This window comes from Bacteroidota bacterium (assembly GCA_016715945.1).
Classification (GTDB): domain Bacteria; phylum Bacteroidota; class Bacteroidia; order Bacteroidales; family F082; genus JALNZU01.
In genome coordinates, this window is the sequence record JADJXJ010000001.1 from 2,479,485 (window position 1) to 2,537,155 (window position 57,671).

The window sequence follows — 57,671 nt, forward strand, 5'->3', positions numbered from 1 at the left end:
CCCGAGGCTATGGCCATTTGGCAGAAGCTTAACAGTTTTAATCAGCTCATCAAAAGCGGGATTAAAAGTGAGCAATACATGCAGCCCGACAGTGCGCTCTGGCTGCTCGAGGCTTTGTTCAATGTGCAGATGGGCACCGATACCACCTTTGACGATGTACAATCCTATCACAAAACGTATAAACTGACCCTAAATGACAATGGTCTCGCCGGTTTGAGTCAGGTTGCAGAAGTATACAATCTTATGCTGTCAGATTTGCAGGACGAACTTGATGCCATAGCCTCAGGTTACAAATTCCTTATTATTGCCGACCTTAAGCCAGGTGAAAGCAAAAGCGACGATTATGAAATAGAACTCACAGGAGCTATTGGCATAAACCCACTAAGCCTTTATGAGCCATTAACAGAACTCGACAACTGGTATTACGGCAATATGCTGGGCCGCTGCGATGGACAGTATTTGTGGCAATCGGATGCTGGGCAGGAACTCAAACGAAGATTCAACAACCCAAGGGTTGGCATTCATGGCGGAGTGCATAGCTGGATAAATAATTACTCTACGGAAGCCCTTTCACACCAACAATATCCTGGTAGAATATTTCATCAAATCAGCCCTGTTTCACCATGCATCCTAAGTCAAGATATGATTCACTATTTAAGAGAAGGCCACTACATTATTTACCACACACCAGGTCAAAATCCTTCAGGAGAGAGACCAGAGAATTTAACTTTCCGAACCATTGTTATTTGGACTAACCCCTTAAATCCGCCTGATAATTCCTATGATCATTTCTATCAAATATTTTATGGAACTCCAATTGTTATGCCTGAATTAGATTAGTATGCTCCCAACTGTCTCAAAAGTCGAACTTAGGACATTATTATGTGTGCTGCGAAACTCCGCTTGCCTTTTAGTAGGCTGTATCACAGTGTATCAAGGAGAAAGCACAGATTCTCAAAGCGTAAAGCTGTGATCAATGTTGACTTTAATAGCAGCCTTTTCTTTAACTATTAAAATACACTAAACACAATGAAATTCTTTATAGGCATTCTCATAGTTCTATCCATAGCGGTTGATATCTTTGCAAAATCAGATATCCATAACCAGCAAAATAAAACTATCATATGGAGAAGTGATACAATACTGGTTTCAGAAAACATTTATGTTCCAGTTGGAACTGCTTTGGTCATAAATCCAGGAACAACAATAATTTTTACAGGTAATTATGAGATTGTAGTTAACGGTAAAATACATGCCATGGGCGCATCAGGGCAGCCAATTGTGTTTACCGTTTCAGATACCACCGGATTTGCTGACACTACAAACAATAAAGGTGGTTGGGGGCGGATTCGCTTACTTAACAATCCCATTGACACATCTTATTTTTTCCACTGTCATTTTTTTTACGGTAAAGCTTATGCCGAAGGAATTAATCCAGCTAATGATATGCTCAAAGGAGGGGCTATTCAGGCGATTAATTATGGATCGCTAATTATTGAACACTCTTTTTTCCGGCATAACAAAGCAAAATACGCAGGAGCTGCTGTATTTATCCGCAATGTGCAGAAAACAGTAATCAGAAACAATCAGTTTACTTCTAATGAAGCACTTTATGAAGGAGGAGCAATTTCGTTAAATTTAACTCATTTTTTGATCGAGGGGAATTATTTTTCACAAAATATTGCATACAATGAGCGGGAAACCTGGTATGGCACTTCCAGAAAAGGAAGTGGAGCAGCAATTCATATTCATTACAACTCAACAGGTAATGTACTGAATAACTATTTTTTTAATAATAAAAGCGTGAATGGAGTTGTATATGAAACGGCGCCTGAAATCCGTATTATTAACAATTTAATTGCCAACAATCATGGATACGGAATTGTAATTGGCGGATATACGCTAAGCACATCAAAACTGATTAATAATACAATTGTCAATAACAAAAGTACAGCGCCGGGAGGTTCAGGTATTCTTTATTACAGTCCGTTTTTAACAATGAAAAACAATATTGTTTCGGGTAATGAGTTCATGGTGCCCGGATGGCCAGCTGTTCAAATATTTACACCGGAAAACAACACCTCTTCTCTTTCCTATTCCTGCATTGCCGACCCTCCTGTTTATTACTATGGCGAGGGCAACATTGCCGGGCCGCCCCTGTTTGTGAATCCTACCCTGGGCTCGGGGCTGGGCTACGATGGCTCTTTGGCCGATTGGTCGCTGTTGGATAACTCGCCCTGCGTGAATGCCGGCACACCCGATACCACAGGGCTTGGCTTGCCCGCCACCGACCTGTTGGGCAATCCGCGTATTTTCGGCGGCCGCATTGATATGGGTGCCATCGAAAACCAACAAGTGGTGGTGGCTCTGCCCCAAAACCCGCTGGTAAACGCCCGTGTGCAGGTTTATCCCAATCCTTTCCGTGGCAGCCCGCGTATTGTGGTCAACGATGCCTCGCGCCTCAGCAGTATGGAGCTCTACAACCAAAAGGGGCAACTGATGGGCAAAATCGAACTGTCAATGCTAAACAATGGGGCGATTTACGAACTTTCGAAGCTCCCGAACGGCCTCTACCTGCTGCGTACCCGCTTTGCTGATGGCAGCATCGAAACCACAAAGCTTATCAAAGAATAAATGTAGCTGGGGGAGGGTGTAGTAGTGCTCAAGACAAGAAGTATCTTTATAAATACATTGATAATCTGACATGAAAAAATTTTTTAACACATTTTTATTAATCCTTGCTCTGGGCGCTTCAAATGCGCATGGTCAAGGGCAGTTTACCCTGCAAACCGACACTGTTTGGGTGACCGATACGGTTAAGATTCACCAAAACATGGTTGTGCCGGCAGGCCTTACCTTAAGCATACAGGCGGGGGTTGTAGTCGAATTTCAAGGCAATTACAGCATTGATGTTTATGGTAAACTCATGGCCATTGGCACGCCTGCAAACAGTATACTTTTCACCGTGAGCGACACCACTATGTTTGCCGACACAACCACCCTGAGTGGCGGATGGGGTGGTTTGCGCTTTCTGCAGAACCAAACCGATACTTCAGTCTTAAGCTATTGCAGCTTCAAATATGGCAAGGCTGTTGTTCCGGGTGCTTTTTGGTTTCTTGGAGGCGAGGATAACAAAGGTGGCGCTGTGTATGCCAATGGCTACAAAAGCCTGGTTATTTCAAAATCGCTGTTCGAAAGAAACCATGCCAACTATTATGGAGGCGCTATTTATGTAAAAAACGTGCAAAAGTTTGTACTTACCGATAACATCTTCAGGCGAAACAGTACCTACGATTACGGGGGGGGCGTTGCCGCTGAGTATTCCAATCTTTGGATAGAGGGCAACCTGTTTCAATCCAATATTGCGATGAAAGTTCAAGGGTCATTTTGGGGACCAATGGGTTCAGGAAGTGGTGGAGGATTTTACGCTGGTCTTGGTACTCTGGGAACAATTATCAGCAACAAATTTTTTAACAACTTGAGTGTAAGTGGGGCATTGTATGAAACTGCCTATAACGTTTCGGTGGTTAACAACCTTATTGCAAACAATCGGTCCATTGGCTTGATGAACGGTCATGGATATGGCATCTCAAGGTATGTCAACAATACAGTTGTTAACAACCTGTACACTGTACCAGGAACTCCAGGATTTTTTTATAGTAGTCCGCATTTAATAATGCGCAATAATATTATTCAAGGCAACACATCAAGCTTTGGAGAACCTTTTCAGGTTTGGACAGTTAATTCCCAATTCGTTAACCTTTCCTATTCCTGCATTGCCGACCCTCCTGTTTATTACTATGGCGAGGGCAACATTGCCGGGCCGCCCCTGTTTGTGAATCCTACCCTGGGCTCGGGGCTGGGCTACGATGGCTCTTTGGCCGATTGGTCGCTGTTGGATAACTCGCCCTGCGTGAATACCGGCACACCCGATACCACAGGGCTTGGCTTGCCCGCCACCGACCTTTTGGGCAATCCGCGTATTTTCGGTGGCCGCATTGATATGGGTGCCATCGAAAACCAACACGTGGTGGTGGCTCTGCCCCAAAACCCGCTGGTAAACGCCCGTGTGCAGGTTTATCCCAATCCTTTCCGTGGCAGCCCGCGTATTGTGGTCAACGATGCCTCGCGCCTCAGCAGTATGGAGCTCTACAACCAAAAGGGGCAACTGATGGGCAAAATTGAACTGTCAATGCTAAACAATGGGGCGATTTACGAGCTGTCGAAGCTCCCGAACGGCCTCTACCTGCTGCGTACCCGCTTTGCTGATGGCAGCATCGAAACCACAAAGCTTATCAAAGAATAAATGTAGCTGGCCAGGGTGTGTATTGTGAAATATCCAGATTGTGTGATCGCAATTGCAGGCACGATAATGGCGGACTCATTTTCAGGAATGCAGCCTGTTCTGTTTTGGTTGGCCGCCTGGATTAATAAGTTTATCATTTGATTGTTAAATCAATATGACAAATAATGACAAGAAAAACTCAACCATTGATAGGTTTGAAAACAGGACTTACAGGGGTATTTATATCACTTCCAATAAATGTCGTATTCATCTGCTTATCAATTAGATATGAACTTACGTTAATGGTTGTTTTATGGTCTGTTATATTTGGCATGACTTTCCTGAGCGGTATAATGATCTTGCGCAGGATATTCCAAAAAGAAAGTGTATCGGAAAATGATTCCAAGCAGAAGTCTTCACAATTATAGATTGTTGTTTTCAGATATAAAGTCCCAGCTTCGGGCGGCGGTTGTACCGCCGCCCGGTTTAATTCGCCCGCTATCGCACGATTGCACCGTGTGGTAATATAGCCCCCCGGCTAAGCGGCATTTGCAATGCCGCTCCGAACACTATTGAATTTGCAATTCAATAAGAATTCCTAAATTTGATGTGTTATGCCTACAGCTTATCAAATAAAAGATCCATCAACATCCCATTATCTTAAATTCAGGTGGTGTGGTTGATTGATTTGCTCACAAGGCAGGTTGAGATGGTCTGATCAGACCATTTCACAGTCGCTTTGGTTGTGCTGATAGTTACACATTTTTCTATCCCAAAACAGTGCGGAGCACTTCGTGCGACTGCAATCCACGAAACACGGGCAGGTGCAGCTGGTAATAAAGGATCAGAATCTCGAGCAGACGACGGCGCTGGATCAGGTTAAAGTCCAGTTTATGAAGATCCTGCAGGCTGGTTTCGGCAAGTTTGCGCAACAGCAATGCTTCATCGCGATTGATGTAGTAATTGAGTCCGGCCGGTTGCCTGCGGAAGCTGCCATCGAGCAGGTCGAATACCTGCCAGTCCGGTTCGGCCTGCAGGCGTGGATAGAAGCCCAGAAAACGGCTGAGCTCGAGCATGAAATAAAGATGAAAATCGGTATAGTGTGCATCTTGAAGGTCGAACCATTGCAGGCTGCTGTGCAAAAAGCCGAACAGCATCGGGTTGGGTCCTTGTTCCATCAGGGTTTTTGAGAGCAGTTCGGCCAAAAACAACGCCATTGTCCGTTTGTCGGGCAGGTTAGGAATGCTGTGGTAGGGGTAGGTCACAGCTACTTCCGAAAAATACTGAAAGTCTTTGGCAGGGTTGACGTTGGCCACAAAATCCACCAGGTTGAGGGGCTGAAACAAGGCAGGCCTGAATCGGGAACGGCGGCTGTAAGCTCCTTTGACCATAAAGGTCAGCAATCCGTGCTGCTCGCTGTAGATCCTGACGATGAGGCTGCTATCGCTGTAGCGCAACTGTTGCAGCACAATGCCCCTGCTTTGGTGGCTCATGGTTTGCGCATCAGCATGATTTTGGTGACAAGGGTGTCGTAACCGCTGTTGTCGCTGACAAAGACGAGGTAAATGCCGGGTTGCACGTTTTGTCCGCCAAGGTTACGTCCGTCCCACAGGGCTTGTCCGCCCAGCGAACGGGTTTGAAACACCAGGTTGCCGTTCATATCCGTCACTTTCACGATGGCATCGCGCACCAGGCCTTTGATGGCGATGGGGCCGGTGTATTCGGGCCTCACAGGATTGGGAAAGGCATACACATCGGAGATGATGTCGGGCGGGGTGGTGGCGCTGCCGCGATAGGAGATGATGCCGGCAGGTGTGCCAAAGAACACTTCGCCATCGTCGGTGATGGCAATGCTGTTGACGGTGTTGGAGAGCAGCGGGCTGTTTTCGGTGTTGAAATAGTGCACCTGTTCCAGCCCGTCTTTCGACAATAGGAAGGCTCCGTTTTCGGTGCCAAACCATTTGCGGTTGGCGCCATCCACGGCCATGCTCAGAATTTTTTCGCTGCCCAGCAGGTAGTCGGCTTGGCCTGTACCGTCGTTGCGCGGCACAAGAATCTGGATGCCGTCGAAGTTTTGCCCGCTCTGAAAGATGCGTGAGGTGTTGTAGAACACCACCGGTCCTTTGTCGGTGCCCACCCACACGGCGCCGTCGTGGTCAACCATGAGCGAAAAGACCGAGTTGCCCACAATGTTGCCCGAACCCGGCGAGCCTGTGAGGATTCGCGTCTGATCGTCGGCGGTGTTGTCGAGGGTGTTGTTGTCGTTGAAAACGATCACCTTGCCATCGCTGCGCCTGAGGATCCATTTGTAGTTGTTGCGATCCACAATCATATTGCCGATATCGGTGCCGCTGGCGTTGGATCCCAGAAAATACGACCGCCATTCGCCATTTGTTTTGCGCACCGAGAGCAGGTTTGTGGCGCCGGTGTTGGCCACCCAGAGGTTGCCCTGGCTGTCGAAGTCGAGTCCGCTCACGTTCACCAGGCTGGGATCGGCCAGCCACGCACCGAGTGAGCTGTTGTGTGTGGAATAGATCTCGGTTTTTTCGAAACTGGTAAACTCGATCACACCCTCCTGCCAGGTGCCGATGTAGGCTTTGGCGGGATTGCGGGGGTCGATGGCCACACTGACAAAGTCGGATATGCTGTCGAAACCGCTGGTGTTGCTGAAGTTGTAAGTGCGCCACCGGCTGCCGTCGAAGGCAAACACCCCATCGAGCATATACATCTTGCCCCAGTCGTTGCGCCGGCCGCCCGAGGCTACCCACACCTGCTGTCCGCGGGCCTTCAGCTCGTACACACTGGTGGTTCCGGGGCCGTTGGGCAGGAGTTTTTCGGCCGAAAAACCGTTGTTGTAGGTGCGCAGCAGACCATTGCGCCTGTCGCCAACCCAGATGTTGCCCTGGTTGTCGGCCACAGCCGCTTTGGGTTCGATCGACAGTTGCTCAGTCGCATAGATCGACTGGATCATATTCATCTGCCCGTCGTAAACAAACACATTGTAGTTGTTCACAAGCAGAAATTTGTCGCCCGATGCCCGCATCTGCGGGTGCAGGCTGTTGTTGCTGCGTTCAAAATAGTCCCAGCTCTGGCCGTCGAACACAAACATGGTGTCGGCATCGAAGAGGTTGCGGGTCAGGTTGAGGTAGAGCTTACCCGCAAATGCTTCTATCTGGTTGTAGCGCTGGGTGGGGTGACGCAGCCGGTTGTCGCGGCTCCACTGGTTGAAATCGGCCAGATTGGGACTGTCGAGCGGGGCATAATACACCCCGCTCTCGGTAGCTGCAAACACGGTATTGTTAAAGAACTCAATATCAAGCACATTGATGAAACTACCCTGCGGGCCGATAAGATAAGTATCGAACACCTCGCTGCGCTGCACATCCACCACGACAATCCCGAAGCCACAGGCCAGCCAGGCGTGTTTTCCCCTGAAGATGACGTTGTTGATGGTCTTGTTGCCAAGCAGTTCTTTAATCTTGATGTCGTTCAGGTTGACGATTCGGTCGGGACGGATCAGGTCGATGTTGGCATTGCGGTAAGCAACCAGAAGGGTCTGGTATTCCTGGTTGTAACGTATGGCGCTCACTCCCATGTCGTTGAGGCCGTTCACTTTGTTGAGGATGCGCAAACTGTTGTCGGTGCGGTCGTACACAAAAAGGTCGTTGGGTGTGGCGGCATACACTTTGTTGCCGGCCAGCTCCACATCAATCACGTGCTGATATGGCAGATGAGTGCGCCATTGGCCAATGCCCACCGCCTGGGCCATGAGCACTGTTGTGCCTGAAAGGAATATTGCGAACGAAAAGAGTAAAAGCTTACGCATTGGAATTGATTTTGAGGCTTTTCAGCTGAACATGTGCAGTATAAACACTTTTCGTGTGGTTTTATTTTGTGAAAGCCGGGTCTATTTTGACAAAGGGGGTAAAAGAAACACCACCCCGGCCCTGAAGTTGAGGGTGGAGATGCTCCGGCTGTCGGTGCGTATGCCCGATGCCGTGCGGAACCTGAATTCCATGTCGGTGTGAAAAAACGAGGCCGAAAGTTTGAGATGATAACATGGGGTGGCTTTCCAGCCTGCAGAAACTTCGGCTCCATATGCCAATCCATAATCAATGGCCGAAGAAATCTCGAAATACTCCGGGCCTGTCATGAAATAGGTAGGCCTATGCAACTGATGCGGGGTTTTCGACTGCATCAGTCCGGCCACGACTGAACCTTCGGCAAACCACCACTTTCCTTTGTCGAACTGATAGGTTGGTCCGGTGAGCAGGCCGAGGTGCCTGTAAGGTTCGCTGCGGATGTAGGTATCCAACAGAAAGGGATCGGCCATCACCCTTTCGTGTCCCAGTCTGGCCACATCCACCGGATGCAGCTGCGCCTCGAATCGCATACCCCAGTGCCAGGCGCCCTTCAGCCCGAGCGTGGCATTGCCGGTAAGCTGTAAACCCGTCAGGGTGAAACATCCCTTGCTCAGGCTAGGCGAAGCATAAGCCATAACCGGCTGCGACACCCCAGCCGCTGTTTCTAACCTGAGGGGCAGGATGCCTGCTTGCACCGCTTTCAGCGGCCAAAGCAAGCTTAGCAGGAATATCAGTTTTTGCATGCGATCTGTTAGGCGGCAACGAAGATACAAAACCATGCCCAACCCCGGCAAAAAGCTTATCTTTGGCCATGCTGTCTGGTAAACTTTTCATGTTTTTATCTGTTTATCAGTTGAATGCAAAAACCATATCCATGAAACCAATTGCTTTAGCCACCACAGCAGTCCTGTGGATATGCACCCTGATGGCCGTGGGTCAGACCAACCACAGCATACCCCACAACGGCATCAACCGCACTTTTACCGTATTCCGGCCGGCCGATGCTCCGGCGGGAGCAAAGCTGCCGCTGCTGCTGGCCTTGCATGGCTTCACCCAAAACGGACCGCAGATGATGAACTACAGCCAGTTCAATAATCTGGCCACACAACATGGGTTTATGGTGGTTTATCCCAATGGCATCAACACCAGCTGGAATGTGGGCCAGAGCGGCAATTCGGGGGCCGATGATGTGGGCTTTCTGCTGGCGCTCACCGATACTTTGGATCAATGGTACGGCGTTGACCAGCAGAGGGTGTATGCCTGTGGCTTCTCCAATGGCGGATTTATGAGCTTCAGGCTGGCTTGCGAAGCCTCCGGCCGCATTGCTGCCATCGCATCGGTGGCCGGTACCATGACCTCCAACACTTTCAACAGCTGTGCACCGCAACGCGCTGTGCCAGTGCTGCATATCCACGGCACCAACGACTTGCTGGTGGGTTACAATGGCAGCTCGGGATTCAAATCGGTGGCCGAAGGCATGGCCTATTGGGCATCATTCAACCAATGTCCGGAAAACCCGGAAATCATCGACCTGCCCGACCTGGTGCCGGAGGGCTCCACCGTGCAGCAGCTCAGCTGGGCGCCTTGTGCACAAAACACTATGGTGCGCCACCAGAAAGTGATCAACGGAGGGCACACCTGGCCGGGTTTCAACGGACTGATGGGCATTGGCAATGTGAATATGGACATCAGCGCCAGCGCCGAAATATGGAACTTCCTCAGCCAGTTCAGCCTCGATCAGGCGGTGGGCAATTTGTCTCCAACGCCCGGAAATTATTTCCGTATCTTCCCCAATCCTGCACAAAACAACCTGATCTATGTGGAAGCACCGGGCTTTGGGCCGTCGAGACTGGAAATCGTCGGATCAGACGGCAGGTTATGGTTTACCGGGCAGTATAGCCTATCTAACGGCAGGTTGGTCATTCCGGCCGGACAGCTTCCGGCGGGAATGTACCTGTTGCGCCTGAGCAATGCCACCCAACAGGCCATGTCGAAACTGGTGATAGGGAACCCTTGACCCCCTTCAATTCAGGAATATCCGTCATGAATTACCATTTTGCTGACAAATCACTTATTTTTGTGAGCTACATCAAGAATTATGTTGAGCAAAGGGCTGGCTCATGCTTAGAAGACGATCCGAAACATGCATTGATTGCGAAAAATGCAGCAACAAATCGCCTCTGTTTCAACTGCTTAGTCAGGAGGAGCTGCGGGTGATGAACAGTGGACGTTTTGAGCTGAGGTTCAACAAAGGCGAAACCATTGTGAAGCAGGGCACACATGCCACGCACCTTGTTTCGCTCACCGGGGGAATGGCCAAGCTGTACATTGAAGGTTTCGGAAACAAGAACCTGCTGCTCGACCTTTTGCAGCCCTGGCGCTTGTTTGGCGGGCCAGGCTTGTTCACCGATTCGAAGTATCATTATTCCGTTGCGGCAATCACTGAGGCCACTGCCTGTTTTATTCCCATTGATAACCTGAGGCAGGTGATCCGCACCAATCCCGACTTTGCCGAGGGCATCATCAGGCACTGCAACTACAACAGCGTGAACAACTTTGAGCGCATGGTGAGCCTCACCCAAAAACAAATGCACGGCAGGCTGGCCGATGTGCTGCTTTATTTGTCCGACAAAGTCTTCCGGAACGACAGGTTTGTGTTGCCCATCAACCGCAACGAGCTGGGCGAAATGTCGAACATGACCAAAGAAAGCGTGACGCGCATCCTGAAAGAACTCGAAAATGACGGAGTGATTGCCCTTAATACAAAGCAGATCAACATACTCAACAAGGCTGCGCTCGAAGACCTGTCGCTCAGGGCTTAACCAAGGTAAACCTACCGCTGGCAGTGCGGTAGGATCCATTCTCGATGTAGTAAAAATATTGTCCACCTGGCCAACCAGCAAGTTTGAGCTGCAATTGTCCGCTGTTGCCGGTGAGTTCAACTGTTTTCAATACCCGTCCGCCTGCATCGCAGATGTGGAGATTGGCTTTGGAGAGCTGTTCGGGCAACACCCAGGGCAGATTCAGGTATTGACCCGCGGGATTGGGAAATGCTTGTGCGATCCCCGGCAGATCGGGGATTTCCGGGCCTCCGGTGAGCAAACTTCCGGGCAGGTGATACACCTTGGTTTGCACCGTGTACGGAAACACCGAATAATCGAACACATAGGCGAGCAGCTTGGTGCTCCCATTGGCCAGTGATTGCACAAGGAGATACTGACATCCGGGGATGTTCAGAAGCTGGGTGCCGTTTTCGCGCACCACGCGTGCAGTGTAGGTGTAGTATTGCCCTGTTTCGTTATAATTATAGTAAATGTAGGCCAGGCAGAGGCTGTTGTCGTTGGTAAACAAGCCCTCGGTTACATACTTGATGTCGTAGAGCCAGTTGTTGGCCGGAACTGAAAGATTGATCGTCTTCCAGAGGCTGTGGTCGGTATTGTATATGCGGCATTGGCTTTGCGTCACATCCATGACATAAAACTTATTGCCGGCCGATGGCAGGAAGGTGTAGATACCCGAGTGGTTGTAGCTGGCCTCGGAAGTGATTTGTGATCTCAGGCCGGGTGAAAGTAGCAATGCAAAGGCAACACAAAGAATAAAATGTTTCATGTAAGCAAAATTTTTCCTGACAAAGGTAGTGTTCCTTTACTGAAAGGCTGTTAACAGAATTTGGCCCGGCTGGTATAAGATTTTCAGGTTTTGAAACATCACAAAAGTCTTCGTATAACTTAGCCTCAGAAATCTGCAAAAAGCATGGATATGTCGAGTTCGTTAGATGATGGCTCAAGAATTCAGGTCGTTGATTTTCTGAAGGGTGTGGCAGTGGTAGCCATGATTCAGGTGCATCTCACCGAACTTTTTGCCATAGCCGGTTGGCAGGAAAGTCTGGCTGGCAGGATCAGTTTGTTTGCGGGCGGGCCGGCTGCCGCACCCCTGTTTATGGTGATGATGGGCTATGTGGCTGCCCAGGGCAGGCGAAGCGCAAAATATTTTTTGCAGCGTGGCATGAAGCTGTTGCTTTGGGGCCTGTTGCTCAACATCGGCCTGAATGCCCACCTGCTTCTAAAAATCAGCTTTTCCCAATGGCCGCAGAATCCCTTACATTTTTTGTTCGGTGTCGATATCCTTTTTCTGGCTGGTCTGAGTTTGCTTCTGCTCGCACTGGCGACCTCTGCAGGCAGATTTTCGCCACTCGCAGCTGTGCTGATGTTTGCGGGCATACTTTATGCTACCAGCTTACCGGCCTGGCCAGGCCAAAACGAAGACCTGATGACATACCTCATGGCCTTTGTGCATTCCGAAGCCCCTTGGAGCTATTTTCCTGTGGTGCCCTGGGCAGCCTACCCGCTGGCAGGATTTTGCCTGGCCTCGTTCCATGATAAACTGTCCGCAATAAAGCTGACCGACACCCACCTGGCGTTGGCGGCGCTTGGCGGACTACTGTTCCTCGGAATCACATCCGACACCGGCTGGAATGCGGCCACCGATCTGTCTTTGTGGTATCACCATCCGGCCGCAGTGGTTGGCTGGAACCTGATCTTCGTAGCAACTGCCACCATGCTTGCTTCCCTGTTTTTGCGGGCATTCGGGCATGGGCCTGTCGCCCAATGGCTTTGTTTCGCGGGAAAACGGGTCACGGCCTTTTATGTATTTCAGTGGCTGATCATCGGCAACCTGGCCACCTGGCTGTATCAAACGCAATATCCTTTGCAACTGTTGCTGTGGTTTGTAGTGGTGACGGGCGCAAGCTACGGATTAACCATCCTTTGGTACAGGTTCAGAAAAACAATATTCGCAGCACAACATCCTAAAAACTAACTTTGTACCAAGCCAAAACCATGCCTGTCGTCCGACAATCGCGCTACCTGTTGGGTAATATGCTCAGCGACTGCTGCCTGAGGCTCTTGAGCCTGGAGCTGGAAAGGCTCGGCGTGGAAATCAGAAAAGCCCGTCTGGGCGAGGTGCATCTGCGCTGGGACGAGGAAAAGGTGGCTGAAGCCGACATCCTGCAGCTGTTCGACAAGCTTGGCTTTGGCGTGATCGAAGACCACGAGAAAGCCCTTGTGGAGGAAATCAAAAGGGTAGTGGTGGAATTGGTCTGGCACACCACCTTCAACGCCATGGTACGCAATTCCGATTTCATTGTGAGCCGCTTCGACCACAGCTATCAATACCTGTCCACCCTGTTTTCGCGGCACGAGCACATCACCCTGGAAAAGTATATCATTATGCAGAAAATCGAAAAAGTTAAGGAACTGCTTCAGGACGAGAAGATTACCCTGAGCGAAATCGCCTATATGATGGGCTACAGCAGTGTGCAGTACCTGTCGACACAATTTCGCCAGATCACCGGCTACTCGGTGACCGAATACCGCAGCCTGCCCGAAAAAAACCGCATGGGGATCCGCCTGTCGGAAGCGAAATTGTTGGACAAAAACGAAAATTTTGAACCTCAAACATAAATTAACAAACAAGGCAGGCAAACAAATTCATCTAAAATTGCACCAAAATCGAGATGCGATGAAAATCAAAAGCAACATAGCCATCAGCGACAACGGTTTCATCTTCAATCCCGCCACCGGCGAATCGTTTACCGTGAACCCCACCGGACTCGAAATCATGAACATGATGCGCAGGGGCACGCCACATGCCCACATTGCCGGAAAACTCTGTGAACTGTTTCAGGTGGAACCTACTCAGGCAGAGCGCGATCTGCAGGACTTTATCGAGATGATGCGGCAATATCACCTTCTGAGTTATGACGAAGAATAAACCCAGGCTCACCATTGCGGTATCGGGCCTCAATGCCATCGACAGCCCCGGTCCGGGTGTGGCTGTAATACGCGGTTTACGCGAAGCCCAAAGCTTCGAATGCCGCATCATCGGGCTCTCGTACGAGTCGCTCGAACCCGGCATATATATGCACGATCTGGTGGACAAAACCTACCAGATTCCCTACCCCTCGGCCGGCACCGAAGCCCTCATGCAGCGCCTGAGCTATATCCATCAGCAAGAAAAACTCAATGTGATTATCCCCAACTTCGATGCCGAGTTGTTTTCGTTCATGCGCCTTTCGGGAACACTCCGGAGCATGGGCATTCACACATTTCTGCCTGAAAACGGGCAGTTTGAGGCACGCCAGAAGGTGAACCTCTACAAGTTCGGACAACAACACCAGATCAATGTTCCCCCTGCCAAAGTGATTTACACCCTGAACGAAGCCCAGAACCTCGACAAAGAATACGACTGGCCGCTGGTGATCAAAGGCAAATATTACGACGCCAGCCTGGCCTACAACTTCGAACAGGTGAAGTCGGCCTTCAATAAAATTTCTGCCAGATGGGGACTGCCGATCATTATCCAGAAGTTTATCCACGGCACCGAATACAATGTGACCGGCCTGGGCGATGGTCAGGGCAATACCCTTGCAGCCGTGCCCATGCGCAAACAATATATCACCGACAAGGGCAAAGCCTGGGGCGGCATCTCGATAGCCGACGAAGAGGCCCTGCAACTCACACGTCATTTTGTGAAAGCCTCACAATGGCGCGGCCCTTTCGAACTCGAACTGATGAAAGACAAAGAAGGTAAATACCACCTGCTCGAAATCAATCCACGCATGCCGGCATGGATTTACCTGGCTGTCGGTTGCGGCCAGAACATCCCCGAAGCCGTTGCCCGCCTGGCAATGGGCTGGCCTGTGGAACCTTACACCAGTTACCTGATCGGCAAAATGTTTGTCCGATATGCCTGGGACATGATTGTGGACATCAGCGAGTTTGAAACCATTTCGACACAAGGTGAACTTTGAACTTTAAAAAACATCATACAATATGCCTGCACGAAAAACCTACGAACGCCCACTCATAAAAAAACTCGAGGGCAACATGCCCAATAAATTCGGGATGCGGTCGGTGTACGAGCCCACACAAAGCATTGAAGGTCATTTGGTTAAAGACCTCATCAGGGAATTTGGCTCACCCCTTTTTGTGATTTCCGAAAAGAAGCTGCGCAAAAACTACCGCAATGCCCGCCAGGCATTTCAAACAAGGTATCCCAAAGTGCAGTTTGCCTGGAGCTACAAAACCAATTATCTGGATGCGGTGTGCAACATCTACCATCAGGAAGGTTCCTGGGCCGAGGTAGTTTCAGGATTTGAGTACGACAAGGCCATCCGCAATGGGGTGCCCGGAAGCAAAATCATCTTCAACGGCCCTGACAAGTCGGAAAACGACCTGCGTAAAGTCATCACCAACAACTCGCTCATCCACATTGACCACCTCGACGAGCTTTACCTGCTTCAGGACATCGCACGCGAGTCGAAACTCCGTCCCAGGGTGGCCATACGGGTAAACATGGACACGGGCGTTTTCCCTATGTGGGACCGTTTCGGTTTCAACTACGAAAATGGTCAGGCCTGGGATGCCCTGAATAAAATCATGTTTTCTGGACTGATGGAACTGGTGGGGCTGCACACGCACATCGGCACCTTCATGCTCTCGCCAAATGCCTACGCCGTGGCAGCCAGCAAACTTGCGCACCTGGCCCAGAGCCTGCTCAACAAATACAACCACGAAATCAAATACATTGATATCGGGGGCGGATTTGCCAGCAAGAACACCCTGAAAGGCTCCTACCTGCCCGGAACCGACATCAGCCCTTCCATCCACGACTTTGCCGAAGCCATCACCTCGGCCCTGATGAACAGCGACTACCGTCCGAAAAACCCGCCTGTGCTCATCATCGAATCGGGCCGGGCACTCATCGACGATGCGGCCTGGCTATTGGGCACCGTGCTTGCCAACAAACGCCTGAGCGACGGCCGTCGTGCCACCATTCTCGACATTGGCGTGAATACCCTGTTCACGGCCTTCTGGTACGACCACCTCATCACCCCAGCACAGCCCGTCACCTCCTACACCGAAGACACCGCCCTGTATGGCCCGCTCTGCATGAACATCGATGTGGTGCGCGAAAACGTCAACCTGCCACTGCTCAACCGGGGCGATCATGTGGTGGTGCATCATGTGGGAGCCTACAACATGACCCAATGGCTGCAGTTTATCACCCTCAGGCCCAATGTGTTGCTTATTGACGAAGAAGGCGGGAAACACCTGATTCGCCGCGCCGAAACGCTGGAAACACTCAGCTCGCAGGAACACATGCCTGCTCATCTGGCCCATTTCGACCTATGAGCATCGCCCGGTTCAGCACCCTGTTTCCCAGCTTCAGGCTGAGCATCCGAAACAGCTATACCCAGATTTTGTTCTCGAAAGACAAAGTGCTGGGCTGGACGCTCATGCTGGTATCCTTTTTCGACTGGCAGGCAGGGCTGTCCGGATGGCTTTCGGTGCTCATTGCCAACACAGCAGCTTATCTGAGCGGACTCAACCGACAAAAAATCACCGAAGGTCTATATGGTTTCAATGCCCTGTTGGTGGGTCTCGGCCTTGGGTCGTACTATCAGTTCAATACCGCATTTCTGATTGTGCTGCTTTTTGCGGCTTTGCTCAGCCTGCTCATCACCACCCTGCTCGAGGGCATCCTCTCAAAATATGGCCTGCCATTTCTTAGCCTGCCTTTCCTGATCACCTACTGGATGAGCCTGCTCAGCACACGCGACTTTTCCCAGCTCGAACTCAGCAGCCACGGACTGTACAACCTCAACGAAATGTTCAAGCTGGGCGGATTGGGCCTGCTTCAGGCCTACGAATGGCTGAGCAACATCAACCTGCCCGAGCCTGTGAAGATTTATTTCCGCTCGCTGGGCGCCATCTTTTTCCAGTATCACCTGTTCGCAGGCCTGCTGGTGGCTGCGGCGCTGCTGCGCTGGTCGCGTCAGGCTTTTATGTTCTCGGTGACCGGGTTTGCAGCAGCCTGGCTGCTCTATGGCATGCTGGGTATCAATATGCAATCGGTTTCCTACAGTTATATCGGCTTCAACTACCTGCTTACCAGCATAGCCATTGGCGGATTTTTTCTGGTGCCATCCGCTGGCTCCCTGCTCTGGCTGCTGCTGGCCGTGCCGGTCACAGCCTTTGTCATTGCTTCGGGCAATGCCATTTTCAGCCAATGGCAGATAGGCATTTTTTCGCTGCCTTTCAATGTGGTCGTGCTGCTGGTGCTCTACATGCTTAAACTCCGCGAACGATTTACCGAATATCCGCCTTTGGTATATTACCAGCAATACAGCCCGGAACAAAACCAATACAATTACCTGGTCAACCGCAAGAGGCTGGCTCATTTGTTCAGGTTGCCTGTAAAACTGCCTTTTTGGGGAGCGTGGAAAGTGACCCAGGCTTTCGATGGCGAGATCACGCACAAAGATGCCTGGCGCCATGCCTGGGATTTTGAGATGACCGATGAAGAAGGTAAAACCTTCAAAGGCGACGGACTGCGTTGCGAAGATTATTTTTGCTTCGATAAACCTGTCGTGGCACCGGCCGACGGAGTGGTTCAGGAAGTGGCCGACGGCATACCCGACAACCTGATCGGCGACATGAACCTCAACAAAAACTGGGGCAATACCGTGCTCATCTGGCATGCTGCCGGTCTTTACAGCCAACTCAGTCACCTGCGCAAAGGGAGCATAACGGTAAAACCCGGCCAAAGTGTGCGCAAGGGCGAACAAGTGGGTCGCTGCGGCAACTCGGGACGTTCGCCATATCCCCACCTGCACGTGCAGTTTCAAACGGCACCGGAGATTGGTGCGGCAACCCTCGACTTTGCTTTTGCCGGCTACCTGAGCCTTGGCCGGGGCAAAACCTTCGTGGCCTCGGGCCAGCCCCAAAAAGATGAGCTGGTTGCCAACCTCAATCCGGAAAGCCTCATCGACAGGGCACTTCACCTGATTCCCGGCCAACAACTTAATTTCGATGTTGTTGTTAATGAAACAGTTACATCAAAGGTGATCTGGCAGGTCGAAACAGACATCTACAACAACACCTACCTGGAGTGCCGGCAAACCGGTGCCAGGGCATGGCTGGTCAGGCAGCCCGATGTCTTTTACTTCACGCATTATGAAGGACCTTCGGACAGCGAGCTGCACGACTTTTTCCTTGGCGCTTACCAGATCCCTACCGGTTTCGAACAGGGGCTGCAACTCAACGAGCGCATCAGCCTGCGTTATTTTCCGCAAAGAATCCTGCTTTTATTCCAGGACTTCATTGCCCCGCTCTACCGCTTTCTCTCAGCAAGCTACCGGCTTGAGCACCTATCGCGTACAGGCGACCTGCTCGAGGAAGGCTTTGTAATGAAAAGCACCACCTGTTTCTCGGCCTTCGGCAAAATACTGGCCTGGCAAACCTGCGAGATGTATTTCGACAACGACCAGCTCAGCAAGATAATCCTGTGCCGTAATGGTAAAACAAAGACGCTGAAACGTGTTTAGAATACTGATTTTCAACATACTTGGCCTCATCTGCCTGCTTCCGGCTCATGCACAGCGCTACACCCCCGGGCGCAACGCCGACAGCCTAAGTTGGGAGCTCTACCAACAAGCCAGGTGGGACGAACTTCTTCGCACCGGCCGGAAGATGAATCGGGCTGGCATTGATTATTTTTACCTGAGGATGCGCATGGCAGTGGCTGCGCTTGAAACCGGGCGATACGATGCAGCAGCAACACACCTCAATAAGGCCCTGCACTTCAACCCGTACGACCGCCAGGCGCAACGCCTTCTGGTGCTTGCCCGGACTTACAGCCTCATGCCTGCCGAAGCCGGGGCAGTTTTTGCCCGCCTGCCTGTGGACCAGCGCGATGGGCTACCTTTGCAGCCCGGATTTGCCCCGCTTTCGGCACACCTCGACCTGGGCCAAAACCTGACGTCGCTAAAGCTATCGCGCGACTTCAACACCCTGACCGGCAACCCCGGCATCTATGGAAGCCAATCCGGCCTGCGCGAAAGCAGCCTGGCCGACGCCGGTCTCTGGATGCAACTCAGCCCGGGCTGGCTGCTCTATGGCGGCATCCAACGCATGACGCACATCTTCGAACAAAATTTTGCCTACCTTGAACCTGCACTGAAACCCGACCGCGTGGAACTAAACGGCAACTTTAAGGATTTTTATTACCGCCTCGACCAAAACCCCGTGGTTCACGATGCACGCAATATCACCCTGCAAAACACCATTTACTTCCAGCTGCGCCATGCCCCCTCGCACCGCCTCAGCCTGATCGCCTCGGGCAGCCTGACGAAACTTGCAAGCGAATATTCCTACGCCTTCACCGACACCATCGAGTTTTCCGACACCGCCCGGCTGGATCTGAGCTCGGGCCTGGCCACCCTGTTCTCTGTCGCTGTGCCAAAAGCAAAAATTGCCCAGAACATCTGGCAAACCACCGATTGGCGCATCACACTTGGCGCACAGCTGCAACTGGGAAAAACCAGCCTGATGTCGGGGATCCACCTGGGGAAGGTAAACGATACCAGCCTGATGCAACTTCATGGTGGCTACCTGTGGCGGCCCTCCGGCAATGCCCGCACCTGGCAACAAACCGAACTGATGGCATTGCGCATCAGTGGCCAATGGCGAACCGCAATAAAAATCAATGCCGGGCAATGGCTTGGATCAAAGACCTCGATATCAGCCACTTTGCTGACAGGACAACTGAACGGCATGGCTGACCAGTGGGGCTACCTGATGCTGAACCACCGCGACAAAATAACGCTGTTCGGCGAAGCATCGCTCACCCAGCAAATTACCCGACCACTTTTTCTGAACATGCGGTACAGATATGGCAAAAGCGTGAGCTTTGGCGAACAAATAGACGATAACGGGCAATTGATTATCTCGGGCAAACCACTAATTTCACAGGGAATTATCGGAGGATTAGTATGGAATTTCTGAAAAAAACACTGCTGTCACTTGTCTTTCTCATGCTGGCAACTGCCGGTGGGGCACAGGATTTTGAGAAACTTTCGAAAGCATTCGAAAGCTCCTTTGCCGCCGAAACCAAAGGAGAATATCACCAGGCCATACAGGCCCTGCTCAATGTGTACCGGCCCGACAGCTACGAACTCAACCTCAGGCTGGGATGGCTGCATTATATGTCGGGACGCTTTACCGATGCCTTGCCCTATTACCAGAAAAGTATCGACCTGATGCCGGTTTCCATCGAAGCCCGCCTGGGTTATGTACTCCCCGCCGCAGCCCTTGGCAACTGGGCTCAGGTGGAAAAACAATACCGCGACATCCTGAAAATCGACCCCATGAACACAACGGCCAACTACCGCATGGGGCTCATCCACTACGGACGGCAGGAATATGCCCAGGCCCTGCGCTTCTTCGAAAAAGTGCTCAACCTCTACCCTTTCGATTACGACACGGTGATCATGGTAGCCTGGACGCACCTCAGGTCGGGTCAGCTGCGCGAAGCCAAGGTGATGTTTCAGAAAGCCCTGCTCATCCGGCCAAACGATGCCGATGCCCTGCAAGGTTTAAGCACGCTGAAATAAGCAGCCTGCTCAGATGCTCCGCCTGAAAGCGCCATCGGCACCCGTTTCGAACCCCATGCGTTTCAGGTAAGCCTCATGGGTGGGTGTGGCCGGACGGGCCACGATGGTCTTTATGCCTGCATCGGCCAGCCTGCTGCCAAGATGACCATAAACAAATTTTCCGTTTTTGAAGTCGCGAAACCGGGGTATCACATAATCGAGCTTTACCTCCAGCTCGCCCTTGTCGTTGGGCGAAGCCGCAAACACCCCGGCCACCTCCATATTGCGCAGCACAAAAAATGTAACCTTGTCGGCCGAAGGATCGAAATGATAATCCGGAAAATAGCGCAGAATGTCGGCGCGGTGGTACTCCAGAAAACGTTTCAGATAGTGGCTGTCGCTCTGAATGCCAAGCACTTCGAAGACCTCTTTGGTGCCAAAAATCAGCCACAGATAATACAGGTCCACCAGCACAATCAGGCCATTCATGACGCCCACCGGATAGGCGCCGATGATGAAGCCGTAGGCCGAAAACATGGCCGCGCCAATCAGATTGACCACCCGAAACCTGACCACTGAGCTTAGCGCAAGCGAAACTGCCACCACCACCGATGCGGCATAGCCCAGCCACTCGAGCGGGCTGATGGAAAAAAACCAATCCATAACACATTATTTTAGCCGGCAAAGATAGCCAGGCAGGCGCAATGCTACATGCCAAAGCCCAGCATGCCGGCAAAGCGCACGAAGTCGGGCTGGTAAGGAGCTTCAATTTGCACCTGTTGACCGGTGAGTGGATGCACAAAACCCAGACTGCGGGCATGAAGCAGCATGATGTTGAGCCCAATTTGCTCCCGAAGGAGCCGGTTTTGCTTGTTGCAACCATGTTTCACATCGCCAAGCACAGGGTGGAAAATATGGGCAAAATGCCGCCTGATCTGGTGCATGCGACCCGTGTGGGGAACCACTTCAGCAAACGAATATCTCGAGCTGGAAAACCCGGCCGAAGGCCAGGGCATCTCGCTTCGTGCCACACATTTGTAATGCGTGACGGCATCCTGCAATTGTCCGCTCTCGCTCTTCAGGGCATATTCAATTGTTCCGGATTCGGGCAACCATCCCCGTAGCACAGCATGGTAAGTCTTTTCGACCCGCCGGAGCATAAAAGCCTGCTGCATCAGGCTGTTGAGCTCGCGGGTGGTAGTAAACAGCAATACTCCGGCTGTTTTGCGATCAATCCGGTGGGCCGGATATACCATCCTGCCCGTGAGGCTGCGCACCATCTGCAAGGCAAATTCCTGCGCATCGCCGGCCATCGCGCTACGATGCACCAGCAGGCCATGGGGCTTATTCACTGCCACCAGTCCGCCATCGTCATACAATATCTGCAACTCACTTTCCACCCGGCCAAGTTAAAGCAAAAAAAACCGGATCGGGCGGGGAACCTCTGATCCGGTTTGAAGCGTGAATTGAAATGTATAACCAAAACCAACACTAAAACATACCAGGTCAACTAATTGTTCAAAGCAGTGAGCGAAACATCCACATTTATTTCAATCGTTTCAGCAATATTGCGCACAACGGCTTTGGGAATCTTGATGCCGTAATCGGCCAGTTTAATATAAAATGTTGATTTTCCGTTGATTGTCCCGTCTTTGATTTCAAAGGTTCCCTTTTCGCTCACCTTGCGTGTAATGCCCTTGATGGTCAGGTCGCCACTTACTTCCACTTCGTAGGTGCCATTTTTTGTCCAGTCGATATTGCCGGCATTAAGCACCTTGCCATTGAAGGTGGCATTGGGAAACTTGTGCGACTCCACGTAGTTTTCGTTGAAATGTTCCTGCATCAGCGCCTTTTCGAACTGAAACCCCTTCATCAGCACCCTGAAAACAAAGTCGCCGGTCCGGGTGTCGAGGGCGCTGTTCACCTGACGGTTGATTGCCTCGATGTTTTCGGCAGGTGCTTCGGAATAAAAGCGGATGAAGCCGGTTTTGGTGGCATAGCGTTGGGCCTGGCCCTGAAGGGCGAACAGCATAAGAGCTGCAAAAACAATAAGCTTATTCATTCTGAAAGGTTTTTAAGGTTCGACAATTGATCCATGTTCGAGCACCACATCGGTGTCGTTGTAACCGGTCACATAGCCTTTTACGGTGACCGTTTCTCCGGGCGGGATGGCTTTCAGTTTTTCGGCATGCGAGGGCAGCATGTTGATGCGCAGGCCTTCGTCGCCAAACATCCCCTGCCCGAGCACAAAAACAGCCACGGTGAGGCCTCCGCTTTCGTCCACCGAACTAAGCTGACCTCTCACCGCCACCATTTTTCCGTTGTATTGTGCCGAAGCCGCAGCATCGTCGGTGCGAAAGGCTTCGAAGAGGGTAACAGCTTCCATGCTGTAATCGGGTGGAAGCTTTTCAAAATCAGGGTGCTTCTTGTTGTACACAAAGACGTACACCAGCACAGCTGCTATTCCGCCCAACAGGAGCAGTGTAAGGGCAATGGTTGTTTTCCGGTTCATGAAATTAGTATTGGGGCTGAAAAACGTGATAAAGTTGCAGCAAATTGTGATTCAGCTCATTACAAACTGAACTTTAACTTTTTGTTTGCAACAAACAACACATTAAACCCCGCACCGGATGGAAATGTTCAATCAGCGCAGGGTCACCTCAAGCTTTACGGGGTTGTGGTCGCTATGGCCGAAACCCAGGTCGATGGCTTTGATGGTCTTGATGCTGATGTTTGGCGAAACGATGAAGAAGTCGATGGTTGTGGCGCGGGTACTGCCTTTTTCGAAAGCTTCGTCGAGAAAACGGTTGGAAGGCGTGCTGCTGTCGTAGGCCAGTTGCCAGCCTTTGGGAAGCAGTTCGGCAGGGATGCTCACCGCTACCGGTTCAAAACGGTGACCGCCATAGCCATCGGCCGGTCTGAAAGCAGGCGGGTTCATATTCCAGTCGCCCCCGGCAATCACATAATTGCCCAGCTCAAACTCGCGTTGCATCTTGTTGCGGATCACCTCAAGTTCTTTGTCCATAAGCAGTTGGTTGTCCACAAAAGCCGAGTTGTGGGTATTGAGCACCACCAGTTCGGCCCCGTTATCGAGATTATAGCGTGTTTCGATGAAACAACGGTCGAGCAGAAACAGGCGGTCGGGCCATCCGGCAATGAGGGGGTAGGAGTAGCGCCTGGCCAGTCGTGGCAAAGGGCGACTCAGGGTGAGTTGTCCGGCCAGCACCCGGCCCATGGGTTCGCGCAAAGGCACAGGAACAAAGGGCACATCGTAATTGACCGCCCTGGTCAGATGATAGTCGCTCAAGGCCTGCCCGATGGCTGCAGCCTGGTCGATGCCATAGGTGCGACGGGCATCGAAGTCCACTTCCTGAAGCAGCCACACGTCCGCCGGGTTGGCCAGCATAAAAGTGATGATCTGGTTCAGGTTTTCGCGGGTGGCTTCATAGCTGGTGCGCACCTTGCGTCCGCCGTCGTAAAAGAAATCCATGCTTTTATCCAGGCCTGCGTAACCTATATTCCATGTAATCAAACTGATATGCTCCGTATTGGGTGCCAGGCTGCCGGTGGCGTACTGGGTGCGCAACTCTTCGACAGGCTCGGGCTGGTAATCGGTAGTATTAATGTAGAGCAGAAATATGCCGAAGCCCAGCAAAGGCAGGAGCACAATGCCTGCAATGATGCTGAAAATTATTTTCATGGAAGTGATGTTTTGTGGGGCATAAAAGTAAAGGTTTTAAACCTCACGCCCCCAAATATCTGAAAACCAAAAGGGCAACAGCTTAACATTTTTTATCAGGACAGACTTTTTCATAGACGAATGTTCGTCTTACTTTCGTTGTTCAATCCGGTATGTTGAAAAGGCACCTCATTATTCTTCTGTTCATGCTGCCCCTGAGTATGTCGTTGGTAGCCCAGGACTATATCCGGCTCGAGGGCATGGTGCTGTCGTCCGACAGTTTGTTGCCGCAGAAAAACGTACACATCATCAGCAGGATGACCCGTTCGGGCACCATCAGCGATGCGCAGGGAAGGTTTACGCTGCGGGCTTTGCCGGTGGATACCATATTTCTGAGTGCCGTAGGTTACAGGCGGCGGGTGGTGGCATTCGACCAGTCGTTCTTGCGCGAGGGCGAAACCTGGAAAGTGCTGATCACCAAAGATACCATTACGATGGACGAGGTCGTAGTGAGGTCGTTCTACGACTGGCCCACGTTTCGCCATATGTTTGTGCGCATGCCTTCGATCAAGCCGGTGAATCTGGAGTCGATCAACGAGGAACTCAAAGACATCCTGCTGTATATGCAGCCGGCACCCATGACCATCAAAGGACCGATACAAACCCTGTACGACCTTTTCAACGATGCTGCCCGTTTGCAACGCCGGCTTGAGCGCAACCGCAGGGCCTACAACCAGCAACTGATGCGCGAGGGGCGCTACGATGAGCTCATCCCCGAAGAACCCGAACACAAATACCGACCCCCCGAATAAATTCCTGAACATCCCATGAGCAACAGCTTTCCGAACCGCAAAAAACCTTACCGCGTGCTCTTTGTATGCCTGGGCAACATCTGCCGTTCGCCTGCCGCCGAGGGTATTTTCAAACGCATTGCCTACGAGCGGGGACTGAATGTGGAAGTGGACTCGGCCGGCACCTCGGGCTGGCACGAAGGCGAAGCTGCCGACAGCAGGATGAGGCGGGCCGCCCGTCAGCGCGGATACGAACTCACCAGCATATCGCGCCCGGTGCGCCGGAGCGACTTCGGGCGCTTCGACCTCATCGTGGCCATGGACGACAGCAACTATTTCAACCTGCGCGAGATGGCTACGAACAAAGAGGAAGAAGACAAGATAGTACGCATGGCCGATTTTCTCGACCGCAAAGATTACGACCACATACCCGATCCGTATTACGGCGGAACCGAAGGCTTCAACCTGGTGATCGACCTGCTCGAAGAAGCTTCAGAAAACCTGGCCGACGAAATAGCGCAAATGCAGGGACTGTGAAAAACCTGTCATCAACCTAGTGTTGGCAAACTTTATCAAAGCACTGCTATAAGCCGGACCGCGCCGGCTTTCAGATCAGATCTTCCTGATCGACATTAAATTATGTATATTCTGTTCGTCACCCCTCATATTCCTACAACGACGAAAGTATCCCCAACAGGCAGCCAACCAACCTCCATGACGATCCTGAAACACAGTTTCATTAATATTCAACCGGTCAGATCGGTCGTTTTCGGGATTATTTTCTTGTTTTAATGCATGCAACACCAATTATTTGGCATCCATGACAACACGTCAGGATTAATTATATGTAAAAATTTGCAATTTATATTTTATCCATTATTTTTGCAACTATTTTACAAATAAAGCCATTAAAATGGTCTTGGAAATACGTTTAAGCAATTTTTTCTCCATCAAAGAGGAAGTTGTGCTCGATTTCAGAGCAGCGAACATTAAATCGGCAAATGCAAAGGCTTTGAACAACAATGTGTTTGAGCAAGGGAAGAAAACTTTGCTCAAAACCCTTATCATCTATGGTGCGAATGCCTCCGGAAAAAGCAACATAATCAGGGCCATCAGGTTTTGTCATGCTTTGGTTTTAGAATCACACAACCACAATCTGGACACTGTTTTCAATTTTCAGCCATTCAAATTCGATCTTTATCCTGACAAACCCAGCACATATTCCATTCGGTTTTTGCTAAACGACACTGAGTACCTTTATTCGTTCTCACTGACACGTGAGAAAATTGTTACCGAAAGCCTGCATTTTTACCCAAAGGGTCGGATAAAAGAAATTTTCACCCGCGACGAACGGCTGGGGAAGACCAAAAAGGATAAGTACACTTTTACGGATGTGATCAGAAGGCCAATGGATGTTGCCGAGAATACCTCCGAAAAGACCCTGTTCATTTCACGTGCCAGCCAACTGGATCGTGACATTGCGAAAGACGTTTTCAATTATTTTCACCGAACATTCATTTTAGATTATCTCGGTTTTGGTGTTTCGGCCATAGAAAACATCAGTAGGCAGAATAAAAAACAATTGCTTGAGGCCCTCAAAATCGCTGATAGCGACATTGAAGACGTAAAGATAAAGGTCTTAAAGCGACCTGTCAAAAACATTCATGCCGACCTGGCCAATATGACCCTCAGGGTGGAGGATGTGGTGCAAGACCACTTGCAGATAAAAACCTATCATAGAAACCAACCTGACGTTGCTTTCGATTTTCTGACAGAAGAATCGCAGGGCACCATCAAAATGTTTTTCATCATGCTCACCCTGCTCGAAGTGGTCAGAAACAACAAGGTATTGCTCATTGACGAGATTGAAGAAAGTCTGCATCCAAAAATTATTGAATATATCTTCAATCTGTTCAGGGCAGGCGAAAAGGCGCAGCTGATCTGTACCACGCATAATACACGTTTTCTGAGCCTTAAGAGCTTCCGGAAAGATCAGATATACTTTACAAATAAAAAATCCGACGGCTCAACCGATTTATATTCTCTCTACGATTTCAGCGATTTTCGCGACACCATGGACCTCGAAAAAGCTTATCTTCAGGGGCGTTTTGACGCTGTGCCATTTGTAAACGACTCTGATCAACAATTAAAACTGTTGCTTGATGGGTAACAAGAGAAATGCATCCCGGGGCAAAAAAATAAATCCACATTTCTGGGTGTTTTGTGAGGGAAAAACTGAAGAAGCATACGTCATTTTCCTGCGTTCGCTATATCGCCTGCCAATAGAAGTTGTGCCAAAAATTTCCGGTTCTGACATTAATATCCGTTACATTGAATCATACAAGAGAAACAAACCCACACACGAAAAAGATCGTGACTTTTTAATTTATGATGCTGATATTCTGCATATTATTGAAAAGCTCAGAAATATTCCAAACGTAAATCTGATTATTTCTAATCCAGCTATAGAGCTATGGTTCCTGTTGCATTACAAAAATCAGATTACTTCTATTTCAGCGGCTGAGTGTGTGAGACAACTTGAAAATAGAAACAAAAACACCTACAAAAAAGGGCTTATTGATGAACAGCTCAAAACCAGGCTAAAGGAAAAATACAAAGAAGCTTGCAACAGGGCGCGTCAGCTCCGACTTTTCGAAAACCCATCCACGAATATGTTTTTGTTTATCGAAGCCCTCGAAAGTGCAAAACAAGAGAAATTGGCAGAAAAATAATGCGATAAACCGATTCTTAATTTTCGGGTATTTATCTTTATACTCCCGTTCTGAGTATAAGTGTCAATTTCAGAAATAGTTTTCAATACAACATTTTGTTTCTGTTTTTTCGGGGGATACGCCTGCTTTAAAAGCTGTTGCAGTTTTCAGCATTTTCCGGTCAAACATTTACTGCTTCACAGGAATAAGACTTCATGAAATGATTGCAATCTAATATGCTTGATTTCAGTATATTACAATTCTAATTCCCTATATACGGCTTACTGGCTTTCGTAGATCACCCTCGTAACCACCTCGCCCACAGCCTGTAAGGTCTTAGGGTCAATTTGGCTAAGGTTGTCGCCCAGGGTATGCCAGTATTCGTAAAAAGTACCGTTGCTGCTATTGGGGTCGAGGTGGATGATGTTGATCATGGGGATGCCGGCAATCTGGTTCACTGGCAGGTGGTCGTCGGTAATGGGGGCGCCGGGTTTGTTGACAAACATATGGTCGTAACCCATGCGTTGTGCGGTGCGCCACACCTTGTCGATCACCCAGGCTGCATATTGCTGCGAGAAGTATTCGCGCGGAAATACGGCCCCTGGGGCTCCTACCATATCGAGCAGGATGCCAAACTGTGCCCGGTAGCCGGATACATGCGGATTGGCCGACCAGTACCTCGAGCCCAGCGCCCAATGCTCATCGCTGCTCCCGCTGCGCGGGTCGTCCTGATGCGGGCCATAGTCTTCAAGGTCAAAAAAGATGATATCCACCCCAAGGTTTTCATTCAGTGGCGCCTTTTGCAACAAACGCGCCAGCTCGAGCAGGACGCCCACGCCACTGGCGCCGTCGTTGGCGCCGTCGATGGGTTTACGCCTGTTTGCAGGATCGGGATCATGATCGGCATAGGGCCTTGAGTCCCAGTGCGCTGCCAGCAAAATCCGCTTGCGGGCCTTCGGATTGAAAATTCCGATGATGTTTTTGCCATCGAAAATGGTGTTGTTGTACACCCTGGCCTTAAACTCCTGGATGAGGGCCGTGTCGGCGCGCTGCTGCAACTGCTTGAAGAGCCATTCGGCTGCTTCCCGGTGGGCTTTGCTGCCGGGTACCCGTGGCCCGAAAGCCAGCTGTTCGGCCACAAAGTGATAGGCCGAATCGGCCGAAAACAGCGGTATCTCGGGTTGGCGTGTGGTCTTTTTTTGCGCTTCGGAAGTGGCAGGCTTGCGCGTTATCCCGTTGCAGGCAGCAAAAAAGACTACAATCAGAATCGTTAGGGCCGGGCGAGTCATGAGCGTATTTTTCGCAAAAATAACCATTACCTGCGAGGATGTTTCCAAAGCCCGGGATGTCGCATCAGTTATCATGCATTTTGCTCGTCCGCTGTGCTTCACGAGGAGCAATTGATGCCTTGCGGACTTGGGTGCGGCCTGCTTTGCGTTTGGTGGCCCGTTAATCAAAGAAACGCAGCCGCCTGCCCGAATGCCCCGCTAAAAACAAGCTGGTCGAGCGGCTTGCGCTCCCTTGGGCTGGTTTCCATGGCCTTGAGATTGGGATGCAGCACCTCCGGATCGCCAAGATGACCCAGCGAATTTGCCGTAACTACTTTGTAATCTGAAGGAAGTTCAAACAATGCAGCAGCTTTTTCGGTGTCGAACCCACCCATCTGATGCACATACAAGCCCTCGTGCATGGCTTGCAAGGTAAGGTATGCCATCGCCTGGCCAAGATCGTACACCGCAGATTTGTTTTCTCTGCCAGGGTTTTTGCTGGAGCTGGTTTTTGCAACGGCAAGAAACAGCACCGGGGCTGTGCCTGCCCATAACTGGTTGAATTCGACCAGCGTGGAGAATATTTTCTGATAGGTGTCGTCGCCTTTGAATCCTACGATAAACCGCCAGGGCTGTTCGTTGCTGCTTGAAGGCGACCAACGTGCAGCCTCAAATATACGTTGGAGCTGCGCTTTTTCCACTTCCCGGCCATCGAAGGCACGCGGACTCCAGCGCCTGGCAATGAGTGGCATCACCTCATGCCTGGTTTGGGCTTGTTTGATGTGTGCTGTCTGAATCATTTTCTGGTTTTCCTCTTTTAACAATACAAAAGTGCATTTTGTTTTGAACCCTTGCTATGCTGAGCTGGGTATCTTTGCGCCAAATTTCGCCAGATGACCGGATACAATTTTCATACCCATACCCTCTTTTCCGACGGCCGCGACACAGCCGAAGCCTTTGTGAAACAAGCCATTGCATCGGGCATGACTGCCCTGGGCTTCAGCGACCACTCCCCCCTGCCCTTCAACAACAAATTCAGCATCAAACCCACAGAGCTACAACGCTATGTGCAGGAAATAGGAAGATTGGCCACCGCTTACGGCGAACAGCTCGAAATTTACCTTTCGCTCGAGATTGACTTTATCCCCGGCATTTCCGACAATTTTGACGCCCTGCGGAGCCAGGCCCCTTTCGATTATCTGATTGGATCGGTGCATCTGGTGGGGCGCGATGCGGAGCAAAACCTCTGGTTTACCGACGGGCCTGATGTGGCCGTGTACGACGCCGGTTTGCAGGAATTCTTCGGAGGGGACATCCGTAAGGCTGTCAGGGCATTTTACGATCAGACAAACCAAATGATCGAAACCCAGAAGTTTGATGTGATCGGGCACTGGGACAAGATCAAAATGCACAACCGCAACCGGTATTTCACCGAGGATGAAGGCTGGTACCGCGCGCTCGCCCTCGAAACCCTCGGACTGATTGCCCAGAAAGGCCTGATTGCCGAGGTGAACACGCGGGGCCTTTACAAAAAACGGTCGGACAGCCTCTATCCCTCGCCCTGGCTGATCAGCGAAATGTACCGGCTCGGCATACCGGTGGTCATCAGCTCCGACGCCCACCTGCCCGAAGAGCTTCAGGCCGAGTTCGATACTGCCATCCGGGCAGTTCGACAGGCAGGTTACCGATCAGTGGTGGTTTTCACGAAAAACGGCTGGCTGGAAAAACCGCTCGGTTAGGTTGTTTGATCCTGCATCTGGTATTATCACAAGCCTGAAGAAAGTGATAAACTTCAGTTTTGTTTCACAAAAAACTGCAAAACTGTTCGATTTCGAACATATAAGCTTGCAAAATCGGGCTGATGAGCCAAATATGTGAATTTTTTAACAAAACTTGGCTACCTTTGCCGGCATAGGAAGTTTTAAGACATTCAACACACAAAAAATCAAACATATGGCATTCAACCTTCGCAACCGCAGTTTCCTGAAACTGCTCGATTTCACTCCTGCCGAGATTAAATTTCTGCTCGATTTGTCGGTCGATCTGAAAAAGGCCAAATATTCGGGCACCGAGCAGCAGCGCCTTAAGGGCAAGAACATCGCCCTGATTTTTGAGAAAGACAGCACCCGCACCCGTTGTGCTTTCGAGGTGGCAGCTTTCGACCAGGGAGCACATGTAACCTACCTTGGTCCTTCAGGCTCGCAAATCGGTAAGAAAGAATCGATGAAAGACACTGCCCGCGTGCTTGGCCGACTCTACGACGGCATCGAATACCGCGGATTTGGGCAGGATATTGTGGAAGAGCTGGCCAGATATGCCGGTGTGCCGGTGTGGAACGGACTCACCAACGAGTTTCACCCCACTCAGATCCTGGCCGACCTGCTCACCATGATGGAGCACAGCGACAAGCCCCTGCATCAAATCAGCTTTGCCTACTGTGGCGACGCACGCAACAACATGGGCAACTCGCTCATGGTTGGCGCTGCCAAGATGGGTATGGACTTCCGCGCGGTGGCACCCCGACAGGTGTGGCCAAATGAAGAACTGGTGGCCAAATGCCGCGAAATTGCAGCAAGCACAGGCGCCCGGATCACCCTCACCGAAAGTGTGGACGAAGGCGTGAAAGGTGTGGACTTCCTCTACACCGACGTTTGGGTGTCGATGGGCGAACCCGATCATGTGTGGGAAGAACGCATCAAACTGCTCAGGCCTTACCAGGTGAATAAGGAAATGGTGGAAAAAACAGGCAATCCGAAAGTGAAATTCCTGCACTGCCTGCCCTCGTTCCACAACCGCGAAACCGTTATCGGCGAGCAGATTTACCAGAAATTCGGTCTGGAAGCCATGGAAGTTACCGACGATGTATTCGAATCGGAACACTCCCTAGTATTCGATCAGGCCGAAAACCGCATGCATACCATCAAAGCAGTGATGGTGGCTACCCTGGGATAATAGCACCAGAAAAGGGTTTCCGGAAAACCAAAACAGCCGGAAAACCTGAAAATCATAAGATTCAGGGCCGTGGCGACCAATCTCGCTCCGGCCCTTTTCTTTTCCGTAAATCAACCCATGTTTGCCGTTGGCTGGCCAGCACAAGCAGTTCCGGGGCTTTTGCATAGCTTTGCCCTCATCTATTCAAACACTTAGGCATGAAACGTTTTATCTCCTTCTTTTTGCTGGCCCTGGGTCTTATGGCCATGCAGGCAAAGGCCGACGAGGGCATGTGGATTCCCAAACTGATCGAAAAGCTCAACATGGCCGAGATGCAAAGGCTTGGCCTGAAACTGTCGGCCGAACAGATCTACAGCGAAACCCTGCCCAGCCTCAAGGATGCCATCGTCATCTTTGGCCGCGGTTGCACCGGTGAGGTCATCTCCGACAAAGGCCTCATCCTCACCAACCACCATTGTGGCTATGGCGCCATTCAAAGCGTGAGCACTGTGGAAAACGACTACCTCCGCAATGGTTTCTGGGCAAACTCATTCGAAGATGAGATCCCCATCAACGGACTGACCGTAACTTTCGTAATCCGCATGGAGGATGTGACAGATAAGGTGCTCCAGGGCATCTCCTCTTCCACACCTGCCGGAGAAAGGGCCGAGCTGGTGCGCAAAAACAGCACTGCCATCGAAAAGGCTGCCACCGAAGGCACACACTACACAGCTTCTGTCAGCGAATTTTTCGAAGGCAATGCATACTATCTGCTTGTTTATGAGGTGTTTCGCGACGTACGCCTGGTAGGCACCCCTCCTGAATCGATTGGCAAGTTCGGTGCCGACACCGACAACTGGATGTGGCCCCGCCATACGGGCGACTTTGCCATTTTCAGGGTGTACGCAGGTGCCGACAACAAGCCTGCCGCTTACAGCAAAGACAACAAGCCTTACAAACCCAGACATTTCCTGCCGATCGCGGTCGACGGGGTGAAAAAAGACGACTTCGCCATGATCATGGGCAACCCTGGCAGCACCGACCGCTACCTCACATCGTGGGGTGTGCGCATGGCCATCGAAGAAACCAACCCTACCCGCGTGAAAATCAGGGCCGAAAAGCTGCGCATCATGGACGAAGGCATGGAGGCCTCGCCTAAAGTTAGGCTGCAGTATGCCAGCAAATATGCCGGTGTTTCGAACTATTGGAAGTACTTCATCGGCCAGACCCGCGGCCTGAAGCGCCTCAATGTGATTGACAAAAAGCTGGCCATTGAAGCCGATTTCAAAGCCAGGATGGCTTCCAACCCGGAATGGCAGGCACAGTTCGGACAAGCCCTGCCCATGATCGAACAGGCCTACGGACAAATGGCCAATTACAACCTTGCACGCTGGTACATGGTCGAAGCCATCATGTCGGGTTCAGAAATCCTGAACATCGCCAACCGCTTCGGCCGCCTGCAGGAACTGCTGGGTGCAAAAACTCCCGACAACGATGCAATTGCCAGAGAGATCCAGCGCCTGCGGCAAGGCCTGGAGGCTGCATACAAAAACTATGACCTGCAAGTGGAGAAAAACATGCTGGCCCGCATGCTCGAGATGTATTACCAGGACGTGCCGGCCGAATTTCATCCGGCTTTGCTGACCAGCCTGGCCAGCCGCCACAAGCAAAACTTCCACGCCCTGGCCGAAGCGGTGTTTGCCCGTTCGGCTTTTGCTACCGCCGAAAAAGCGGAGGCTCTGCTGTCCAAACCCTCGGCCAAAGCCATCGCCAACGACCCCGCCTTTGCCCTGGCCAAAGCATTCAACGAGGTGAACCAAAACCTGCAAAAAGCCATGGCCGAACCAAACAATGCCCTCCGGACCGGCAACCGCCTGTTTGTGGCCGGCCTGATGGCCATGTACCCCGAGCGTACATTTTACCCCAATGCCAACCGCACCATGCGCCTCACCTACGGCACCGTACAGGATTACTTTCCGGCCGATGCTGTGCACTATAACTATGTGACCACCACCAAAGGCATACTCGAAAAAGAAGACCCCAGCACATGGGAATTCGAGGTGCCCGAAAAGCTTAAAACCATGATCCTCAATGGCGATTATGGCATGTATGGCAATCCCGATGGCAGCATGACCGTCAACTTCCTGACCAACCACGACATCACCGGTGGCAACTCCGGAAGCCCCGTGCTCGATGCCCAGGGAAGGCTGATTGGTCTGGCCTTCGATGGCAACTGGGAAGCCATGAGCGGCGATATTGCCTACGAAGCCGAACTGCAACGCACCATCAGTGTGGATATCCGCTATGTGCTGCTGATTGTGGACAAATTTGCCGGCGCCCGCCACATCATGAACGAACTCCTGATCGTAAAAGATGGCCTCGAAATAAATCCCTAGGCGTTTTGTAAAACCCGGATGAACCGCGCAGCCAGATCCCATGGGTCTGGCTGTTGCGTTTTTTGTGGAACCGGCTAATTAAAGGAGACAGTTCACTTTCGCATAAAAAATAATAAACCATGCTTCTTGATTGCTTTACTTTTCATTTCCTCCATCAACATCCGCGTTCTGGCGCGAAATCCGGCACTACCCTCGTGCCGGAGGTTATCGGCCAGCACAAACACTTCATGCTCAAGTCCGGGATGTTGCATGGCGATATGGTGCGCAAGGCTGAGCGCATTGCATCGCACGGCCACCTCGTTTTCCTTTGCCGAAGCCAGCTGCAGGCAGCGGTCGAACAGGGCCATTGCAAAGGTTTCGTTGGTACGATAAAGTAGCAGCACCTTGAGCATATTGCGCAGTACAGCCTGGTGCCCGTTTGTGAGAACCAGCGCAATTATGGCATCGGTAAAATCCTCCAGCGCTTCTGGCCGGTTGGCCGATATTTCCTCGACAACCCAGGCCATGCGGGCAGCTTCGCGGGGCGGCGCAGTGCTGATGGCGTCGAGCAGGCGTCCGATCTGCTCGGGTTGCTGAACGACAGCAGCGGCTATGGCTTTCTTTTCGTGATTGCCAAACGGACGCGCGAAAAGCGCTGCCAGTTCGCTTTTACTGCTGCTCATAGCCATTCTACTACTTCCTCCAGGGGCTTGCGTTGCTTGGGTCGGGTGGCTATCTCACCGGCCACAGGATAGCCCAGAGGTGTGATGGCAAACACCTCCTCGCCTTGCTGAATCCTTAGGACCCCGGAAAGCACAGCGGGATCGAAAGCCGATATCCAGCAGGTGGCCAGTCCTTCGGCCTGGGCTGCAAGCACCAGATGATCCATCAGTATGGCAAGGTCGGTTTCGAGGCTGTTCCAGCCGTCGTATTGCCTCACCCAGGCCTCGTGCCTTGATCCTTTGACCACAAGCACCACAGGAGCCTGTGCAAACCAGGGCGCCTTGTAAGCACGGTGCAGCTGCGTCAGCAATGCTTTGCTGCACACCACCACCATCTTCCATGGCTGTCGGTTGGCTGCCGAAGGCGCCATGCGACCGGCCTCCAGAATACGCTGCAATGTGGGTTCGTCAACCGGACGGGCAGGGTCGTAACTGCGTACGCTGTAGCGCGATGCAACAAACGAAACAAAATCCATCTTTTTTTGTGCTAAGTTAAACCGCTCTCTTATACACACCGCAACTTCGGCCGCCAAATTGCCGGTTTTTGTTCTGATGCAGCCAGCCCGGCATAAGCCTATCTTTGCCGGCAAAAATGCCCTGTTCATGGATCTGCAAAACAAATTCCGATTGCTGCTCAACAGGCCCGACGCGACTTTGTTCTGGCTCATGTGGACCATTCACCTGATACCCATCTGGCTTTTTACCCCCTTTCTCACGGTGGACGGTCCGGCCCATCTGCACAATGCCCGCCTGCTGCTCGAACTATGGCGGTCCAATCCCTACGTGGCTGATTTCTATGTCGTCAATCCCGCGCTGCAGCCCAATATGCTGGCACACCTGCTGCTGGCTGCACTGATGGCCGCCGGCATGCCGGCCCAGCTGGCCGAAAAAATTCTGCTCAGCCTGGTGGTGGGCTTATTCCCCCTGGCATTTCGCCACCTGCTGAACGCCTGCAGGTGTGCTTCAGAAGAACTTGTGCTGATGGTTTTTCCTTTTGTGTATGGCTTTCTGTTCTTCATGGGTTTCTACAATTTCCTGCTGGGAATGGTTGTTGCCCTCTACGGCCTCGGACTTTGGATCAGGCTTTTGCAGGGAGATAAATTCCGCCTGCTGCCGGTTCTGATCCTTGTTTCCGGTTTGCTTTCGCTCCTTGCTCACCTGTATGTATTTGCCTGGTATGCCGTGTTTTCCGGGCTTATTCTGTTTGTTCATATTATTCGTCCGAAAAGCATAGGTGCAACGGCCTATCCATTATGGATACTCCTCGTTATATGGTTACTCCCCATCCTGCCTGCGATTTATCTTGTTGCCAATGGGCAATTTTCCGGTGGCGAAAGCCAGAGGCTTCGGACGGCTGCGCTCTGGCGCATCATCTATGAGGTTCAGCCGGCCAAAGGTTTGGAATATGGCAAAGCCAACATCTACACCCAATGGCTTTTCGGGCTGTTGGTACTCAGGTTTTTGCTTGCGGTTTTCGAAGTTCTCAGGGGCAGGCTAAGCACGACCAGCATTGTTGCGGGGGTAGCGCTTTTCATGCTCAGCCTGGCATTGTTTGTTTTGCCCGATGGCAACGCACTTGCCGGTGTGGTGAGCCAACGCACCGGACTGATGTGGTTTCTGGCATTGCTGGTGCTGCTGGCGGGCTTTGAGACGCAGTTGTGGATGCGATGGCTGAGCAGGATGGTAGCAATAGTGACAAGCATTTCCCTGCTTTTGCTTTACGGGCAGGCGCTCAGCCACGATCAGCCCGTGGCACGTGCGGTGGCCCTGGCCGCCCGACAGGTGCCTGCAGGAGCTGTGGTATATGTGGAAAATACCTCCGATCGCATGTTGCATACGCATGTTTCCAATTACCTTGGGGCCACCAAAGGGGTGATCGTCAGCGAAAACTATCAGGCTGCACTGCCCTATTTTCCCGTTAAATGGAACCTGCGCAACCTTCCGGTGCTGCATCTGGGCGAGATGTCGAAACCCGTGAAAGCCTGGCCTGTGGCCGGCGGATTGCGCAACAGGCAGGCCGATTTTGTACTTGTGATTACTTCGGGCAACGAATCCCCCGAAAAAGCAGGAAACCTGGCAGACCAGCATTACTTTAAAGGACTGTATGCGCCTGTTTATCAAAACGACAAAAAGACTGTGAGTTTGTTTGTCCGGCTTCCAATAAGCATTTTCGACCTTTGATTCAACTTCAAAAGCGTAAAAAACAGTGATGAAAGGCAAAAAACCGGTCTTGCCCGAAGACCTGCCCGGATTGGGCTACCGTCTGGCCGACGAGCTAAGGCACGACAACCTGACGCCATTTCTGCTGCAGTACGTCAGGCAACGCGGTTTGTTCATTAAAATCTGGATAGCTGCCACTGTCATCAATGTTTTGCTGCTGGCTGCGCTTGCCACCATGCTTATGCTGGAGGCTAAGGCCGACTTCGACCTGATTGCCAGGGCTGTGCTGCCGGCCTTACTTGTTTTGCTGCTGCTCATTCCGGTGCACGAATGGCTGCATGCGCTGGCTTACAAATATGCCGGTGCGCCCAGGGTGAGTTATATCATCAACTGGAAGAAATTCTATGTGGCTGCACTGGCCGATAGGTTTGTGATTAGCCGGCAACCATTTTATATTGTGGCACTTACGCCCTTTGTTGTTATTTCGGTAATGCTGGTAATCGGGGTGTTTTTAATCGCAAATCCCTTGTGGCAGCTGGCACTGGCCTTTGCCCTGCTGCTCCACACCTTATCGTGTCTGGGCGACTTTGCCATGATCAACTACACCCAGCTCAGGAAGGAGAAAGATGTGGTTACCTACGATGACAACCAAAAAGGCATGTCGTATTTCTGGGTCAGAGACTAAGAAAGCCCGCAAATCCGATGATCCCCGGGCGACCGACCTGCACACACAGGCAAAAAATTGCACACCTGAGGCGAAACACAAGGGGCACTGGTTGTGCATGCTGCTGAAAAATCGTTGCACGCCGGAAGCAAAGGAGGTTCGCTCAAAGCTCAAAAAATCCTCGGAACAGATCGAAAATCTTTAGGCGGCGCTATTTCATATCTGTGATCATCTGTTCAATCTGTGTTCTATTCTAAATGAAACACAGATCACACTGATTTGGCTGATTTTCGCTGTTTCTAATCTGTGACCATCTGTTCAATCTGCGTTATCTGTGTTCTATCCTCTAATAATGGAACGCAGATAACATTGATCACGCTGATTTTCACGGTAACATCCATGTGACAACCGTGACAACAACGACAACAATGACAACCACCGTCCACCTCCCGCAACCCGCAACCCGGGACTCGCCATCCGCCATTGTAACCCTTTAACTAATTAACCACGACAACGAAGACAACCCTTCCCTTCCCGTTAACTTTTTTTATATCCTCCATAACTGCCAGAAAGATTGGCAATTAGATGTTTCATCTATTTTTACGAAAAAATAGAATGAATAGCCAATTTTTTGTTTTATGAAAAGAAACCTTCTCATTATCATGCTTTTGTGCATTATGCTTCCAACCATCGGACACGCTCAGAAAAAAAGTAAAAAAGCCGTTCCGGCGAGTCCGGAAGCTCAGGCCAACCCGCTGCTGAGGGCATTCGACACCCCATTTGGTGTTCCTCCCTTCGACAAAATTGATAACGAACACTACCTTCCGGCCTTCGAAGTGGCCATCAGGCAGCACAAATCGGAGATCGAAGCCATAGTTTCGAACCCGGCCAAGCCCGATTTTAACAATACCATACTGGCCTTCGACCGGGCTGGCAGACAACTCGGACAGGTCAATGCTATTTTTGGGGGCTTGCGCGGGGCACATACCAACGCCCGCCTGCAGGAAATTGCCCGTAGTGTAACACCCATGCTTACAGCACACTACAACGATATCCGTTTTAATCAGCAGCTGTTCGAACGTATCAAAGCAGTGTACGAAAACCGGGCAAATCTGGGTCTCGATCTGGAGCAGATGAGGCTTGTGGAAAAGATTTACGACGATTTTGCCCGCAATGGCGCTGCCCTGCCCGAAGACCAGCGCGAAGTGCTCAAAAAGCTCAACCAGCAGATGTCGATGCTCTCGCTCAGGCTTGGCGAAAACCTGCTGGCCGAGAACAACGCCTTTAAACTGGTGATTGAAGACGAAGCCGATCTTGCCGGACTGCCTGAAGATGTGCGTTCCGCTGCTGCTGCCGAAGCCAAGCAGCAGGGAATGGAAGGCAAATGGGTGTTCACCCTGGCCAAACCATCCTGGATACCTTTCCTGCAATTCTCGGAAAAGCGCGACCTGCGCGAGAAAATCTATATGGCCTATGTGAACCGCGGCGACAACAACAACGAACACGACAACAAGGCCCCTTTCATCGAGCTGATGCAACTCAGAAAACAAATGGCCAGGATGCTGGGTTATGACAACTATGCCGAATATTTTATCTCGGACCAGATGGCGCAAACACCCGGCAACGTGTACGAATTCCTTTATAAAATCTGGGAACCTTCGCTTGAAAGGGCCAAAGCCGAGCGCGACGAAATGCAGGAAATCATTCGTCGCGAAGGCGGCGATTTCACCCTGGCATCCTGGGACTGGTGGTATTATGCCGAAAAAGTGAGAAAAGAAAAATACGACCTCAACGAAGATGAGCTGCGTCCGTACTTCCCCATCGAAAAGGTAAAACAGGGTAATTTCCTGCTGGCCGAAAAACTCTTTGGCCTCAAATTTGTCAAAAGGACAGACCTGCCGGTGTATCATCCCGAAGTGGAAGCCTACGAAGTGCTCAACCGCGATGGCAGCCACCAGGGTGTACTCTACATCGACCCCCATCCGCGTCCGTCGAAGCGCAGTGGCGCCTGGTGCGGCACCTACCGCAATGCTTCATGGGACGAACAAGGCAACAGAATCAGCCCGGTGGTTACCATCGTCATGAACTTTACCCGCCCGGTTGGCGACCAGCCTGCCCTGCTCAGCTTCGAAGAAGTGCGCACCTATTTCCATGAGTTTGGCCATGCCCTGCACAACCTCTTTGCCGAAGGCAAATACAACCGTACCAGCCGCTCGGTACCACGCGACTTTGTGGAACTGCCCTCACAAATCCTCGAAAACTGGGCCGCCAATCCGGAATTCATCAAAATGTACGCCTTTCACTACCAAACCGGCGAACCCATGCCTGATTATCTGATTGATAAGCTTATCAACGCCTCCGCCTTTAACCAGGGCTTTGCAAACACGGAATATGTGGCTGCCGCCATCCTCGACATGGACTGGCACACCATGGATGTGGACGAAAATACCGACGTGAATGCCTTCGAAAAAGCCAGCATGGACCGCATCGGACTCATTGAACAGATTTATCCCCGCTACCGGACCACCAATTTCGGCCACATCCACAGCACAGGTTATGCCGCCGGTTACTATGTGTACCGCTGGGCTGGCGTGCTCGATGCCGATGCCTTCATGGCTTTCAAAGAATCGGGCGACCTTTTCAACAAAGACCTGGCTGAGCGCTTCCGCAAATACATCCTGGCCGAAAACGGCAAGTGGGAAGGCATGGATGCCTATGTGCGCTTCCGCGGACAGGAACCCTCCATCGAACACTTCCTCAAACTGAGCGGCCTGAAATAAGCACCATCACTTATAAGGCTCCTCCAGGGGCTGAAAACCGGAATTTGATTTCACGGTTTTCAGCCCCTGATTTTTTCACAACCACTTTGATTTTGAGAAACGAAGGTATCAAACACGAAAGAGGATTTACCTTTGCTGGGGGCACTTCACCTGTGCCTGAATATACAAACAGCCTAATCCCGTATGCAGCGCACACTGAACCCGCCACCCTTACTGGTGTAGTCGCGTTCCACGTGTCCGTAGTTGCGATACATGCCACGGAACCACGCGGTTGTCGATGAGGACTCTGTGGACGACCAATAATAACCGATGTTAGCAATGCTGTAAAACGACCCACCGAAGCCACGGCCGCCGCCAGGAAAAGTAGAAAATCCGTAACCCTTCGGCCACGAGCGTGTTGCTTGTTATTTTGGATTTTTTATTGGGAGTAGTTTGTACAGTTGGTTGGCCGGGTGGTCTGGAAGTACCTCGAGGGTATGGCTGAGCCAGCCAAAAGGTTCTACTTCATTGAGTTTGCAAGTGGCTAACAAGGAATAAATCATGGCTGCGCGCTTTGCTCCCTCATGCGAGCCTGCAAACAGATAGTTTTTTCGGCCAAGGGCTACAGGACGTATGGTGTTTTCAATCAGGTTGTTGTCCATTTGATATCGTCCGTCATCGAGGTATCTTATCAGTCTTGGCCAAAGGGTCAACATGTAAGTGATGGCCTGGCCAATGGCGCTTTTGGGCAAGACACAGGCATGTTGCTCACTGAGCCACCGATGCAACTGCTCAAGCACAGGTTGGGCCTGTTGCTGTCTGAGGATTTTTATCTCATCATGGTTCAGGTGATTCTCTTTTGCCATGCGCTCAATCTGGTATAGCTTGCCTATAAGCAACAGGGCAGTTTCAGCCCGTTGGCTGTCGTTATCCAATGCCTTTTCAAAATTGCGTCTGGCATGTGCCATGCAGGCAAGTTGCAAGATATGGCCTTTGAGTCTTAATCCGTTGTATGCTGCATAACCATCGGTTTGAAGCACTCCGCTAAAGTCTTTCAAAAACTTCTCCGGGCCTTCGCGTCCGCGCCCTGCTTGGTAGTCGAATACCACAAGGCGCTCCATCGGATCGTGGTACACCCAGAGGTAACCTTTGTGTGTTGAGCCCGGCTTGTCTTTTGTCAATACTGCAATGGGCGTTTCATCGGCCTGAAGGTAGCCCGAGGATTGAACTTTTGCCACAAGGCTATGGTATAGCGGTTCAAGCAACTGACAGCTGGCGCTGAACCATCCGTTGATGGTTGACTCTGACAACTGAAGCTTCTGACGTTTGAACATTTGTACCTGACGGTAAAATGGCAGGTGATCTGCGTATTTACTCACTATCAGGTGAGCCAACATGCTTGCGCCGGCATTACCTTTCTCGATAGGCAGGCTCGGAAGCTCGGCTATGGCTATCTGTGTTTGTTCCTGGTTCTGACCAAGCACATACTTGGGGCGCACAATCTGCCTGACATAGATGCTGCCAGGCTCGTATTCAAGTACCTCCGTGATGGCATTACCAATGAAGCGGGCGCCCTCAGGAAGGTTCTGTGGTTCGATGACCTGCTGTTTGCGTGGCAAATGGGCCGGAAGTTCAAGACGAAGCGGTTGTTGCTTGTCTTTTTGCCCGGCTTTTGTACGGGTGTAGTTTATTTGCTGGGTCTGGGGCTCCGGTTTCTGAGGTTCCGGCAGCTCGAAAAGGGTTAGTTGATTGGGATTGGCAGCCACAAACCGTTCGCTCTTTGCACCAAATAGCATACGCTTGAGCTGGGCAAGTTCATGCTTGAGCAGCTTGAGCTCGACCACCAGCGCATCATATTCCGATACCATGTCCTTATGCCGTGCAAGCTCTTGACGAAGCATATTGAGCTCGGCCAGTAAGGCTTGATGTGCTGCTTTGGAAATAGTGATTGTTTCTGTGCTTGCCATAGGGCAAAATTACAGAATCAACCTGCTGGAAATGACCGCCTTAAACCTTAGTTTCCAACAAAATCATGTCGATAAAATCGCTTGTTTTTTCTTGCATTTTCCATTGAAATACCATTGATTATCATCACCAGCTGGCTATAGTCGAGCATCTGGTTTTTCACCCCATCCATACTTTGTTTGGGCAGTTGCAGCCTGCCTTGCTCGAGTCGCTTGTAAAACAGTACGAACCCTCCGGGTTCCCACCGAAGCATTTTGATGCAGTTGCGTGGCTTGTTAATGAAAATGTACAAATCTCCGCTCATGGGGTTTTGGCCAAGCTTGCTTGTGACCAGCCCGCATAAGCCGTCGAAACTTTTACGCATGTCTGTTGGCTCAAGGTAGAGAAAATACCTTGCCGAAGTAATGGAAAACATATCATCACATCCGGATTAAACATTTGAGCAGCGATACAGGGGTAGACAACGGCACATGTAGCTCAATGCCATTGGGATAACGAATCAACAGGTTTGTGCTACATGGCCCATTCAACTGCACAAAGCCTCCAGTTGCCTGCTCCTTTGAACGATACTTATTTACCCAGTAACGAAATGTGTAAAGCTTCATCCCATTTGCCATTGCAAACGACCTTTGACTTTGACCACTTTGCTCCCACTGCTCAACCAAAAAAAACATTTTGTCTTTGCGCTCTTTACGAATCATATCCCAAAAATTTTAAGCGCAAATATCTGCAACCCAACCCCATCCTAAAATATGCTCGTGGCCGAAGGGTTACGAAAATCCAAACTCATCAAAACCGTGGTGGGTGCCGAAATCCCAACGGGGATGAACCGTAGTGTTGCAAACCCCACCCAGGGGTGAGTTTACCTGCCGGCAGGATTTGAGTGCGTTGCCGGCGCCATTCGTTACATTGCTGTTTGGAAAACCCTGTGCCACCACATAATCAACCAATTGCGTCCATTCGGCATCGCTTGGCACATGCCAGCCAGCAGGGCAAAGTCCATTGGTGTTGTTTACTGCATACCAGTTATAAAGCGCGCCATAGCTGTTTTTCCAGATGCTGTCGTTGTTATACCAGTCATAAGCTCCGGTGGTGTTGTTCGACCATGCACTGTTATCTGAGCCGTGATATTCGATAATCGCATTGTTGCGGTATTTGGTGGTTCTCAGGTTTTCTTTCATCCAGCACTGGTTGCCAATGAGCACAGTGTTGTAAACATTACCGTCAATGTCAGTAACCGTAGGGGTTTCCGGACAGGGCTGGCCGGTGCCGCCGCCACCACCCGCAGTCACCATAATGTAACCATCTTTCGTGTGGCTGTTCGAGCCATGCGCATTTGAAGCTGTAAGCTTTACGTTGTAGCTGCCGGCATTCTGATAGGTTTTTGATGGATTTTGTTGTGTACTTGTGGTTCCGTCGCCAAACTCCCATAACCAGCTTGTGGGATTGTTGCTGCTCTGGTCGGTGAAGGTTACGGTTAAGGGGGCTGTGCCGCTGGTTGGGTTACCTGTAAAGGCGGCAACAGGTGCGCTGCCTGCAGCACTCACTGTGATGTAATTATTTTTCGTGTGACTGTTCGACCCATGCGCATTTGAAGCTGTAAGTTTCACATTGTAGCTGCCGGCATTCTGATAGGTTTTTGATGGATTTTGTTGTGTACTTGTGGTTCCGTCGCCAAACTCCCATAACCAGCTGGTGGGATAGTTGCTGCTTTGATCGGTAAAGTTCACCGTCAGCGGGGCTAAACCGGAAGTGGGTATAGCACTGAAGGCTACTTCAGGCGCACTGCCGGATGTTTCCGTTGTAAACTGTACCTGGCTGCCATAAGCAGTTCCCGCACTATTGGTTGCGTATGCCCTGACGTAATAAACCGTATTTTGCGAGAGGCCAGTTAAGAGACTTTGAAAAAGGCCTGTTCCTCCTCCTTCATTGGTGATACCGGCATGTAGCTCAATGGTTGGCGTTTGTGATGTGCTCCATACAATACCCCGTGAGGTTATCGCGCCGCCGCCATCGTTTGTAACATTACCACCGCTTTTAGCCGTAGTGGCAGTAATCTCTGTTACTGCATGCGTGCTGATGGTTGGTAGTTCAACCTTCTTTTCTTCCTTTTTGCAATTCGTTAGCATAACGCTGGTTGCAATTGCAAATGCTGACAGTAAACTTAACTTTTTCATATTTTTCAATTTAGTTTGGTATTGTTCCTTTACTATTTATTGCATTTTGTTGGTAACGGTTGCTTGTATTAATAGTTTGGTATTGCATGCCATGTTCCTAACAGCACGCACGAACGCCGATGCGGGTCTGGACGTTTATAAACACTAAGCCCCAATGCATTATGCAATATGTTAGCCGTTCGGTGTAAATTTTTTTCTGTCATTTTGTCTTTCAATTTACTACTTCGTTGTTGACTACCTTTCGTTGCCTTTGTTGGCTCTTTTGCGCTTTTTGATTTTAATTTTGGCTCGTTCGAAATGAAATTAATGAATTCCCATACAAATACATTTTTTTGAGTAATTGAAAATTTGCATCCAATTGCGTATGCATAAATAGCTTATACTTTATCCAGTTCCTCCATTAATGCTTTCCTTTTAGGATATTCCGTTCTCAAGTATGAAATAACTGAATTTGCTTTGTCTCTTGCTCCCAGTTTTATAATCTTGCGGATGTATCTGCAAGCATTTTGGTAATGGTTTCTACCCATATTGTCTTCCAAGTATTTTTGAACTCCTTTTGCGTATATTTCAACTAATTCATTCGCATAATCTTTTGCCAGATACTTTTCGTAATATTCAATTGTGTTTAAATCGGGGGTTTTTCTGACCAATTCAAAAAGTCTGTCCCACCATTGTTCGTTTATGAAAATTTTTGCAATCAAATTGGTATCTATCCATCGTTTTGTTGTTGTAATATCATGAATAACATCTTCTACAAATCCAATCCATTTTTCAGGTTGTACATGCTGTTTGAGTATTTGGTAATAATCCTGCTCATGCCTGAAATTGTCAATAAATAACAGACGAGCGTATTCAATAATTTTGTCGGAGTCGTTTTGGGCTTGTGCTATTTTTAATAACCAGTCGTACCATTCTTTTGCTAATCCAGGTTTATCTTTAGAATCATGATTTATTCCGTCCTTGGCTAAAGAAATGGCTTTATCATAATTTTTCTTTTGGAGTGATTTTTGAATAGCTTCCCGTCTTAAATTTGGATTTGTAATATTTTGTTCCAGATATTTTTCTGCGGCATTTTCTCCTTTGGTTTTAAGCAATATATCGTACTTTATAGTTTGGGCTTCTTCCTTCGCGTAATCGGAACTTTGAACTTTTTCTATTAGTGCAAAAATTCGCTCAGTTTCGTCTTCAGTTTTCAAAAGTAGTGCAGCAATTCGCAAAATACCAATATGCCAATCCCAGCCTGAATAAATTTCTTTGTCAAAAGAGCTAAAACAATATTCAATAATTAGTTTTCTGATTTCTTCAGATAACTTTTCCTGTGCGATAGTATAAAGCATTTGATAAGCGGTATCAATACTTCCGCCGATATCACCATTGCTGTCATCCGAATACTGAAGAGCTTCTGTCATTTGCTCCATCACGGCAGTACAAATAAAAAAAGCACTTTTATAATTGAGTTTGATGATCTGTTTTTGTGCCGTCTCCAATAGGTTGTCAACGGCAATTCCTACAACCCTTGATGCCGACCAGTCGATAAAACCATACCTGTCGGAAGCCGATTTAAGGATTGTTTTTACCTGCTTAACGTACAGTTCTTTCGATTCATCGGAATTGTGTTGTACAAAATAAGATAAAAACAAATTCCTGAAATGAGGGTCTGTTGAGGCCATTTCGCGCACAAATTCTTTTAATTCATCATGGCTTGCTTTTTCAAGCAATTCGTCAACCTGCTGAGCAACTATTTTAGGCTTTGCAGGTTTAACAGATTGCTTTTTTTTGGTTCTTTTCGTCTTTTTATTCAATTCCAACTCATCTTGTTGCAGGTAAAAAATAACAGCAGCTATATGCTTGCAAACAGGCCCCATATCGTAGGGGCAATCGCAATCATGCTCGGTAATAATTCCGTTTTTGAGGATAAGTTGAACTGTATAATCCTGGGTACCCTCGACAATAGCCACATACTCGCCAGGGCTTATTTCTTCGGGTTCGTTTACTTGCCCATTTTTAAAGTACTGTAAACCACGCTTAAGTATGGTTTCATCAATGTATTGCTCAAATTGGTTCAGCGGAATTTTCATATTTTATCCAAATTATTAATCACAAATTTATATTATTTCGATGGGGCAACTGTAATAAACAAATCTTTCGCAAACTCAGGTCTTGTGTCTGTTTGTGTGCTATGCATACAGGCTGTTTTGTGCGTCGGTTGTACATTAATTCGCTTTCTTTTTTCTATCTTTAAGTAGCAAACTGGCAGTAGTATCAATATCTTATTTCATTAATGAATAACGTGTTGCGTGTTGCCGCGGTTTGCAAATTCGGAATGCTTCATTGTCAACCAAGCACAAATGTTGAGATAACCGCTGCTCTTGATTTAACCACTGAATCGCTGCTTTGGGCAAGCGGTTGTTGGCATTATTGGCTATATTTATCTTCCTTATCATTGTCAAACAGTTCGTGTAGTTTTTGTTGTAAAAGTTTCTTGTCGGGTAGCTGCGTTTTATATTCTGAAACCATTGTCGGTGAAAGGCTTCTGCTTAAAGCATATTCTACTACTTCACAGTCTTTGTCCTTACATAATAAAACTCCAATGCTCGGATTTTCGTTTGGCTTTTTTAACGTCTCTGTCCAGTGCTTCCAGGTAAAAGTTTAGCTGGCCCAGATGTTCTGGCTTAAATTTATCAGCTTTTAGTTCGAATGCCACTAAACATTGCAACCCTCGGTGGTAGAAAAGCAAATCAATGTAAAAATCGCTGTTACCTACTTGCAACTTATATTCCTCTGCTACGAACAAAAATTCTTTCCCGAGTTCGAGAATGAAATTTTTCATCTGTATTACAAGTCCACGTTGCAAATCACTTTCATTATGTAGTTCAGGTAAGTTTAAAAATTCAAATACATAGCTGTCTTTGAAGGTGTTTGAAAGCTCGTGATTACTTTCTCTCAACGCTGTCGAGAGTTTTGAGTTTCCAATCATTGTCCGCTCGAAAAGGCTTGCTGAAATTTGTCTTTCAAGTTCTCTGAAACTATATCTTTCTTGTTTTGATAACTTTAGATAAAATTCTCTTTCTTCGGCAGTCTTACACCTCGAAAAAATTGCCAAGTTATGTGACCAACTAATTTCTCTCAACAGTGTTGAGAGTTTTGGAAAGTTCTTGTAGGTTTCATAAAATTGCTTCATTCTCCAAAGGTTTTTATCGGAGAACCCTTTTAATTCTGGTTCGTTTGTTTTTATGAATTTTGCCAATTCTGTTACTACAGAGTCACCCCATTCTGAATGTTCAATTTTATTGCTGATATATTCACCAATATTCCAATAAAGATTGATCAGTTCAGCGTTTACGGCTTTTAATGCGTTGTTCCGTGATTGTTTTATGAGCTGAATTATGTCCGTAAATCTATTGTCCATTTTTTATTTCTATTTGCTAAAAATCTATGTTTTTCCGGGCGTGACTCCCTCTTTTGAATTTGTTTTTTAGCCATTACCGCTAACTCGTTTATTGATGTGCCATAATCCTCCACACTCACCTACTAAGGCTGTAGATGTGCGACTGCTCAAGGTCATTTTCATGGTCAATGGGCACAAGGCTATCAAAAAAACCTGTCGCCACCTGCACTTTGGATACGATTCTACCTGAGTCTATCATATTGGTTTGGCGGTATATAGGCCCTAAATTTACAAATTCCCCCAAGATCCGCCAACAAATGTTAATAAATCTTAAAATACTTTATATCACCTTTATTATCAAACACATACAAAATATGTTCCATCATTTTCGTTCAAACAAATCCTCAACATGCAACAAATTTTGCCGCTACCCATAATATCTGTAACCCTTCGGCCACGAGCGTGTTGCTTGTTATTTTGGATTTTTTATTGGGAGTAGTTTGTACAGTTGGTTGGCCGGGTGGTCTGGAAGTACCTCGAGGGTATGGCTGAGCCAGCCAAAAGGTTCTACTTCATTGAGTTTGCAAGTGGCTAACAAGGAATAAATCATGGCTGCGCGCTTTGCTCCCTCATGCGAGCCTGCAAACAGATAGTTTTTTCGGCCAAGGGCTACAGGACGTATGGTGTTTTCAATCAGGTTGTTGTCCATTTGATATCGTCCGTCATCGAGGTATCTTATCAGTCTTGGCCAAAGGGTCAACATGTAAGTGATGGCCTGGCCAATGGCGCTTTTGGGCAAGACACAGGCATGTTGCTCACTGAGCCACCGATGCAACTGCTCAAGCACAGGTTGGGCCTGTTGCTGTCTGAGGATTTTATCTCATCATGGTTCAGGTGATTCTCTTTTGCCATGCGCTCAATCTGGTATAGCTTGCCTATAAGCAACAGGGCAGTTTCAGCCCGTTGGCTGTCGTTATCCAATGCCTTTTCAAAATTGCGTCTGGCATGTGCCATGCAGGCAAGTTGCAAGATATGGCCTTTGAGTCTTAATCCGTTGTATGCTGCATAACCATCGGTTTGAAGCACTCCGCTAAAGTCTTTCAAAAACTTCTCCGGGCCTTCGCGTCCGCGCCCTGCTTGGTAGTCGAATACCACAAGGCGCTCCATCGGATCGTGGTACACCCAGAGGTAACCTTTGTGTGTTGAGCCCGGCTTGTCTTTTGTCAATACTGCAATGGGCGTTTCATCGGCCTGAAGGTAGCCCGAGGATTGAACTTTTGCCACAAGGCTATGGTATAGCGGTTCAAGCAACTGACAGCTGGCGCTGAACCATCCGTTGATGGTTGACTCTGACAACTGAAGCTTCTGACGTTTGAACATTTGTACCTGACGGTAAAATGGCAGGTGATCTGCGTATTTACTCACTATCAGGTGAGCCAACATGCTTGCGCCGGCATTACCTTTCTCGATAGGCAGGCTCGGAAGCTCGGCTATGGCTATCTGTGTTTGTTCCTGGTTCTGACCAAGCACATACTTGGGGCGCACAATCTGCCTGACATAGATGCTGCCAGGCTCGTATTCAAGTACCTCCGTGATGGCATTACCAATGAAGCGGGCGCCCTCAGGAAGGTTCTGTGGTTCGATGACCTGCTGTTTGCGTGGCAAATGGGCCGGAAGTTCAAGACGAAGCGGTTGTTGCTTGTCTTTTGCCCGGCTTTTGTACGGGTGTAGTTTATTTGCTGGGTCTGGGGCTCCGGTTTCTGAGGTTCCGGCAGCTCGAAAAGGGTTAGTTGATTGGGATTGGCAGCCACAAACCGTTCGCTCTTTGCACCAAATAGCATACGCTTGAGCTGGGCAAGTTCATGCTTGAGCAGCTTGAGGCTCGACCACCATCGCATCATATTCCGATACCATGTCCTTATGCCGTGCAAGCTCTTGACGAAGCATATTGAGCTCGGCCAGTAAGGCTTGATGTGCTGCTTTGGAAATAGTGATTGTTTCTGTGCTTGCCATAGGGCAAAATTACAGAATCAACCTGCTGGAAATGACCGCCTTAAACCTTAGTTTCCAACAAAATCATGTCGATAAAATCGCTTGTTTTTTCTTGCATTTTCCATTGAAATACCATTGATTATCATCACCAGCTGGCTATAGTCGAGCATCTGGTTTTCACCCCATCTATACTTTGTTTGGGCAGTTGCAGCCTGCCTTGCTCGAGTCGCTTGTAAAACAGTACGAACCCTCCGGGTTCCCACCGAAGCATTTTGATGCAGTTGCGTGGCTTGTTAATGAAAATGTACAAATCTCCGCTCATGGGGTTTTGGCCAAGCTTGCTTGTGACCAGCCCGCATAAGCCGTCGAAACTTTTACGCATGTCTGTTGGCTCAAGGTAGAGAAAATACCTTGCCGAAGTAATGGAAAACATATCATCACATCCGGATTAAACATTTGAGCAGCGATACAGGGGTAGACAACGGCACATGAAGCTCAATGCCATTGGGATAACGAATCAACAGGTTTGTGCTACATGGCCCATTCAACTGCACAAAGCCTCCAGTTGCCTGCTCCTTTGAACGATACTTATTTACCCAGTAACGAAATGTGTAAAGCTTCATCCCATTTGCCATTGCAAACGACCTTTGACTTTGACCACTTTGCTCCCACTGCTCAACCAAAAAAAAACATTTTGTCTTTGCGCTCTTTACGAATCATATCCCAAAAATTTTAAGCGCAAATATCTGCAACCCAACCCCATCCTAAAATATGCTCGTGGCCGAAGGGTTACTAATATCTCACCCTTCGCTAAAGTCGCTCTAGTCCCCCTTCACCAATCTTTGAATCCTTGAATCATGAATCTTTGAATCCCAGCACCCGCAACCCGGAACTCCCTAATCTATCTATCCTCAACAATGGAACACAGATCACACTGATTTGGCTGATTTGCACTGTTTTTAATCTGTGACCATCTGCTCAATCTGCGTAATCAATGTTCTATCCTCAACAATAGAACGCTGATGACACGGATCAGGCTGATTTTCACGGATAAAACTACGACAACCACGACAACTCCCACAACTACAACAACCTCCCGCATCCCGCAACTCTTAACTCGTAACTCACTTCCCGCCACCCCTCGAATCTTTGAATCCTTGAATCATGAATCATTGAATCCCAGCACCCGCAACCCGGAACTCCCTAATCTATCTATCCTCAACAATGGAACACAGATCACACTGATTTGGCTGATTTGCACTGTTTTTAATCTGTGACCATCTGCTCAATCTGCGTAATCAATGTTCTATCCTCAACAATAGAACGCTGATGACACGGATCAGGCTGATTTTCACGGATAAAACTACGACAACCACGACAACTCCCACAACTACAACAACCTCCCGCATCCCGCAACTCTTAACTCGTAACTCACTTCCCGCCACCCCTCGAATCTTTGAATCATTGAATCATGAATCATTGAATCCCAGTACCCAGTACCCAGTACCAAGTACCAAGTACCAAGAAACCTATCCCCTCCCTTTCCACCTCACGCTGACCATCATTCCGGCCAATCCGGTAACAAACACATAAACCGGATACACCAACTGAAACACCACAAACCAGGCGAGCAGGTTTTTTTGTCCCGCCAGGCGGAATGCCGGCCACACCAGGGGCAGATCGGTTAAGGTTTTGAGCACAACCAATGCCACAAAAGCCAGCAGAAGAACCGGAAAAATAGTTGACAACAAGAGCGTGAAGGCCAGCAGCGCATTAAAAAGAAACACTATCAGTGCCGGCACGATAAGTTCAGGGCGGCTGTATCCACCGCTTTTCGACACCCAGCGCATACGTTGCCTGAAAAACAAGGCCATATCGGGTGCGGGCATGGTGACCACCATAGCTCCGGGATGCATGGCCATGCCGATTGCCTTTGAACCATAGCGCTTTAGTATGGCCTCCAGGCGAAACATATCGTCGCCCGAGGCATACTGAGGTTTCAGGGCATGGCTGTCACCTTCGTTCAATACTTTGCTACTGATCAGCATATTGGCTCCGTTGGCCATCGAAGGTACCCCAATGCCTGCCGAACCCGCCGTTGCAGCCATAAGGCTGTTGGTTTCGGCAGCCTGAAACTTTTCGATCAGGCTTGTTGTTCTGCCAATTTTCACCGGGCCCAATACCATGAGTTTGTCACGATGTATGGCTTCGGCAAGCATGGTCTCGGCCCATTCTGGATGCGGGACGCAATCGGCATCGGTAAACAACAGCCATTCGCCCCGGGCATGCCGGAATGCCGATTGCAGGGCAGACTTTTTTCCTGCAGCCTGATTTTCGACCACCAGTACATTTGGCATACCCAACTCAAGGACAAGCGTTCGCGCCAGACTGGCAGAATCGTCATCGGAGCCATCGTCGGAGAGCACAATTTGCAGCTTGTGGGCCGGATAGGTCTGATTGGCAAGCGCCTGCATGAGCTGCCGCAGGTTGGAGGCTTCGTTGCGCATCGCCACAATGATGCTCAGAAAAGGATGATTGCTTTTTTTGAGCGGGACGTAATCCGAAAGGCGCTGCCAGCCTGCCAGATAGGCCAGCATCAGTATCAGATAGGCCAAAGCTGCGATACGGGTGAACAGCAGCAACCAGTATATCAGTTCAATCATCGTTGCGGATGAATTTCAGGCGGTTTACGGCAATGGCGCCCATCAGGGCAGGAAAAGCGAGGTTGATGAGCCAGAGCAGCGAGCTGGCTGCAAGCACGGCCATACCGGCTGTTGTGGAATCGTAGCCCGGATAAAACGAAAATACGGCCACAACCACCGAACCGCGTATGCCCAGTTCCGAAATGGCAATGGTGGGTATCAGGGTCATAAGCAAATAGGTGAGGCCAATCAGGGCAAGGCCGGTGTGATAGGGCACTTCCAGCCCAAACGCCCGGATAAGCAAAAAAAACTGGGTGCAATACACCAGATATCTCGCTGCCGAAAGTCCCAGCACCTGCCACAACAGCCTGTTGCTGAGCAAATCGTACACGCCCAGCAGCTGCTCGATACGTTGCATCCGGCCCGTCCGGCGGGTAAAGATGCGCCTGAGCACAGGCAGGTTGAAATACACAAGGAACAACAAACCCATGATGATCACCAGGCCGCTGAGCACACTCAGGTAAGCCAGTGGCAGAGGTAAAAAACTGAGGATACTTATTCGGGGTATAAGCGCCAGCAAAGCCAGGACGCCGCCCAGGGCAATGATGAGCAGATGCGAAAAACTGCCGATGATGGTGAGCAGCACTGCTTCGGCAGGTTTGGCCTGGCGAAGCACAAAGATTCTTCCCAGGTAATCCCCAACCCTATTTGGCAAAAACAGGCTGACCGAGATACCCGAAAGCACTGCGGCCAGCGCATTGCCAAAGGATACTTTTTCGAGCGGATGCATGATGAACTGCCATTTGACGGTTTCGAGCCACAGGTTTAGGGCCAGCAACATCAAAGCAGCCATGAACATATTTCTGGGATTTCCTGGCGCAATGAGCGTTTCGATCATCCCAATCCACTGTTCGATGCCCGTTTTGCTCAACAGCTGCCGGTAAAGAAAGACAAGGGTAAAGAGCATGATGCCCAGCCTGAGCAGGCGGTTGGCGCTTTTGCGTACCTTTGCATTCATCAGGCTAAATAAGGAATTTTTTTTGGAAAGCGAACGCATCATCCTTGGCATCGACCCCGGCACCACCACCATGGGCTACGGCCTGATTGTGCAACAGGGTAACCGCATCCGGCTAATGGTGATGGGTGTGCTCAGGCTCAACAAATACAGCAGCCATGCCCTCAGGCTCCGCAAAATTTTCGACCGCACCACCGAACTTATTGCACAGTACAAACCCGACGAACTGGCCATTGAAGCGCCTTTTTACGGCAAAAACGTACAGTCGATGCTCAAGCTTGGCCGGGCGCAAGGGGTGGCCATTGCTGCTGCCCTCAACCACGACATACCGGTTTTTGAGTATTCCCCCAAAAAAATCAAACAATCCATCACGGGCAATGGCAATGCCTCAAAAGAGCAGGTGGCCGCTATGCTGCAAACCCTGCTCTCGTTCGAACAAAAACCCGAAGCCCTCGACGCCACCGACGGGCTGGCAGCTGCCGTTTGTCACTACTTTCAGGGCAAACCAACAAAAATCGAAAACACCAGCTACTCAGGCTGGAAGGCATTTCTGGAACAAAACCCTGAGCGTATGAAATAAAGCGGGGCAATTTTTTTGGTGTAATTAAAATCTGACTTATTCTCAAATATTCTATTAATTTCACGACCTGATAAATCAACTTTGAGACAATGCATCATCGTCTGTTTCTCCTCTTTTTGTTCTTCATTTCCTCCTCAGTTTCTTATGCTCAGATGATTACACTGAATGTGAACGGGGGTTACCTTTTTGGAGACCGGTTTAATGTTTCAGGTGGCAAAGCAAAAATTGAGGGCCAGTGGGCAACCATGGGAATCATTGCAGCTGACATTGGCCAGGATCGAACAGCCGAAATCGCCTACCTGTGGCAGGAAACAATAGGCAAACTTGATTTTTACAATGCGCAAACCAGCCTGAATGAAGCCATCAACATGCACTACATTCTAGTAGGAGCAAGTCAGCATTTTGAAACTTCAGAAAACTTGTCATTCAGTTTGGGCAGCAGGATCGGGCTGATGGTACTCGCACCCCGTAAACCGATGCTTGAAGATATTGTAAAATTTGCTGTCGGATTTCAGGCTGGCAGCCGACTGATGGTGAATTCGGGCATGGGGGTGCAATTTTCAGCGAACTTGTTTTTCCCTGTTACCGACATAGGAGGCTACTTGTGGTGGAGCCCCGGAAGCGGATCACAGATCGGACTGAGTAGTCGCATTCCGTTTGCTCAATTTGGCATGTTTGGTGGCATAATTATCATCCCTTCACAGATTGGATATTAAGCTTAACTTTATGAAATTTAGATTGTTAATTTTTGCTGTTCTGTTAATTCTGACCCATGCCTGCAGCAGCAATCAGAAAATATTGAGGTCCTGGACAGCACCAGAAGCAGCAGAACTGGAATATGACAAGATATTCATAATTGCACTAACCGACAATCAGGAAATTCGAAGAATTATCGAAGATCATGTTGCAGAATCCATCCATAAACTCAGACTGAAATCTGCAAAATCGTACGAAGTGCTACCTGAACTTGGCCTAAAACTTCAACCTACTCAAAAAGAATACTTTAAAGCTGAGATTGAAGCCACAGGCAGCAATGCAGTCTTTACCATCACGCTATTGGATGTCCTCACATCGGAGCGTTACAACCCACCTTTCTTGTCGCCACCGCCAGCTCAACTGGTTTTTTATGGCAACTTCTACGACTATTACCTATATCGCTACCCCATTATTTACAATCCTGGCTACCTTGTAACAGACAAAACCTATCTGATAGAAAGCAACCTCTATGACTTGGCTCAGGAAAATCTGGTCTGGACCACACAATCTCAGGCAGTAAATCCTGCTGGTTTAAAAACTTGGCTCAAAGGTTATTCACGTTTAATTACCAGGCAGTTGCGGAAGGATGGGTTACTAAAATAGGCAGGTCAGGGCAAAATAATTGAGGCCGTGATCAATCAATTTGCTGCTGTTGTTCAATCCACTTCTGGCTGAATGATTTTTTGGCAAACAATGGCAGTTCGCGTTTTGCGCCCCATTGTTTGGCCGCAAAGTAGCGCAGCACCTTGTTTTTCATTCCCGAACCGGCCATATCCAGACGTTTGCGGTTCATCAATATCGACGAGGCCTGCTTCAACTGGAAGCGCTCATTACCAGGCACAAGCTTTTCATTTACAGCCTCTTGCCGGTTGATCAGCAACATATGGTGAAGCGGGATATTCACCGGACAAACCTGGGTGCATGCACCGCACAGGCTTGAGGCAAAACTCAGATGCATTTGCTTTTCCTTTTCGTCGTCCAGATGCGGGCTGATGACTGCACCTATGGGACCTGTATAAGTTGTGTTGTAAGTGTAGCCTCCGATGTTTTTGTACACCGGACACACATTCAGGCAGGCGCCACACCTGATGCATCCGAGTGCCATGCGCAGCCGCGACTTCGAAAGCAGTTTGCTCCGACCATTATCGAGCAATATGACCACCATCTGCTGCGGACCATGGCCACCGGCAGCCGGACCGCTTACCAGCGAGTTGTACACCGTCATCAACTGGCCTGTGCCATGTGTGGCCAGCAAGGGCCAGAACAGGTCGAGGTCGTCAACCGAAGGGATCACTTTTTCTATTCCTGCCACCACAATGTGCAGCTTTGGTGTGGACATCGAGAGCAAGGCATTGCCTTCGTTTTCGGTGATTGCCACCGATCCGGTGTCGGCCACAATAAAATTGGCACCAGTGATGCCTGCTCCGGCCAAACGGAACTTTTCGCGCAGGTGTGTCCTCACAAAAGCAGTCACCTGCTCCGGGGTGCTGTTGGCTGGCAGCCCGAATTTTTCGTTAAACAAGGCCCCCACATCTTCTTTGGATTTGTGCATGGCAGGTGTTACAATGTGGTAAGGCTTTTCGCCCGCAATCTGCACAATAAATTCCCCCAGGTCGGTTTCGTGCACCGCCACCTTCTTTTTCTCCAGATACGCGTTCAGGCCAATCTCTTCGGTGGTCATCGATTTCGACTTAACCACCATCTCAATGCGTTCTTTTTCGAGCAGTGCGGCTATTTCGGCCAGGGCATCATTGGCAGTGCAGGCCCAGATGACCTTTCCGCCGGCACGTTGAAAATTGGCTTCAAACTCCACCAGGTACTGATCGAGCAAATGCAAGGCCCTGAACTTGGTATTGTAAGCGCGCTGGCGCAACAGACTAAGGTTTTCGAGCCTGGCCTTGCCTTTCAGCACTGCCTTGTCGTATTGTCCAATATTGTGATTGATGCGGCGGCGATGTTCCTGATCGAACGCCACCGCAGCTGCCTGTTTCAGAAATTCTGCCTTTTGATGCTTCATGCCTCAAGCTGTGGTTAAATTTGCTTCGGAGGAATCTTTTCAACCCTTGTCTGGTGCCTTCCGCCTTCGAATGGCGTGCTCAAAAATGCTTTGACAATCTCCCATGCCTCTTCTTTGCTCACAAACCTGCCAGGAATGGAAGCAATGTTGGCATTGTTGTGCTGCCTGGTGAGCCTGGCCTGTTCCACATTCCAACACAAGCCAGCGCGCACACCCGGATATTTGTTTGCCGTGATCTGCGCCCCGTTGCCACTGCCACACAGGATGATACCACCCGAATAGACACCATCGTTTACCGCCCTGGCCAGCGGATGAATAAAGTCGGGATAATCCACACTTTCCTCACTAAATGCCCCGAAATCAACTACTTCGAAGCCAGATTGCCGAAGTTTTTCAATTAAAAACGACTTGACGGCAAAGCCACCATGGTCGCTGGCAATGGGTATCGTTGTGCCAAAAAGATGCATTGTTGATAAGAATTCAGGCCAAAGTTAA

At 49.7% G+C, this 57,671-nt stretch carries 52 protein-coding genes and 2 pseudogenes (1 of these 54 only partly in view); 26 read left to right on the plus strand and 28 right to left on the minus strand.

The genetic code is table 11. The features are described from left to right. From IPM52_09730 to IPM52_09740, 3 genes are all read left to right on the plus strand, one after another. Positions 1-840: the 3' portion of a hypothetical protein gene (locus IPM52_09730; GenBank protein MBK9291891.1), read on the plus strand. Its footprint begins 135 nt before the window's first position; the window shows 840 of its 975 coding nt (coding positions 136-975); its start codon lies beyond the left edge, outside the window; the stop codon is at positions 838-840. A gap of 189 nt (positions 841-1,029) precedes the next feature. Beyond that, positions 1,030-2,634, plus strand: a complete 1,605-nt coding sequence (locus tag IPM52_09735; protein ID MBK9291892.1) for a right-handed parallel beta-helix repeat-containing protein — start codon at positions 1,030-1,032, stop codon at positions 2,632-2,634. 70 nt (positions 2,635-2,704) lie between these two features. Next, the gene (locus tag IPM52_09740) at positions 2,705-4,306 is read left to right on the plus strand and encodes a T9SS type A sorting domain-containing protein (GenBank protein ID MBK9291893.1); all 1,602 of its coding nucleotides are present in this window, start codon (positions 2,705-2,707) and stop codon (positions 4,304-4,306) included. Positions 4,307-5,052: 746 nt separating this feature from the next. Here the strand turns inward: IPM52_09740 and recO are convergent. The 3 genes from recO to IPM52_09755 form a co-directional block, all read right to left on the minus strand. Beyond that, the gene (gene recO / locus IPM52_09745; GenBank protein MBK9291894.1) at positions 5,053-5,778 is read right to left on the minus strand and encodes a DNA repair protein RecO; all 726 of its coding nucleotides are present in this window, start codon (positions 5,776-5,778) and stop codon (positions 5,053-5,055) included. Then, on the minus strand, positions 5,775-8,111 hold the full coding sequence (locus IPM52_09750) for a hypothetical protein (GenBank protein ID MBK9291895.1): 2,337 nt from the start codon (positions 8,109-8,111) through the stop codon (positions 5,775-5,777). The genes recO and IPM52_09750 overlap by 4 nt, the downstream gene beginning before the upstream one ends. Before the next feature lie 81 nt (positions 8,112-8,192). After that, positions 8,193-8,891, minus strand: a complete 699-nt coding sequence (locus tag IPM52_09755) for a hypothetical protein (protein MBK9291896.1) — start codon at positions 8,889-8,891, stop codon at positions 8,193-8,195. A gap of 131 nt (positions 8,892-9,022) precedes the next feature. Between IPM52_09755 and IPM52_09760 the strand changes: the two genes are divergently transcribed. Both IPM52_09760 and IPM52_09765 read left to right on the plus strand, forming a co-directional pair. Continuing rightward, a complete protein-coding gene (locus tag IPM52_09760; protein MBK9291897.1) occupies positions 9,023-10,165 on the plus strand; it encodes a T9SS type A sorting domain-containing protein in 1,143 nt (380 codons plus the stop codon). Positions 10,166-10,268: 103 nt separating this feature from the next. Next, on the plus strand, positions 10,269-10,970 hold the full coding sequence (locus IPM52_09765) for a Crp/Fnr family transcriptional regulator (protein MBK9291898.1): 702 nt from the start codon (positions 10,269-10,271) through the stop codon (positions 10,968-10,970). Here the strand turns inward: IPM52_09765 and IPM52_09770 are convergent. Next, entirely contained in the window at positions 10,960-11,757 is a 798-nt protein-coding gene (locus tag IPM52_09770; GenBank protein ID MBK9291899.1) for a hypothetical protein, read from the minus strand. The two genes, IPM52_09765 and IPM52_09770, sit on opposite strands and share 11 nt — an antisense overlap. A gap of 150 nt (positions 11,758-11,907) precedes the next feature. Between IPM52_09770 and IPM52_09775 the strand changes: the two genes are divergently transcribed. From IPM52_09775 to IPM52_09810, 8 genes are read left to right on the plus strand one after another with little or no spacing between them, the layout of a single operon-like run. Next, positions 11,908-12,966 (plus strand): DUF1624 domain-containing protein, encoded by a 1,059-nt coding sequence (locus tag IPM52_09775; protein MBK9291900.1) that lies wholly within the window; start codon positions 11,908-11,910, stop codon positions 12,964-12,966. A 20-nt stretch (positions 12,967-12,986) separates the two neighbouring features. Then, positions 12,987-13,610, plus strand: a complete 624-nt coding sequence (locus tag IPM52_09780) for a helix-turn-helix transcriptional regulator (GenBank protein MBK9291901.1) — start codon at positions 12,987-12,989, stop codon at positions 13,608-13,610. A 58-nt stretch (positions 13,611-13,668) separates the two neighbouring features. Then, the gene (locus IPM52_09785) at positions 13,669-13,920 is read left to right on the plus strand and encodes a PqqD family protein (protein ID MBK9291902.1); all 252 of its coding nucleotides are present in this window, start codon (positions 13,669-13,671) and stop codon (positions 13,918-13,920) included. Then, the gene (locus tag IPM52_09790; GenBank protein MBK9291903.1) at positions 13,907-14,959 is read left to right on the plus strand and encodes an ATP-grasp domain-containing protein; all 1,053 of its coding nucleotides are present in this window, start codon (positions 13,907-13,909) and stop codon (positions 14,957-14,959) included. Before IPM52_09785 ends, IPM52_09790 begins: the two co-directional genes overlap by 14 nt. A 22-nt stretch (positions 14,960-14,981) precedes the next feature. Next, positions 14,982-16,343, plus strand: coding sequence for an alanine racemase (locus tag IPM52_09795; protein ID MBK9291904.1), 1,362 nt, complete (start codon positions 14,982-14,984; stop codon positions 16,341-16,343). Next, a complete protein-coding gene (locus IPM52_09800; GenBank protein MBK9291905.1) occupies positions 16,340-18,538 on the plus strand; it encodes an urea transporter in 2,199 nt (732 codons plus the stop codon). The genes IPM52_09795 and IPM52_09800 overlap by 4 nt, the downstream gene beginning before the upstream one ends. Further along, positions 18,531-19,997, plus strand: a complete 1,467-nt coding sequence (locus tag IPM52_09805; protein MBK9291906.1) for a hypothetical protein — start codon at positions 18,531-18,533, stop codon at positions 19,995-19,997. Before IPM52_09800 ends, IPM52_09805 begins: the two co-directional genes overlap by 8 nt. Next, complete coding sequence (locus tag IPM52_09810) at positions 19,985-20,605, plus strand: tetratricopeptide repeat protein (GenBank protein ID MBK9291907.1); 621 nt, start codon at positions 19,985-19,987, stop codon at positions 20,603-20,605. The genes IPM52_09805 and IPM52_09810 overlap by 13 nt, the downstream gene beginning before the upstream one ends. Positions 20,606-20,614: 9 nt before the next feature. Here the strand turns inward: IPM52_09810 and IPM52_09815 are convergent, their stop codons facing one another. The 5 genes from IPM52_09815 to IPM52_09835 form a co-directional block, all read right to left on the minus strand. After that, complete coding sequence (locus IPM52_09815) at positions 20,615-21,247, minus strand: hypothetical protein (protein ID MBK9291908.1); 633 nt, start codon at positions 21,245-21,247, stop codon at positions 20,615-20,617. Between the two features lie 44 nt (positions 21,248-21,291). Next, a complete protein-coding gene (locus IPM52_09820; GenBank protein MBK9291909.1) occupies positions 21,292-21,984 on the minus strand; it encodes a pseudouridylate synthase in 693 nt (230 codons plus the stop codon). Between the two features lie 110 nt (positions 21,985-22,094). Beyond that, complete coding sequence (locus IPM52_09825; protein ID MBK9291910.1) at positions 22,095-22,646, minus strand: YceI family protein; 552 nt, start codon at positions 22,644-22,646, stop codon at positions 22,095-22,097. 12 nt (positions 22,647-22,658) lie between these two features. After that, on the minus strand, positions 22,659-23,096 hold the full coding sequence (locus tag IPM52_09830; GenBank protein ID MBK9291911.1) for a hypothetical protein: 438 nt from the start codon (positions 23,094-23,096) through the stop codon (positions 22,659-22,661). A gap of 132 nt (positions 23,097-23,228) precedes the next feature. Then, a complete protein-coding gene (locus tag IPM52_09835) occupies positions 23,229-24,284 on the minus strand; it encodes an endonuclease/exonuclease/phosphatase family protein (protein MBK9291912.1) in 1,056 nt (351 codons plus the stop codon). A 152-nt stretch (positions 24,285-24,436) separates the two neighbouring features. Between IPM52_09835 and IPM52_09840 the strand changes: the two genes are divergently transcribed. From IPM52_09840 to IPM52_09855, 4 genes are all read left to right on the plus strand, one after another. Then, positions 24,437-25,075, plus strand: a complete 639-nt coding sequence (locus IPM52_09840) for a carboxypeptidase-like regulatory domain-containing protein (protein MBK9291913.1) — start codon at positions 24,437-24,439, stop codon at positions 25,073-25,075. Positions 25,076-25,090: 15 nt separating this feature from the next. Further along, complete coding sequence (locus IPM52_09845; protein ID MBK9291914.1) at positions 25,091-25,591, plus strand: low molecular weight phosphotyrosine protein phosphatase; 501 nt, start codon at positions 25,091-25,093, stop codon at positions 25,589-25,591. A gap of 376 nt (positions 25,592-25,967) precedes the next feature. Then, positions 25,968-27,224, plus strand: coding sequence for an AAA family ATPase (locus IPM52_09850; protein MBK9291915.1), 1,257 nt, complete (start codon positions 25,968-25,970; stop codon positions 27,222-27,224). Next, positions 27,217-27,786 carry an RloB domain-containing protein gene (locus tag IPM52_09855; protein MBK9291916.1) on the plus strand — a complete coding sequence of 190 codons (570 nt, stop codon included), beginning with the start codon at positions 27,217-27,219 and terminating at the stop codon, positions 27,784-27,786. Before IPM52_09850 ends, IPM52_09855 begins: the two co-directional genes overlap by 8 nt. 260 nt (positions 27,787-28,046) lie before the next feature. Here IPM52_09855 and IPM52_09860 read toward each other — a convergent pair whose 3' ends face one another. Both IPM52_09860 and IPM52_09865 read right to left on the minus strand, forming a co-directional pair. After that, on the minus strand, positions 28,047-29,054 hold the full coding sequence (locus tag IPM52_09860; GenBank protein MBK9291917.1) for a M28 family peptidase: 1,008 nt from the start codon (positions 29,052-29,054) through the stop codon (positions 28,047-28,049). 164 nt (positions 29,055-29,218) lie between these two features. Next, positions 29,219-29,833 carry a nitroreductase family protein gene (locus tag IPM52_09865; protein MBK9291918.1) on the minus strand — a complete coding sequence of 205 codons (615 nt, stop codon included), beginning with the start codon at positions 29,831-29,833 and terminating at the stop codon, positions 29,219-29,221. Positions 29,834-29,926: 93 nt separating this feature from the next. On the opposite strand from IPM52_09865, the gene IPM52_09870 reads away from it, so the two are divergent. From IPM52_09870 to IPM52_09880, 3 genes are all read left to right on the plus strand, one after another. After that, a complete protein-coding gene (locus IPM52_09870; GenBank protein ID MBK9291919.1) occupies positions 29,927-30,772 on the plus strand; it encodes a histidinol-phosphatase in 846 nt (281 codons plus the stop codon). Positions 30,773-30,986: 214 nt separating this feature from the next. Next, a complete protein-coding gene (locus IPM52_09875) occupies positions 30,987-31,985 on the plus strand; it encodes an ornithine carbamoyltransferase (protein MBK9291920.1) in 999 nt (332 codons plus the stop codon). A 197-nt stretch (positions 31,986-32,182) separates the two neighbouring features. Next, on the plus strand, positions 32,183-34,360 hold the full coding sequence (locus tag IPM52_09880; protein ID MBK9291921.1) for a S46 family peptidase: 2,178 nt from the start codon (positions 32,183-32,185) through the stop codon (positions 34,358-34,360). Between the two features lie 92 nt (positions 34,361-34,452). Here IPM52_09880 and IPM52_09885 read toward each other — a convergent pair whose 3' ends face one another. Together IPM52_09885 and IPM52_09890 are read right to left on the minus strand one after the other, a co-directional pair. Further along, entirely contained in the window at positions 34,453-35,022 is a 570-nt protein-coding gene (locus IPM52_09885; GenBank protein ID MBK9291922.1) for a hypothetical protein, read from the minus strand. Beyond that, the gene (locus IPM52_09890) at positions 35,019-35,537 is read right to left on the minus strand and encodes a nitroreductase family protein (GenBank protein MBK9291923.1); all 519 of its coding nucleotides are present in this window, start codon (positions 35,535-35,537) and stop codon (positions 35,019-35,021) included. The genes IPM52_09885 and IPM52_09890 overlap by 4 nt, the downstream gene beginning before the upstream one ends. Before the next feature lie 127 nt (positions 35,538-35,664). Between IPM52_09890 and IPM52_09895 the strand changes: the two genes are divergently transcribed. From IPM52_09895 to IPM52_09905, 3 genes are all read left to right on the plus strand, one after another. Continuing rightward, positions 35,665-37,242 (plus strand): hypothetical protein, encoded by a 1,578-nt coding sequence (locus IPM52_09895; GenBank protein MBK9291924.1) that lies wholly within the window; start codon positions 35,665-35,667, stop codon positions 37,240-37,242. A 28-nt stretch (positions 37,243-37,270) separates the two neighbouring features. Beyond that, positions 37,271-37,906 carry a DUF3267 domain-containing protein gene (locus IPM52_09900; protein MBK9291925.1) on the plus strand — a complete coding sequence of 212 codons (636 nt, stop codon included), beginning with the start codon at positions 37,271-37,273 and terminating at the stop codon, positions 37,904-37,906. A 617-nt stretch (positions 37,907-38,523) separates the two neighbouring features. Then, on the plus strand, positions 38,524-40,665 hold the full coding sequence (locus IPM52_09905; protein ID MBK9291926.1) for a M3 family metallopeptidase: 2,142 nt from the start codon (positions 38,524-38,526) through the stop codon (positions 40,663-40,665). A gap of 173 nt (positions 40,666-40,838) precedes the next feature. On the opposite strand, the pseudogene IPM52_09910 reads toward IPM52_09905, so the two are convergent. The 13 genes and pseudogenes from IPM52_09910 to IPM52_09970 form a co-directional block, all read right to left on the minus strand. Next, positions 40,839-41,048, minus strand: a pseudogene (locus IPM52_09910) (hypothetical protein). Between the two features lie 21 nt (positions 41,049-41,069). Beyond that, on the minus strand, positions 41,070-42,512 hold the full coding sequence (locus tag IPM52_09915) for an IS66 family transposase (protein ID MBK9291927.1): 1,443 nt from the start codon (positions 42,510-42,512) through the stop codon (positions 41,070-41,072). A gap of 146 nt (positions 42,513-42,658) precedes the next feature. Further along, complete coding sequence (tnpB, locus tag IPM52_09920; GenBank protein ID MBK9291928.1) at positions 42,659-43,024, minus strand: IS66 family insertion sequence element accessory protein TnpB; 366 nt, start codon at positions 43,022-43,024, stop codon at positions 42,659-42,661. 4 nt (positions 43,025-43,028) lie between these two features. Then, complete coding sequence (locus IPM52_09925; GenBank protein MBK9291929.1) at positions 43,029-43,310, minus strand: hypothetical protein; 282 nt, start codon at positions 43,308-43,310, stop codon at positions 43,029-43,031. A 69-nt stretch (positions 43,311-43,379) separates the two neighbouring features. After that, the gene (locus tag IPM52_09930; GenBank protein ID MBK9291930.1) at positions 43,380-44,786 is read right to left on the minus strand and encodes a PKD domain-containing protein; all 1,407 of its coding nucleotides are present in this window, start codon (positions 44,784-44,786) and stop codon (positions 43,380-43,382) included. A gap of 377 nt (positions 44,787-45,163) precedes the next feature. Then, positions 45,164-46,864 (minus strand): SWIM zinc finger family protein, encoded by a 1,701-nt coding sequence (locus IPM52_09935; protein ID MBK9291931.1) that lies wholly within the window; start codon positions 46,862-46,864, stop codon positions 45,164-45,166. A 337-nt stretch (positions 46,865-47,201) separates the two neighbouring features. Further along, positions 47,202-48,195 (minus strand): annotated as a pseudogene (locus IPM52_09940) (DUF1016 family protein). A gap of 451 nt (positions 48,196-48,646) precedes the next feature. Continuing rightward, positions 48,647-48,973, minus strand: coding sequence for a transposase (locus IPM52_09945; protein MBK9291932.1), 327 nt, complete (start codon positions 48,971-48,973; stop codon positions 48,647-48,649). Beyond that, positions 48,931-49,839 (minus strand): IS66 family transposase, encoded by a 909-nt coding sequence (locus tag IPM52_09950; protein MBK9291933.1) that lies wholly within the window; start codon positions 49,837-49,839, stop codon positions 48,931-48,933. Before IPM52_09950 ends, IPM52_09945 begins: the two co-directional genes overlap by 43 nt. 195 nt (positions 49,840-50,034) lie before the next feature. After that, positions 50,035-50,187 (minus strand): hypothetical protein, encoded by a 153-nt coding sequence (locus IPM52_09955; protein ID MBK9291934.1) that lies wholly within the window; start codon positions 50,185-50,187, stop codon positions 50,035-50,037. Positions 50,188-50,311: 124 nt separating this feature from the next. Continuing rightward, on the minus strand, positions 50,312-50,599 hold the full coding sequence (gene tnpB, locus IPM52_09960; protein ID MBK9291935.1) for an IS66 family insertion sequence element accessory protein TnpB: 288 nt from the start codon (positions 50,597-50,599) through the stop codon (positions 50,312-50,314). Positions 50,600-51,695: 1,096 nt separating this feature from the next. Next, entirely contained in the window at positions 51,696-52,829 is a 1,134-nt protein-coding gene (locus IPM52_09965; GenBank protein MBK9291936.1) for a glycosyltransferase, read from the minus strand. Then, complete coding sequence (locus IPM52_09970; protein MBK9291937.1) at positions 52,822-53,826, minus strand: flippase-like domain-containing protein; 1,005 nt, start codon at positions 53,824-53,826, stop codon at positions 52,822-52,824. The genes IPM52_09965 and IPM52_09970 overlap by 8 nt, the downstream gene beginning before the upstream one ends. Here IPM52_09970 and ruvC point away from each other — a divergent pair. The 3 genes from ruvC (at position 53,777) to IPM52_09985 (ending at position 55,762) form a co-directional block, all read left to right on the plus strand. Then, positions 53,777-54,403, plus strand: a complete 627-nt coding sequence (gene ruvC / locus IPM52_09975; protein ID MBK9291938.1) for a crossover junction endodeoxyribonuclease RuvC — start codon at positions 53,777-53,779, stop codon at positions 54,401-54,403. The two genes, IPM52_09970 and ruvC, sit on opposite strands and share 50 nt — an antisense overlap. Positions 54,404-54,492: 89 nt before the next feature. After that, positions 54,493-55,119 (plus strand): hypothetical protein, encoded by a 627-nt coding sequence (locus IPM52_09980; GenBank protein MBK9291939.1) that lies wholly within the window; start codon positions 54,493-54,495, stop codon positions 55,117-55,119. Positions 55,120-55,129: 10 nt separating this feature from the next. Next, positions 55,130-55,762, plus strand: a complete 633-nt coding sequence (locus tag IPM52_09985; protein MBK9291940.1) for a hypothetical protein — start codon at positions 55,130-55,132, stop codon at positions 55,760-55,762. Between the two features lie 31 nt (positions 55,763-55,793). On the opposite strand, the gene IPM52_09990 is transcribed toward IPM52_09985, so the two are convergent. Then, positions 55,794-57,176 (minus strand): lactate utilization protein, encoded by a 1,383-nt coding sequence (locus IPM52_09990; protein ID MBK9291941.1) that lies wholly within the window; start codon positions 57,174-57,176, stop codon positions 55,794-55,796. Positions 57,177-57,190: 14 nt separating this feature from the next. Next, positions 57,191-57,643 carry a ribose 5-phosphate isomerase B gene (gene rpiB / locus IPM52_09995; protein MBK9291942.1) on the minus strand — a complete coding sequence of 151 codons (453 nt, stop codon included), beginning with the start codon at positions 57,641-57,643 and terminating at the stop codon, positions 57,191-57,193. Positions 57,644-57,671 lie beyond the last annotated feature (28 nt).

Bases quoted from the DNA above. Each gene is read 5' to 3' on its own strand.
- IPM52_09735 (MBK9291892.1), top strand. From the start codon at position 1,030: ATGAAATTCTTTATAGGCATTCTCATAGTTCTATCCATAGCGGTTGAT.
- IPM52_09740 (MBK9291893.1), top strand. From the start codon at position 2,705: ATGAAAAAATTTTTTAACACATTTTTATTAATCCTTGCTCTGGGCGCT.
- recO (MBK9291894.1), bottom strand. From the start codon at position 5,778: ATGAGCCACCAAAGCAGGGGCATTGTGCTGCAACAGTTGCGCTACAGC.
- IPM52_09750 (MBK9291895.1), bottom strand. From the start codon at position 8,111: ATGCGTAAGCTTTTACTCTTTTCGTTCGCAATATTCCTTTCAGGCACA.
- IPM52_09755 (MBK9291896.1), bottom strand. From the start codon at position 8,891: ATGCAAAAACTGATATTCCTGCTAAGCTTGCTTTGGCCGCTGAAAGCG.
- IPM52_09760 (MBK9291897.1), top strand. From the start codon at position 9,023: ATGAAACCAATTGCTTTAGCCACCACAGCAGTCCTGTGGATATGCACC.
- IPM52_09765 (MBK9291898.1), top strand. From the start codon at position 10,269: ATGCTTAGAAGACGATCCGAAACATGCATTGATTGCGAAAAATGCAGC.
- IPM52_09770 (MBK9291899.1), bottom strand. From the start codon at position 11,757: ATGAAACATTTTATTCTTTGTGTTGCCTTTGCATTGCTACTTTCACCC.
- IPM52_09775 (MBK9291900.1), top strand. From the start codon at position 11,908: ATGTCGAGTTCGTTAGATGATGGCTCAAGAATTCAGGTCGTTGATTTT.
- IPM52_09780 (MBK9291901.1), top strand. From the start codon at position 12,987: ATGCCTGTCGTCCGACAATCGCGCTACCTGTTGGGTAATATGCTCAGC.
- IPM52_09785 (MBK9291902.1), top strand. From the start codon at position 13,669: ATGAAAATCAAAAGCAACATAGCCATCAGCGACAACGGTTTCATCTTC.
- IPM52_09790 (MBK9291903.1), top strand. From the start codon at position 13,907: ATGACGAAGAATAAACCCAGGCTCACCATTGCGGTATCGGGCCTCAAT.
- IPM52_09795 (MBK9291904.1), top strand. From the start codon at position 14,982: ATGCCTGCACGAAAAACCTACGAACGCCCACTCATAAAAAAACTCGAG.
- IPM52_09800 (MBK9291905.1), top strand. From the start codon at position 16,340: ATGAGCATCGCCCGGTTCAGCACCCTGTTTCCCAGCTTCAGGCTGAGC.
- IPM52_09810 (MBK9291907.1), top strand. From the start codon at position 19,985: ATGGAATTTCTGAAAAAAACACTGCTGTCACTTGTCTTTCTCATGCTG.
- IPM52_09815 (MBK9291908.1), bottom strand. From the start codon at position 21,247: ATGGATTGGTTTTTTTCCATCAGCCCGCTCGAGTGGCTGGGCTATGCC.
- IPM52_09825 (MBK9291910.1), bottom strand. From the start codon at position 22,646: ATGAATAAGCTTATTGTTTTTGCAGCTCTTATGCTGTTCGCCCTTCAG.
- IPM52_09830 (MBK9291911.1), bottom strand. From the start codon at position 23,096: ATGAACCGGAAAACAACCATTGCCCTTACACTGCTCCTGTTGGGCGGA.
- IPM52_09835 (MBK9291912.1), bottom strand. From the start codon at position 24,284: ATGAAAATAATTTTCAGCATCATTGCAGGCATTGTGCTCCTGCCTTTG.
- IPM52_09840 (MBK9291913.1), top strand. From the start codon at position 24,437: ATGTTGAAAAGGCACCTCATTATTCTTCTGTTCATGCTGCCCCTGAGT.
- IPM52_09845 (MBK9291914.1), top strand. From the start codon at position 25,091: ATGAGCAACAGCTTTCCGAACCGCAAAAAACCTTACCGCGTGCTCTTT.
- IPM52_09850 (MBK9291915.1), top strand. From the start codon at position 25,968: ATGGTCTTGGAAATACGTTTAAGCAATTTTTTCTCCATCAAAGAGGAA.
- IPM52_09855 (MBK9291916.1), top strand. From the start codon at position 27,217: ATGGGTAACAAGAGAAATGCATCCCGGGGCAAAAAAATAAATCCACAT.
- IPM52_09860 (MBK9291917.1), bottom strand. From the start codon at position 29,054: ATGACTCGCCCGGCCCTAACGATTCTGATTGTAGTCTTTTTTGCTGCC.
- IPM52_09865 (MBK9291918.1), bottom strand. From the start codon at position 29,833: ATGATTCAGACAGCACACATCAAACAAGCCCAAACCAGGCATGAGGTG.
- IPM52_09870 (MBK9291919.1), top strand. From the start codon at position 29,927: ATGACCGGATACAATTTTCATACCCATACCCTCTTTTCCGACGGCCGC.
- IPM52_09875 (MBK9291920.1), top strand. From the start codon at position 30,987: ATGGCATTCAACCTTCGCAACCGCAGTTTCCTGAAACTGCTCGATTTC.
- IPM52_09880 (MBK9291921.1), top strand. From the start codon at position 32,183: ATGAAACGTTTTATCTCCTTCTTTTTGCTGGCCCTGGGTCTTATGGCC.
- IPM52_09885 (MBK9291922.1), bottom strand. From the start codon at position 35,022: ATGAGCAGCAGTAAAAGCGAACTGGCAGCGCTTTTCGCGCGTCCGTTT.
- IPM52_09890 (MBK9291923.1), bottom strand. From the start codon at position 35,537: ATGGATTTTGTTTCGTTTGTTGCATCGCGCTACAGCGTACGCAGTTAC.
- IPM52_09895 (MBK9291924.1), top strand. From the start codon at position 35,665: ATGGATCTGCAAAACAAATTCCGATTGCTGCTCAACAGGCCCGACGCG.
- IPM52_09900 (MBK9291925.1), top strand. From the start codon at position 37,271: ATGAAAGGCAAAAAACCGGTCTTGCCCGAAGACCTGCCCGGATTGGGC.
- IPM52_09905 (MBK9291926.1), top strand. From the start codon at position 38,524: ATGAAAAGAAACCTTCTCATTATCATGCTTTTGTGCATTATGCTTCCA.
- IPM52_09915 (MBK9291927.1), bottom strand. From the start codon at position 42,512: ATGGTATCGGAATATGATGCGCTGGTGGTCGAGCTCAAGCTGCTCAAG.
- tnpB (MBK9291928.1), bottom strand. From the start codon at position 43,024: ATGTTTTCCATTACTTCGGCAAGGTATTTTCTCTACCTTGAGCCAACA.
- IPM52_09925 (MBK9291929.1), bottom strand. From the start codon at position 43,310: ATGATTCGTAAAGAGCGCAAAGACAAAATGTTTTTTTTGGTTGAGCAG.
- IPM52_09930 (MBK9291930.1), bottom strand. From the start codon at position 44,786: ATGAAAAAGTTAAGTTTACTGTCAGCATTTGCAATTGCAACCAGCGTT.
- IPM52_09935 (MBK9291931.1), bottom strand. From the start codon at position 46,864: ATGAAAATTCCGCTGAACCAATTTGAGCAATACATTGATGAAACCATA.
- IPM52_09955 (MBK9291934.1), bottom strand. From the start codon at position 50,187: ATGGCAAGCACAGAAACAATCACTATTTCCAAAGCAGCACATCAAGCC.
- tnpB (MBK9291935.1), bottom strand. From the start codon at position 50,599: ATGTTTTCCATTACTTCGGCAAGGTATTTTCTCTACCTTGAGCCAACA.
- IPM52_09965 (MBK9291936.1), bottom strand. From the start codon at position 52,829: ATGATTGAACTGATATACTGGTTGCTGCTGTTCACCCGTATCGCAGCT.
- ruvC (MBK9291938.1), top strand. From the start codon at position 53,777: ATGCCCAGCCTGAGCAGGCGGTTGGCGCTTTTGCGTACCTTTGCATTC.
- IPM52_09970 (MBK9291937.1), bottom strand. From the start codon at position 53,826: ATGAATGCAAAGGTACGCAAAAGCGCCAACCGCCTGCTCAGGCTGGGC.
- IPM52_09980 (MBK9291939.1), top strand. From the start codon at position 54,493: ATGCATCATCGTCTGTTTCTCCTCTTTTTGTTCTTCATTTCCTCCTCA.
- IPM52_09985 (MBK9291940.1), top strand. From the start codon at position 55,130: ATGAAATTTAGATTGTTAATTTTTGCTGTTCTGTTAATTCTGACCCAT.
- IPM52_09990 (MBK9291941.1), bottom strand. From the start codon at position 57,176: ATGAAGCATCAAAAGGCAGAATTTCTGAAACAGGCAGCTGCGGTGGCG.
- rpiB (MBK9291942.1), bottom strand. From the start codon at position 57,643: ATGCATCTTTTTGGCACAACGATACCCATTGCCAGCGACCATGGTGGC.